Origin of the sequence: Sphingomonas pruni NBRC 15498 (genome assembly GCF_001598455.1) — a bacterium.
Classification (GTDB): domain Bacteria; phylum Pseudomonadota; class Alphaproteobacteria; order Sphingomonadales; family Sphingomonadaceae; genus Sphingomonas; species Sphingomonas pruni.
The window spans coordinates 113,436-170,077 of record NZ_BCYZ01000002.1 but is presented as its reverse complement, the minus strand read 5'-3'; the positions used below and the strand labels follow the sequence as shown (position 1 = coordinate 170,077).

The following is a 56,642-nucleotide window of genomic DNA, read 5'->3' as shown; positions in this document are numbered from 1 at the left end:
AATGTGGCAAAGGCCACGGGAGATTTTTCGACGGCCGTGGGATGGAGCGCGACCGCCACAGGTGCGGGGGCGTTCGCCGGAGGAAAGGGTGCCGTGGCGGGCGGTAACGATTCGGTGGCTATAGGCACCGGCGCCGGCGCCTCGGGGGGGGCAGCGGTGTCGATCGGTCTCGGTAACCAGGCCAATGGCAACGGCGCGGTGGCGATCGGCGATCGCAATTTCGCAACCGGCACCGGCGCGGTGGCGATCGGTGCCAACAATTCCGCCAATGGTGACGCGTCGGTTGCGATGGGCCAGTTTTCCGATGCCAACGGCCAATCGGCAATCGCGGTTGGAAACAACGCCAAGGCGACTGGCGCGAGCGCGATCGCGCTGGGCGAAAACGCCAACGCGCTGTTTGACAAGTCGGTCGCGCTTGGGGCGGGGGCCAACCCCACCAGGTCAGGCGAAATCCGCCTTGGCGGCAACGGTAGTTCGGTCAGTATCGGCGACATCGCGGCGAGCACGTTGGCGCAAACCGGCTCGGTGTCTTTGGTCACCGTCGACGGTAACGGAACCCTGGGGCGCGACACGACGACGATCTCCGGGATCATTGCGGGGCAAGCTGTGCAGGACGGGCGTCTGACGTCGATCGAAGGCGTCAACGCTGCCGAGGATGCCAGCATTGCGTCGATCCAGTTGCTCGATACCGCGCAATCGGCGGATATCGCTTCCCTGCAAACCGCGTCGAGCACCCAGGCCGGGCAGATCTCGTCGATCCAGGCGCTCGATACCGTCCAATCGGCCAATATCAGCTCGCTGCAGACAGCATCGAACACTCAGGCTGGGCAGATCACCGCGATCCAGGCGCTGGATACCGTCCAGAACGGCCGCCTTTCGAGCCTGGAAACGCTCACCTCGTCGCTGGCGGGTCAGGTCGCGAGCCTCAACGTCAGCGTCAAGGCCGCCAATGGCGGTATTGCCGCCGCCATGGCGCTCGGCGGGGCAGTGATCGTTCCCGACAGCAAGCTGTCCTTCTCGTTCAACCTGGCGACGTACCGTGGCGAGCAGGGCTTTTCTGGCGCAGTCGTCGGGCGGGTCAGTCGGCGCGTCTATATCAGCGCCGGTGTTGCGGGATCGACCGCCCGTGGGTCGACCGGCGGGCGCGTGGGTATCAGCTTCGGCCTGTAATCTTCGGTGGGCTGGCACCCCCTCTGCCGGTCTACCGTGCCGGAGGGCCGGGCTGCGCGTCTTTACCCCGATGCGCCGACCGGTCCTCCCTACTCCTACGACTTCGGGACAGCGATCATGATTCTTCACCGTCACTGGAGCATTCCGGCATTGCTGGCAGCTGCCATGAGCGTGACCCTGCCGGGCAATGCGGCGGCGCAAAAAGATTCCTCGCTGGCGCCCGGGGTAACGCCGCCGGCGCCCTCTGCAACACCGATGCCGGCGACGATCGACATCGACCGCATGGTGTGGACCACGATGGTCACCGTCCAGGGGGCGATCGCGTCGGGCAATTATTCTGTATTGCGCGATAACGCCGCGCCGGCATTCCAAGCGGCCAACGATACGACCAGGCTGACGGCCATTTTCACGCGTTTGCGCGCGGACAGGATCGACCTGACGCGGACATTGCTGGTGACGCCGGTGTTTCGCGCTCCGCCTCGGCTGATCCGGCCGGGCTTGCTGCAGGTCCAGGGCAGCTTTCCGCTGCGCCCGACAGCGCTCGATTTCGAAATGCTATATCAATGGACCGAAGGCGAGTGGCGGATGTTCGGCGTGGCCATTTCTACCGGACGGCTCCCTACAGCCTCCGGCGCCGCGCCGTCGGCTGCTCCGCAACCGACTAGCCGCTAATCCCATGCCGCAAGACGTTTCCGGACCTTGGGCGCCGCCGACTCGTGACGACAGCCGGCCACCGCCCACCTGCGACACGCGATTATCGCCTGACCAGACGATCAAACTGGAGCTTTTGATCGGCGAATGGAGCCCGTCGCTATGGACTCACGCCCCGCGCTTGACGGAGGTCGCGACCGGGCACGTCATACTCGACCTCTGGGGAACAAGTTGGGACGCGCTGGCAGCGTGGGTCGGCAGCAGCGGGTTGCGGCTCGACTTGCGCCGTTACGATCAGGGCGGAACATTGACCGTGCTGATCGATTTTCCCGCCGAGACCTATCGGTTCGGCGATACAGGTGCGCTCGACTACCCGCTGATCGACATCCGCCGCGGCATCGAGGCGGCGTTCGAACCGGCGAGGCAGCGCTATCTGGACAGCCTGAGATCGCCGAACCGGACCGGCGGCGCGATATCGGGCGAAACTGACCCGTGGGATGCTCATCGCCCGCCGCCGCCGGGATCGTCCCTTCTGGCTCGACTTTTCCACCGCGTGTTTGGGCCATTGTAGCAGCGCCGCCGGGGTCCGCAGCGGGCGCCGCCGGTTGACACCTGCCGTCGCGCGGTAAATCGATGCGGCGTGAACCTCAGGTTGCTCGAATATTTCGTGGCGGTCGCGCGCGAACGGCATTTCGCCCGGGCGGCGGCGGCGTGCAACGTGTCGCAGCCGACCCTGTCGGCGGGTATTTCCGCGCTGGAGGAACAGCTCGGTCGACGGCTGATCCAGCGCGATCGGCGCTTTACCGGGCTGACCGACGAAGGGCGCGCGGCGCTGCCCTGGGCGCAACAGGCTATCGCGATGATCGAGGGACTGGAGCACGCCGCCGAGCTGGCGCACGGGCCGCTGACCGGCACGCTACGCCTCGGCGTCATTCCCGCCGCGATGCCGGTGGTCGGGCAATTCGCGCGCGCGCTCGCGACAAGCCATTCGAATTTGGTACCGACCGTGCGATCGCTGACGTCGCGAGAGATCGAGCGCGGTCTTGCCGCATTCGAGCTCGACGCGGGGATCACCTATCTCGATCATGAGCCGCCGACTTCGGTACTCGCAGCGCCGCTTTATGCCGAAAGGGCGATGTTCCTGTGCCACCGCGATGCACTCGACGATTGCGCCGCGATCGATTGGACGACGGCACTGTCCTTCCCGCTCTGCCTGTTGCACGAAGGCATGCAGAACCGGCGCATCCTCGACGACCATCTTTTGCGTAAAGGGCTGGCCGTGCGACCGACGGCGACCGCGGACAGCTATGTCGCCTTGCTGGCGATGGTCGAGGCTGGGCCGTTCGCGACGATCGTTCCGGATACATATGCCGAAATCGTTCCCAGCGGCGGTTGGGCCAGGATCGTGCCGTTCGACGACCCCCTTCCGCCGAGCCACATCGGCCTGATCGTGCTGGACCGCGCACCGATCGGCCCGCTGGCGAGTGCCGCTCTGGCGACTGCCCGATCGCTGGCGGCCTTGTTGTGATAGAGTTTTTCTATTGAAATCAAGGATTGTCGATTTGACTTGGCGCCGGCCCGGGCTCCTAATCTCCCGGTGAATGCGACACGGAACGACCGGTCGATCGCTGGCGATGCGACCCATGCGGACGATTATGCCGCAGTCGTTGCTCGCTTGGTCGAGGATATGGGCGGTGAACAGACCGTGCTGTTGCCGATGCTCCACGCGCTGCAGGAGGAATTCGGCTATATCGACGACCTGATGGTGCCGGCGGTCGCGTCTGCGCTCAATCTCAGTCGCGCCGACGTCCACGGCGTAGTGACCTTCTACCACGATTTCCGTCGCCGGCCTCTTGGCCGGCATCGGGTGCGGTTGTGCCGCGCGGAGAGTTGCCAGGCGCGCGGCGCCGCGGCGGTCGAGCGTACCGCCACCGAACGGTTGGGCCTGCGGATGGGCGAGACCAGCCCGGATGGACGAGTGACGCTCGACGCCGTCTATTGCCTGGGTCTGTGCGCGACCGGTCCCAATGCGATGATCGACGACGTCCCGGTATCGCGGATCGATCCCGCGACGCTCGATCGCCTGCTCGGAGACCTGATGCGATGACGCGCGTCTATGTCAGCCAGGATATGGCGGCGGTGGCGCTCGGCGCTGACGCCGTGGCCGAGGCTCTCGCGAATGCCGGCGCCGATGTCGTGCGGACGGGCAGCCGCGGGTTGTTTCGGCTGGAGCCGCTGGTCGAGGTGGAGATGCCCGAGGGCAGGGTCGGATTCGGGCCGGTCGCGGCCGCCGACGCAGCCCTGGTGCTCGACGGCAGCCATCCCGCGCGGCTCGGCGACGTGGCCGCCGTGCCGTTCTTCGCGCGGCAGCAGCGGTTCACCTTTGTCCGCTGCGGCGTGATCGATCCGTTGAGCCTGGACGATTATGAAGCGCATGGCGGCTGGCGCGGACTGGCGGCGGCACGCGCAATGCCGCCACAGGCCGCGATCGATGCGGTCAAGGCGAGCGGCCTGCGCGGGCGCGGCGGCGCCGGCTTTCCGACCGGAATCAAATGGCAGACCGTCCACGACGCGCCGGGCTCGACCAAATATGTCGTTTGCAATGCCGATGAGGGCGACAGCGGCACCTTCGCCGACCGCCTGCTGATGGAAGGCGATCCGTTCTGCCTGATCGAGGGGATGGCGATCGCCGGCCATGCGGTGGGGGCCGAGCGCGGCTACATCTATATCCGTTCCGAATATCCGTTCGCCATCCGCACCATGCGCGAGGCGATCGCGCGCGCGGCATCTATCGTCGCGCCGTTCGTACTGGAAGTCAGGGTCGGGGCCGGCGCCTATGTCTGTGGCGAGGAAACCGCCATGCTCGACTCGATCGAGGGCAAACGTGGCGAGGTGCGGGCCAAGCCGCCTCTGCCGGCGATCGCCGGGCTGTTCGGCCGTCCGACGGTGATCAACAACGTGCTGAGCCTCGCAGCGGTACCGTTCATCCTGAGCAAAGGCGGCGAGGCCTATGCCGCGATCGGCTTCGGCCGGTCGCGCGGCACCATGCCGGTGCAGCTGGCAGGAAATGTCAGGAATGGCGGGCTGTTCGAAACGGGCTTCGGCATCACGCTCGGCGAGTTGGTGATGGACATTGGCGGCGGCACCGAAAGCGGCCGTCCGGTCAAGGCGGTACAGGTCGGCGGCCCGCTCGGCGCCTATTTCCCGCCTTCGATGTTCGATCTGCCGTTCGACTATGAGGCCTTCGCCGCAGCCGGTGGGTTGATCGGCCATGCCGGCATCACGGTGTTCGATGACACTGTCGACATGGCGCACATGGCGCGCTTCGCGATGGAATTCTGCGCGCATGAGAGCTGCGGCAAATGCACGCCGTGCCGGATCGGATCGACGCGCGGAGTCGAGCTGATCGATCGCCTCATCGCCGGCGAAGACCGTGCCGCCGACGCGGTCGAACGGCTTCCCCAGATGCGCAATATCGCCCGCGGAACACGGCCCGCCGAGGAGGAAATCGAGTTGCTGCGCGATTTGTGCGATACGATGAAGTTCGGATCGCTCTGCGCGCTTGGCGGGTTCACACCCTATCCGGTGCTGAGCGCGCTCGACCATTTTCCGCAGGATTTCGGCGCGGCGGCTGCGCCTATTTCCTCGGCGGCGGCGGAGTAACGACCATGGCATGGATCGGCGAGCGCGATCTCGGCACCAAGGCGATAGCGGCGGCAGCGCCGGCGATGGTGACGCTGAGGATCGACGGCCAGGACGTCGCCGTGCCCGAAGGGACGTCGATCATGCGCGCCGCGTCTTTGGTCGGCACCAATGTTCCGAAATTATGCGCGACCGATACGCTCGAGGCGTTCGGTTCGTGCCGGCTCTGCCTCGTCGAGATCGACGGCCGAACCGGCTATCCGGCATCGTGCACCACTCCGGTCGCCGAGGGTATGGTCGTACGGACGCAGACCGATCGGCTGGCCAAACTGCGGCGCGGGGTGATGGAGCTCTACATCTCCGATCATCCGCTTGATTGCCTCACCTGCTCGGCCAATGGCGATTGCGAATTGCAGGATCAGGCCGGCGCGGTCGGCCTGCGCGACGTCCGCTATGGCTATGAGGGGCTCAACCACCTCGTCGCCGACAAGGATGAGAGCAACCCGTATTTCACCTTCGATCCTGCCAAATGCATCGTCTGCTCGCGCTGCGTGCGTGCCTGCGACGAGATCCAGGGGACGTTCGCGCTGACGATCGAGGGCAGCGGTTTCGGCTCAAAGGTCGCCGCCAGCCAGGACGACGGATTCCTGGCGTCCGAATGCGTGTCGTGCGGCGCCTGCGTGCAGGCGTGTCCTACCTCAGCGTTGATCGAGAAGTCGGTGATTGCCGCAGGGACGCCCGACAAGGCGATCGTCACGACTTGTGCCTATTGCGGGGTCGGTTGCACCTTCCGGGCGGAAATGCGCGGCGAGCAGCTGGTCCGCATGGTGCCGTGGAAGGACGGGAAGGCCAATCGCGGGCATAGCTGCGTCAAGGGGCGGTTCGCCTGGGGTTACGCCAATCACCGCGACCGTATCCTGAACCCGATGATCCGCGCGTCGGTCGACGAGCCGTGGCGCGAAGTATCATGGGACGAAGCGATCGCTCATACAGCGAGCGAATTCCGCCGCATCCAGGCCAAATATGGCAAGGACAGCGTCGGGGGCATTACCTCGAGCCGCTGCACCAACGAAGAGACGTTCCTGGTTCAGAAGCTGATCCGCCAGGGGTTCGGCAACAACAATGTCGATACCTGCGCGCGGGTCTGCCACTCTCCGACCGGCTACGGCCTCAAAACCACGTTCGGGACGTCGGCGGGGACGCAGGATTTCGACAGCGTCGCGCATGCCGATGTCATCATGGTGATCGGCGCCAACCCGACCGACGGCCATCCGGTGTTTGCCAGCCGGATGAAGCAGCGGCTGCGCCAGGGCGCGAAGCTGATCGTGATCGACCCGCGGCGCATCGATCTCGTCCGCACACCGCATATCGACGCGGCGTATCATCTGCCGTTGCGTCCCGGCACCAACGTCGCGGTGCTGACCGCGATTGCGCATGTCGTCGTGACCGAGGGACTGGCCGACGAGGCCTTTGTGCGCGAGCGGTGCGACTGGAGCGAGTTCGAGGATTGGGCGGCATTCGTCGCCCAGCCCGAGCGATCGCCCGAAGCGACCGAGGCGTTGACCGGTGTGCCCGCCGCCGACCTGCGCGCCGCCGCGCGACTGTTCGCGACCGGCGGCAACGGCGCTATCTATTATGGCTTGGGGGTCACCGAGCATAGCCAGGGGTCGTCGACCGTCATGGCGATTGCCAATCTGGCGATGGCGACCGGCAATATCGGCCGCGAGGGCGTCGGCGTGAACCCGCTGCGTGGCCAGAACAATGTCCAGGGCTCGTGCGACATGGGCAGCTTTCCGCACGAATATTCGGGCTATCGCCACGTTTCGGACGTCGCGACGCGCGAAATGTTCGAACGTGCCTGGGGCGTCGCGCTCGACGCTGAGCCCGGTCTGCGCATCCCCAATATGCTCGACGCCGCGACCGACGGGACGTTCAAGGCGCTGTTCGTCCAGGGCGAGGACATTCTGCAGTCGGATCCGAACACGCACCATGTCGCGGCCGGGCTCGCCGCGATGGAATGCGTCGTCGTGCAGGACCTGTTCCTCAACGAAACCGCCAATTACGCGCACGTCTTCCTGCCCGGCTCGACCTTTCTCGAAAAGGACGGCACCTTCACCAATGCCGAGCGCCGGATCCAGCGCGTGCGCAAGGTGATGGAGCCGCTCAACGGTTATGCCGATTGGGAAATCGTCCAGCTCGTGGCGAATGCGATCGGGCTCGAATGGAGCTATACCCATCCGTCGGAAATCATGGACGAGATCGCCGCTTTGACGCCGACCTTTGCTGCGGTGAGCTATGACGCGCTCGATCGCCTGGGGTCGATGCAATGGCCGGCGAACGAGGCCGCGCCCGAAGGCACGCCGACCATGCATGTCGATCATTTCGTGCGCGGCAAGGGGCATTTCGTCGTCACCGATTACATCCCCACCGACGAGAAGACCGGGCCGCGTTTCCCGCTGCTGCTGACCACCGGGCGCATCCTCAGCCAATACAATGTCGGCGCCCAGACGCGGCGCACCGACAATGTCGTCTGGCACCCGGAGGACCGACTCGAAATACATCCGCACGACGCCGAGAATCGTGGCATCCGCGAAGGCGACTGGGTCAGCCTGCGCAGCCGGGCGGGAGAGACGACCTTGCGTGCCCTGATCACAGAACGCGTCGCGCCGGGTGTTGTCTATACGACCTTCCACCACCCCGCGACTCAGGCCAACGTCATCACCACCGACTATTCTGACTGGGCGACCAATTGCCCGGAATACAAGGTCACGGCCGTCCAGGTCGCGATATCGAACGGACCGAGTGACTGGCAGCAGAGCTATCAGGCGCAGGCCGAGCGCTCGCGCCGCATCCTTCACGAAGCGGCCGAGTGAGGCGCGGGCGATGTCGACCACCGACCATCTCGTCTACATGGCCAACCAGATCGCACGCGAGCTCGCCAGCCAATGTCCCGACCGCCCGGTGGCCGCGACCCGGGATCATATCCGCCAGTTCTGGGATCCCCGGATGCGCGAGGCGATCTTGGGCTATCTCGATCGCGGCGGCGAGCATCTGAGCGATACCGCCAGGGGTGCGGTTAGGCTGCTCCGCGAGAATGCGGAACGGGCCGATTGACCGAAACGTCGCCCGACCGTTTTCGCACCGCCGGCGTTTCTGCCATGCGCTTTCGCCGCCATGCCGCCGACGGGTCGGGTTTCGGCGAGGTGGAGCGGGCGGTGGCGATCGAGCGGCCGTTGGCGATCGAGTTCAACGGCATCGGCTATGCCGTGATGATGGCGACGCCGCTCGATATCGAGGATTTCGTCGTCGGCTTCGCGCTGAGCGAGCGGCTGATCGAGCATGCCGATCAGATCGAGGCGATCCATGTGCATGCGACGCCCAGTGGCGACGTGGTCCGCGCATCGCTCGCGCAGTCAAGCGCCGATGCGTTGGTCGAACGGGCGCGACACCGCGTGTCGGAATCGTCCTGCGGGCTTTGCGGCATCGAAAATCTCGAACAGGCGATCCGGCCGCTGCCCAGGGTCGAAACGGTGTCGCGCGCCGCGCCCCAGCATATATTCGCCGCGCTGGCCGGGCTGCGCGGGCGCCAGCCGCTCCATGAGCAAACCGGCGCGGTTCATGCCGCCGCCTTGTGTGACGCAAAAGGTGCCGTCGTCGAGGTTCGCGAGGACGTCGGCCGCCACAATGCCTTCGACAAGCTGATCGGGGCGATGGCGCGATCCGGCCGAACCTGGGATGGCGGCTTCGCCTTGCTGTCGTCGCGCTGCTCCTATGAACTGGTCGAAAAAGCGGTCCTCGCGCAATGTCCGATGCTGGTGACGATCTCGGCACCGACCGACCTAGCCATGGCGCGCGCGGCCCAGGCGGGGCTTCGGCTCGTCGTTCTGGCGCGCAGCGATGCGCTGCTCGAGCAGGCACCATGACCCGGCTGCTCGGCGTGGTCCTCGCCGGGGGGCAGGCGCGCCGGTTCGGCCACGACAAGGCGCTCGCGATGCTCGATGGATTGGCCTTGCTCGATCATGCCGCCCAGGCGTTGCGGCCGGTCAGCGAGGACATCGCCGTCGTCGGGCGCGACCACCCGATTTATGTCTCGATAGCCGACTGGCCGGCGGCCGGGCTCGGCCCGCTCGGCGGATTGTGCGGTGCGTTGCGTCACGCCCGGGATCGCCATTTTGATGCGGTGCTCACGCTCCCCTGCGATACGCCGTCACTCCCCGACGGTCTGCTCGCCGATCTCGCCGGGCGCCGCGTTGCGAGCTTCGTCGCCGGCACGCCGGTGATCGGGCTATGGCCCAGCGCGTTGGCGAACAACCTCAGCGATTATCTCGGCGGCGGCGGGGACCTCGCTGTCAGGGCTTGGGCGAAGGCGATCGGCGCCGAGGCGCTCGAAGGCTGGCCGGCCATCCCGAACGTCAATCGGCCCGACGATCTTGCCGTGCTGCGTGGTATGGCAGACCGATGAATCGCATCGATTTTTCGGCCGCGCTCAGCTGCATCGAGAATGTCGCCCCGACAATGCCGGTCGAACCCGTAGCAATTGATGCGGCGCTCGGCCGGATCATCGGCGCGGGTGTGGTGGCTCAGGCTGATTATCCGCGGTTCGATTGTTCGGCGATGGACGGATTCGCGATCGTGGCCGCCGATGCCGCCAATGCATCGCTCGACAGGCCGGTTCGGCTGGACCTGATCGGGGAAAGCCGGGCCGGCGCGGCGGCAAGCCTGGTCTCAGCGCCCGGCGCCTGCGCGATCAGCACCGGGGCGCCGATAGTCCCTCCATTCGACGCCGTGGTCGCCAAGGAGCGCGTCGTTCGCGACGGACCGGCGATTTTGCTGACCGAGCCCGTCGGTCTCGGACGTAACATCCGCCGCCGGGGCGAGGATGCGCGGCAAGGCGATCTCGTCGCCGTGCGCGGCAAGTTGGTAACGCCTGAAGTCATCGGAGCGTTATGCTGTTTCGGCGTTCCCGAGATCGATGCGATCCGGCTGCCGCGCGTCGTCGTGCTGACCACGGGCGACGAATTGCGGCGGGCGCGGGGAGAGGGCGAGCATTTCGTCCACGATTCGAACGGACCGATGATCACGGCGATGATGCGGCAGGCCGGCCTTGCCCCGCAACTCGTCACACCAGCACCAGACGATCGCGGCGCGTTGGTGACGAGCATCGAGCAGGCCTTGGCCGCCGCGCCGGACCTGATCATCTCAACCGGGGGCGTTTCGGTCGGCGATCATGATCAGGTGCCCGCCGCACTCCAGGCGCTGGGCGCGACAATCCACTTCCGCGGCGTGGCGATGCGCCCGGGCAAGCCGGTGCTCTTCGCCAGCTTGCCCAATGGCTGCCTGTATTTCGGATTGCCGGGAAATCCGGTCGCCGCCGCGGTGAGTGCGCGCTTCTTCGTGATCGCTGCAATCCGCGCGATGCTCGGCTTGCAGCGCGAGCGGGGATGGGCGGTCGCGATCGACGCTCCCGGCGGGCCCGACAATGTCGGTACTCGGATCCTCAAGGCGCGATGGCATCCCGGCCCGCCGCCGGCCGTCACCCTTGCGGCCGATCAGCGCTCGCATACCATGCGCCCCTTGTTGGATTGCAACAGCTGGGTCGTGCGCTCGATTGGTCCGGACGGCGATGCCGGCTGGACCTGTTTCGCCATGACCCCGAGCTTTGCCGGGGGATAGACCAAAGCATATCGATCCAGCCTCCCCAGCACGATCGCCGATCGACCCCGAGGTCCTTGGTAAAACTACCAATGTTCGGACAAGCGCCGAACCGCCATTGCCGCGACATTGCCCAATCGGGCGGCGAGCGATCGGAGAATATCGCGATGAAAGCACTGGTCTATCACGGCGTCGGCGACAAGCGGCTCGAGGAGCGGCCGATGCCCGAGGTCGAGCATCCCGGTGACGCGATCGTGCGCATTCTGCACACGACGATCTGCGGCACCGACCTTCATATCCTGAAGGGCGACGTGCCGACCTGCGAACCGGGCCGGATCCTGGGCCACGAAGGGGTCGGCGTGATCGAGACGGTTGGCGCCGGGGTCTCCTCTTTCAACCGTGGCGACCATGTCCTGATCTCCTGCATCACCGCCTGCGGCCGCTGTTCCTATTGCCGGCGCGGCATGTATTCGCATTGCGAGACCGGCGGCTGGATCCTGGGCAACGTGATCGACGGCACCCAGGCGGAATATGTCCGCATTCCACACGCCGACACGAGCCTGCACCACATCCCCGCCGGTGCCGACGAGGAAGCCCTCGTCATGCTCAGCGACATCCTGCCGACGGGATATGAATGCGGTGTGCTCAACGGCAAGGTAGCGCCGGGCGGCAGCGTCGCGATCGTCGGCTCGGGGCCGATCGGGCTCGCCGCGCTGCTTACAGCGCAATTCTATTCCCCAGCGAGCGTGATCATGATCGACGTCGACCCGCGACGACTGCAAGTCGCGTCGTCGTTCGGCGCCACGGCCGTGATCGACAGCGGGACGACCGATCCGATCGCGGCGGTCATGGCACTTACCGAGAATCGCGGTGCCGACACGGTGATCGAGGCGGTCGGCGTCCCCGCTACGTTCGAGCTCTGCCAGGATCTAGTCGCGCCAGGGGGCGTCATTGCCAATATCGGCGTCCATGGTGCGAAAGCCGATCTCCATCTGGAGCGCTTATGGTCGCGCAATATCGCGATCACCACCCGCCTGGTCGATACCACCACCACGCCATTGCTGTTGAAGACCGTCTCGGCGGGCACGCTTGCCGCCGGGCGGCTGGTGACGCACCGTTTCACGCTGGACCAGGTGCTCGACGCGTATGACACGTTCGGGCGCGCCGCCGATACCGCGGCGTTGAAGGTGATCATCACGCCTTAGGTCGGGGCCCTAGGCACGGCTCACGAAGATCGAATGCGTACTGGCATATGCGGCGAAACGGTGGGCGCCGCGTAAGTTCGCCCGCGATGCATGACGATTCAGTGGATTGCAGATGCGTCGAACCGGACCATCTTCTTAGCAACGGCTGCCCGATTGAGGGCGGCCAGATCCTCGTGGTCATTTTGCGGGGTGCGCATAGCTTTCCGCGAAAGACTCATGCGGAGCGACAGCGCGGACACCTGCCGCGCGTTCGGCCTTCGCAATGTCCAGGCGGGCGCAATTCTCTCCAATGGCCTGCGGTGCGCCGGCACGATTGGGTGGCGCATGCCGCTCGGGGCGAGGTGCGTTTAGCGCTCCTCGCGGATCAATGCGCCATGAAGATCGGGCAGGGAGCGTTGGTCAGCAATTCGCGCGTCACACCACCGAACAATGTCTCCGCCAGCCGCGCACGCCCGAAACCTCCCGCCACTATGTACCCGGCTTGATGCCGCACGGCTTGGTCGACCAATGTCGGGCCGACGCCTTCGGGCGAAGCGGCGATACGCTCGATCCGCACATGGATATCATAGCGCGATAGATAGCTGGCGGCAGCTTCGGCCGAGCCGTCGCCGGCGCCCTCGTTGACCTGAACGAGCAGCACACGTTCGCTGCGCGCCAACAAAGGGATCGCCTGGCGCAGGGCCGCCATTGCCGACGTCGATCCGTTCCAGGCGATCATCGCGCATTCTGTGTCGAGGCGGCGCTCGTCCTCCGGTACCGCAAGTACCGGTTTGCGCGATCTGGCGATCACCTCGGCGGCGACTGCGCGCATGTCGGGCACCGGGAAGTCATGAAGTTGCCGGTTGACGACGATAAGGTCGGCAAAGCGGCTGGCGTCACGCAGGCTAGGCGCTATCCGGCCGGTCGCTTCTGCCCATTCCCACGACACTTCTTCATGCGCCAACCGATCCTCGATACGCGTGCGGTTCAGTGTTTCCCGACTGACTTCGTCGGCCAGGAGCACTACCCCGACCGTGCCGCCCAACATGTCGTCGGTCATCGCCGCCGGCGGGATTACCACGTCGAGGCAGGTCAGATGCCCATTGAGCATACGGGTGACATCGAGCGCGACCTGAAGCCGCGCTTCCTGACCCGTATCATCGTGAATGAGCAGCAGAATATTCTTCATTACCGTCTCCGCAAAGGGGGCGGCATCGGTCTATGATGCATGCGCGGGCCACGATATGCGTGGAGTTACGGATGCGCCGCGGGCGAAGTGCCAGCTCGGGTCGATCACGACCCAACGATCCGGCACCCGGCCCGTAAAAAGCCAGTAGATCGATCGGGCCGGCACCTAGGCGGATTTCGAGGGCCGATGGCTCCATTGCGACAATATCCCACACGTGTCGGTACCCAACTCCGGACGGAAAGTGGCCTGATCACGCCGTGGAAAGGCGGCTGACGCGGGAAGCGACGTTGCGGAACATTACGGACAGACAAGTGGCGTAGCGGACCGCATCGTCAGAGGATGGCCGACCTGCCGCACCCCTCTCGCAATGATCTGGTCGGTTTGCTCCGGCATCACGCGGAGCCGTTGCCGTATCCCACCGACAGCGCGGCTTTCGGGCGTTCGTTCGACCGCTTCGGCGATGCGCGCATCGTCCTTCTCGGAGAGGCCACGCACGGCACGGCCGAATTCTATCGTGCGCGCGCGGCGATATCGCGTCACCTGATCGAACATCATGGTTTTTCGATCATCGCGGTCGAAGCCGACTGGCCGGACGCCGCCCGGATCGACGATTATGTCCGCCACCAAGCCGCCCGTCCGCGCCGCGGTGAGCCGTTCATCCGTTTCCCGACCTGGATGTGGCGTAACATCGAAGTGCTGGAATTCGCCGATTGGCTGCGCGGGCACAATGCCGAGCGCGACCCGGACGACCGCGTGTCGTTCCGCGGGCTCGATATTTATTCGCTCAGCGAGTCGATCCACGCGGTGCTGACCTATCTCGACACGGTCGATCCCGACGCCGCGGCGGAAGCGCGTCGGCGTTACGGCTGCCTGACGCCCTGGCAGGACGAGCCGAGCGACTATGGCCGTGCTGCATTGAAGGCCGGCAAGGGCGATTGCGAGGAGCGCGCGGTCGCACAATTGCGTGACCTGCTCGATCGGCGTGTGGATTATATCGCGCAGGACGGCGAGCAATGGTTCGACGCCGTACAGAACGCGCGCATCGTTCGCGCCGCCGAGCGCTATTATCGCGCCATGTATCGCAGCTCGGCGGAGAGCTGGAATCTCCGCGATCGGCATATGTTCGGTACGCTCCAGGCGTTGCTCGCGCACCATGGCGAGGGCGCCAAGGCGATTGTCTGGGCGCATAACAGCCATATCGGCAACGCGGCCGCGACGGCGATGGGGTGGCAGGGCGAATTCAACATCGGCGAGCTGTGCCGGATGGCCCATGGCGAAGAGGCCGTGTTGGTCGGCTTCGGCACCGATACCGGCACGGTTGCCGCGGCCAGCGCATGGAACGGCGATATGGAGATCAAGCAGGTGACGCCTGCGCGGCCGGACAGTTTCGAAAGCGCTTTTCGCGCGACAGGCCTCGATCGCTTCATGGTCGACTGGCGCGATCCCCAAGGCAAGGCCGACTTGATCGCGGCATTGCGGCAACCGCGTCTCGAGCGCGCGATCGGGGTGATTTACCGCCCCGACACCGAGCGCCTCAGCCATTATTTCGAGGCAATCATGGCCGACCAGTTCGACGCGTTCGTCTGGTTCGCGCGAACGAACGCAGTCACGCCGCTTGGCGCTGAACACGCCCGCGGCGCCCCCGAAACCTGGCCGTTCGGGCTGTAGTCGTGGACGCAGCCGCGCCCCCGATCGACGTCACTTTAGAGCCCGACGGCCTGATCGGATCGCTGGGCATTCCCGAGCAGGCCCGCGGTATCGTCATCTTCGCGCATGGCAGCGGCAGCGGGCGGTTAAGTCCGCGCAACAATTATGTCGCCGAACGGCTGCGTCTAGCCGGGCTCGCCACCCTATTGCTCGATCTCCTCACGCCCGAAGAAGAGAATGATCGGCGCAACGTCTTTGACATCCCTTTGCTCGCTTCGCGCCTCTCGGCGGCGGCAGCCTGGACGGCGGCAGTCCACGCGACCCGCGACCTGCCGATCGGGTTTTTCGGTGCGAGTACCGGTGGGGGCGCGGCATTGCTCGCAGCATCGACAGCGGGCGAGCGGGTGGGTGCGGTCGTTTCGCGTGGCGGGCGACCCGATCTGGCCGGCGCGCGCTCTCTGGCGCAAGTTCGTGCGCCGACCCTGTTGATCGTCGGAAGCCGCGACATACCCGTGATCGAGCTCAACGAAATCGCGATGCAACATCTTCGTTGCCCGAAGGAACTCGTGCTCGTTCCCGGCGCACACCATCTGTTCGAGGAGCCGGGCGCACTCGACGCCGTGGTTGGTCACGCGACGAGATGGTTTTTGCGTCATCTGGATGCGGAGGCTTCCTATGGTCCCTGAGTTTCACGACCGGCGCGACGCGGGGCGGCGGCTTGCGGCAGCCTTGGCATCCTTCAAGGCGAGCCATCCGCTCGTCCTCGCGTTACCGCGCGGCGGCGTGCCGGTGGCGTTCGAAGTCGCCCGCGCGCTCGATGCCGATCTGGATCTGCTGATCGTGCGCAAGCTCGCCGCACCCGGCCATCCCGAGGTCGGGATAGGCGCGGTCCTCGACGGCGCAGTCGCCAGGATGGTGCTGAACGACGCCGTGGTGAAGCAGCTTCGCCCCTCGCCGGAATATGTCCGCGCCGAGGTGGGGCGTCAGCTCGAGGAGGTCGCGCGTCGCCGTCGTGCCTATCTCGGCGATACGCAGCCCATTCCCATCGGTGGACGCACCGTCATCCTGGTGGATGACGGTATCGCGACGGGCGGCACCGTGCGGGTTGCGCTGAACGGCATTCGCCAGGCCGATCCGGCGCGGCTGATCCTCGCCGTTCCCGTCGCGCCGGCTGAAACGCTCGCCGCGCTGGAGCGGGAATGTGACGAGATCGTGTGTCTGAGTACCCCGGATCCCTTCTTCGCGGTCGGCGCGCATTACGAGATATTCGATCAGACCGACGATGAAGAAGTGATCGAATTGATGCGAGCCTGTCGGGCGCGATCGTCGGCGGCCTAGCCGAGCGCCGACGCTTTGACATTGGGGGCGATTCTGGCGAACCAAGAGAGCGTCCAGTGCCCGGCGTGCCGGCTTAACGAGTGATCGCCCCATGCCGACGAGCGCCGGTATTCTGCTGTTCCGCCGTTACCCCCTCGAAATATTGCTGGTTCACCCGGGAGGGCCATTTTGGCGTCGTCGCGATCAGGGCGCGTGGCAGATTCCCAAGGGGCTTGTGGAACCGGCGGAAACCCCGGAAGCCGCCGCGCGCCGCGGAGTGGCCGAGGAACTCGGTGTCGAGGTAGTCGGCCCTCTCATCGCGCTGGGGTCCGTTCGGCAGGCAGGTGGGAAGATCGTCCATGCCTTTGCGGTCGAGCGCGATTTCGATCCCGCCGGATTGACCAGCAATATGGTCGAAATCGAATGGCCCCCCGCATCCGGCCGAAGGACGCGGTTTCCGGAGATCGACGCCGCGCGTTGGTTTGCTGTGGCGGATGCGGAACGAGCCATGCTCGCAAGCCAATTGCCTTTCATCGAGCGCCTCCTCGTTGCGGTCGATCACTCCCCGCATCCTGACTAGGCGTCCCCAGGAGATTGGTGGGGACTGCCGGAATATCTCCGTGTCCGGACCATAACCGACTCAGTAGGTTTCCCGATGTCGCGAAGCCGCTGGGATGCGCAAGGTCGCGTCATGACCGACCTCAGCCTCATCGAATCACCCCCGTCCGACACGGCGCCACGCCGTGTCATCGCACTCGACGCCGTCCGCCGCGACGACGTCGCGCTCGTGGGAGGAAAAAACGCCTCGCTTGGCGAGTTGATGCGCGCGCTGGGCGGCCAGGGGATTCGAGTCCCGGAAGGGTTCGCCGTGACCACCGATTCCTACCGTGAGCTGGTCGAGAGTGCCGGCTTGCAACCGAAGATCGACGCTGCGCTTGCCGCTTTCGCTTCGGGTCGGGTGGACTTGACCGCCACTGGATCGTCGATCCGCGCGCTGTTCGAGGACACGGCGCTGCCGCGCGCCGTCGAGGAGAAGGTGGTGGCCTCGTATCGCGCGCTCGCCCGGCGGCGTGGCGTTGCTGATCCGGCGGTCGCGGTGCGGTCGAGCGCTACGTGCGAGGATCTCGCCTCGGCAAGTTTTGCGGGCCAGCAGGAAAGCTTTCTGAACGTCCGCGGCGAAAAGGCGCTGATCGAGGCGTGCCGGCAATGCTTCGCTTCGTTGTTCACCGATCGCGCCATCGCGTACCGGCAAGCCAAGGGGCTTGGCGACAAGCAATGGGCGCTTTCGATCGGCGTCCAGATCATGGTCCGCTCGGACCTCGCCGGTGCGGGTGTCATCTTCACGGTCGATCCGGAAACCGGATTTCCCGGGGTGGTGTCGATCAGTGCGGCTTGGGGGCTGGGCGATGCGATCGTCCAGGGGGTGGTCGATCCCGATATGCATGAGGTCGCCAAGGGCCTGGTCTGTGACGACCGCGTGCACCCGATCGTGGGCAAGGTACGCGGAAGCAAGCTGCAAAAGACGGTTCTGGGCGGCGAGGCCGGCCGGGCAACCGCGCTCGTCGCGACCAGCGACCACGAGCAAGCCTGCTTCGTCCTGGACGATGACGAAATCTTGCAGCTGGCACGCTGGGCGTTGCTGATCGAGGATCATTATGGCCAGCCGATGGATATCGAATGGGCCAAGGACGGCGAGTCCGGGCAGCTGTTCATCGTTCAGGCGCGGCCCGAAACGGTTCACTCCAATCGCCGTGATACGCCGCTGCGCGCCTGGACGCTCAAAGAGCGTGGGCCGGTGCTCGCGACCGGGGTAGCGGCAGGGGACGGCATCGTAACGGGCGCTGCCTGCGTGATCGCGCGCCCGGATGACGCGGATCGGTTTCGCGACGGCACCATCCTTATAGCGGCCGCCACCGACCCGGACTGGGTTCCGCTGATGCGGCGCGCGTCGGGTATCGTCACCGACCATGGCGGTGCCACCAGCCATGCCGCGATCGTCAGCCGCGAACTGGGCATTCCGGCGATCGTTGGGACGGGGCATGGCACCACGACCATTCCGGACCAGGCGCAGATCACGTTGGCTTGCGCAGGCAGCGCCCTCGGGACTGTCTATGCCGGCGCGTTGCCCTATGCCTGCGAGGACATCGCGGTCGGCACGCTGCCCGAGACGCATACCGACCTGATGCTCAATGTCGCCGATCCGGCCCAAGCCTTCCGCTGGTGGCGGCTGCCGAGCAAAGGGGTCGGCTTGGCGCGAATGGAATTCATCATTTCGTCGCTGATAAAGGCGCACCCGATGGCGCTCGCGCATCCCGACCGGATCACCGATGCCGCTGTTCGCGATCAGCTCGCGGCGCTGACTGGCGAGTATCGGGATGGAGCCGAATTCTTCATCGACACGCTTGCCCGCGGGCTGTCGCGGATCGCCGCCGCGCACTATCCCCGGCAAGTCATCGTTCGGATGAGCGACTTCAAGTCGAACGAATATCGCCATCTGCTCGGGGGCGCGGATTTCGAACCGGTCGAAGCCAATCCGATGCTCGGGTTCCGCGGCGCGTCGCGTTATTATCATCCCAGCTATCGCGATGGCTTCGCGCTCGAATGCCGCGCATTGCGCCGCGCGCGCGAGCAATTCGGCTTCGATAATATCGTCGTCATGATCCCGTTCTGCCGGACGCCGCTGGAGGCGGACCATGTCCTGGCCGAAATGTCGCGTCATGGCCTCCAGCGCGGCGACGCCGGGCTGAAGATCTATATGATGTGCGAGCTGCCTTCGAACATTGTGCTGGCGGAGGAATTTGCTGCGCGGTTCGACGGTTTCTCGATCGGATCGAACGACCTCACCCAATTGGTGCTCGGCGTGGATCGCGACTCCGAACTGCTTGCCGCCGCGTTCGACGAGCGCGACCGGGCGGTGACGACATTGATCGGCGATGTCATTCGGCGCGCCCGGGCCTGCGGCATCCGCGTCGGATTGTGCGGAGAGGCGCCGTCGCTCTATCCCGAATTCGCGGCGTTCCTGGTCGAGCAGGGTATCGACTCCATTTCACTCAGCCCCGAACGGTTCGTTCTAACCCTTGCGAGCGTCGCGGCGGCAGAACGCGCGGCGGTGCACGCCAATGGCTGATGTCGTCACGCTTTGCCTCGGGCCGGCGCTCGACAGCACCACGGCGACCGATCGTGTCGAGCCGGGCCGCAAGCTTCGGTGCGACATTCCCCGCCACGATGCCGGCGGCGGTGGGATCAACGTCGCGCGCCTGCTCCACGCGCTGGGCAAACAGGCGGTGGTCGTGTTTCCCGCCGGCGGCTCGACCGGCAGGGATGTGGCCGAACTCGTCGATGCCAGTGGTACCTCTTTCCATACGGTGCCGGCATCCGGTGCGACGCGGCAGAGCTTCTGTATCAACGACCGCGCGGCCCAGGTTCAGTATCGCTTCGTTCTTCCCGGCACCCCGCTGAGCAGCGCCGAGCAGCAAGCATGCCTCGACGCGCTGACAACCGAAGCAACCGGCGCCCGCTATGTCGTGCTTTCCGGCAGCATTCCGGAGGGCGTACCCCTCGACATTGTCGGGCGTGTCGCCGATTGCGCGCGCGCGGCGGGCTGTCGGCTGATCGTCGACACGTCGGGCGCGGCACTCCGGCAGTCGTTGTGGGTCGGTGCCTGGTTGATCAAACCCGATCTCGAGGAATTGGAAGACCTGGTCGGCCGGCGGCTGACGAACGACGCCGAGATCGATGAGGCGGCTCGCGATGTACATCATTCGGGCAATGCGGACGTGCTGCTGGTGTCGCTGGCGGAGCGCGGCGCGCTCGTCGTGACGCGACAGGGCCTCACCCGGATCGCAGCGTTCCAGGTGACGCCGGCGGGGGGAAGCGGCACCGGTGACTCGATGATCGCCGGATTGATCTGCGGGCTGCTCGAAGGGCTGGATGTCGTCGAGGCCGCGCGGTTCGGCGCGGCAGCGGGCGCGGCGGCGTTGACGAGGCCCGGAACGGCGATGGCCGATCCGGCGGAGATTCGCCGGCTCTTCGCCACCGGGACAGTCCCCATCCGCAGTCCGGCGCTGGCCGCGTCATGACTGGGCGTCAGGGATCCAAGGTCGGGGCCAAGGTGCGTCTGCGCCGTTGGCCGCGCACCGACCCGCGGGCCCGCCTTGTTTCGCTCCTGATGCTGGGTGCTTTTTGCGTGATGTTCCTGCTCGGCATCGCCCTGTTGATCTTCGTCCTGCGCGATCTCTGGGTGTTTATGGCGACCATGATGCAGCCCTAGGAACTTCCGGGGCTTTTGATCCGATCATTCGACGACGATGCAATTCTCCACGCTGTCGATGCCCTGGAGGTTGCGAAACACCTCTTCCGCTAGCGCGCGATCCTGGTCCGACCGAGCTTTACCGAACAGCCTTATAACGCGGGCCGCGGCTGCGATGTCGATTTGCGCCGCGGCCGCTTCGCCGGCGTCGCGAAAAGCGACGATGAGCCGCGCCCGCATGCTGCCGAGCGAGGGCATGCCATCCACGCGTAAAGTGCTGGTCACGTTCTTGACGCCACGGACCCGTCGGACGGCCGCGAGCGCGGCCTTCGCCTGGCCGGGCCATTCGACGTGGCCGCCGATGATGACGTCGCCGTCCGAGACCGAGGTGATCAGGCGATCGGGCGCGACCGCAGCGTCGAGCGCCAGCATCGCACGGACGCGCAGCAGGATTGCCTCGTCCGCGTCGCTGCTATGGGGTGCCACGCGAAGATCGTCCTGGACGTCCAGAACGCCGGCTACTCGTCGGGCGGCCGCCAGTGCCGCCTCTTTCGTATTCTCGTCCGCCAGTACACCGGTCAGAACGGCCACGGCATGTTGAACGGTGACGTGGATGGCGTCCCTTTCGTGCAGATGCTCCAGTTCGGTGCGGACGTCGCGAAGCAGTTGCGCGTCGTTCGCCGAGTCCGCCTCGTGCTGCAACAGCGTGTCGAAACCGTCGGGCATCATTTATCGCCTTCTTCGAAAAAGCCTCGGTCAGAACCGGCACCCTAACGTGTGCGCTCAAGCAGAGAATCAGGAGCTTTGCGGATGCCGGCAATGCGGGCGCCGACTTCGCATGGGAGAATCCCCTATACGCTCACGGTGCGGCATTACCGATAAGACGGCGACGCCACCTAAGGGAAAGGAACGCCGTGGACGCCGCGAACCTGTCTTTGCCCGCCTCGCCGCGGGGACAAACGCCCGTGGCGGAAGCAGCGAGCACCGGCACCACCTTGTTCTCGCCCGAGCCGCAGCGCGTCGTGCTGCGTCCGTTCTTTCCTGCCGAGAACGGCACCGCCGACTCGCAAGAAAACAGGATCGATCACATTCTCGACCGCGTGCTGGCATTGGCACCGGCCGATCTCGGTCGCGAACTGGACCATGTGCTGCAAAGCCTGAACAGCCGCCACCGCGACGTCGAAATCCTGTTGGGGCGCCGTTTCGACGCGATCGCCGGGCCGCATCTTCGCGGCCAATCGATAGGTCGGTCACAGCGGCTGTTGTGCGGCGCCTATTTTACCGAGGAATATTCCTTCGAAGCGGCGGCGCTGTTCAACCCCAGCGTCACGCCGCATCCGGATCAGAGCGGGCTGGCCGCAGGTGAGACGCGCTTGCTGTTCTCGTTGCGGGCGATCGGCGAGGGCCATATTTCGTCGATCGTGTTTCGCACCGGCGTGACCGGCGCGGATGGCCTCATACGCGTGGATCCTCCCAGCCGCTGGGCGGTATCCCCCGCGATCGAGCTCAGCAGGCGCCCCCGCAGCCGAATAGCGGGCAGCGTGCACTTGTCCTACAGCGGCTGCGACGATCCTTCCGAAGTAGTCATTTTTCCCGTCACCTATCAACAGCGCCACGGTGTGGAAGATTTGCGCCTGGTCCGGTTCGTGGAGGATGACGGCCATGTGCTGTATATCGGGACTTACACCGCCTTCAGCGGTGAGACGGTGCGGCAGGAATTGCTGCGCACGTCCGATTTCGTCGATTTCGATCTCGACCCGCTCGAGGGACCGCTCAGCGCGACCAAGGGCATGGCGCTGTTTCCTCGCCGGATCGACGGCCAATATGCAATGCTCGGGCGCCACGATCACGAGAATATCTGGCTGCTGAAGTCCGACACGCTCACCAGCTGGAGCAGCGGGGAAATCGTCCTGACGCCGCAATGGCCGTGGGAATTCGTCCAGGTCGGCGCATGCGGTCCGCCGATCGAGATCGAGGAAGGCTGGCTGTGCATCACGCATGGCGTGGGGTCGATCCGGACCTATTGCCTGGGCGCGTGTCTGCTCGACAAGCAGAACCCGGCCAAGCTGTTGGCGCGCTCGGTGGAGCCCCTGTTACGGCCCAGCCCGCAACAGCGCGACGGTTACGTCCCCAACGTCCTCTATAGCTGCGGCGCGCTGGTCGCCGGACGGAATCTGCTGCTCCCTTATGGAGTCGCGGACTCGCAAGTCGCCTTCACCGCGCTGCCGCTTGCCGAGGTCCTGTCTACGCTTCGCTAAGTCGCGCAAATGCAGTGATCTCCCGCCTTGCCAAGCCTTGCGTAACAATACGGATTTCGGCCGATTGGAAGCCAATTAAGCTGCGTCTCTCTGCCAAGGGGCTGCGCCGTGCTGAATATTCTCGTTCCGGTATCCGACCGTTCCGACGACGAGCAGAATGGACGCGTTCGAGTGGCGATAGAAATCGCCACGGCTCTGACCGCACGTTTGACGGTAATCGTCGAAGGCCAATTCGCCTTGGCAGGCGGTGATTGGTCGGGACCGCCACCTTGCGCAACGCCACAACAAGAGGCGTTCAGTCCGGTACCGGAGCAGCTTGCCGATCTGCTCGATCGCTCGGCAATTCGATGGGGCTGGATCGAACGGCCCGGCGGCTGGCGAGAGGTGTCGCAGCAGGTGGGAACCGGCTGGCTCGTCGCCGCGCCGCCAACGGACACAGCGGACGGCATCGGCGGTGCGGTCGATATCGAAGAAGCGTTGATCCAGCACCGGCTCGCGATGGTGACCGTGCCGCCGAACCTCCGCTCGTTCGAGGCCAGGGGCCATGCCCTGGTCTTGTGGGACGGGTCGAGGGAGGCGGGGCATGCGCTCGCCGCCGCGGTTCCGTTGCTTCGGGTTGCATCGCGCGTCACGCTTCTGGAAATTGACGACGGCTCGCTCGCTACGCTCGGGTGCCAGGCGCTCGATCTGCTCGCGGCGCGCGGCGTCGCAGCAACTCTTTCCTATGTCAAAGCGGGTGGCAGAAGCGCTGCCCGGATTGCGTTGGACGAAATTGCGGCGCGCGGACCGGACTATGCCGTGATGGGCGCGTTCGACCGGCCAAGCTGGATGCAGCGGCTGAGCGGGAAGGTAACGGACGAGCTGATCCGGCACAGTCCGGTCCCGCTTTTTCTCAAACACTAATCGCTCGGCGATGGTCCCGGCCGGATTTTGCGCGCCGGCTCCGTTTGCGCGTCACTCATCCGGTGAAGGTGCCTCTTGCGGAGGCTGATCCGGCGGCGCTTCTTGCGGCCAGGGCGAAACGATCTCGGGTCCGCCGGGCGTTGGCGCGGGCTCGGCCTCGGGAAGCGCAGGAGCCTCTGGCGGCGCTTGCGGATCGATCCGATCCGGCGCGGGTTCGACGGGTGGGCGAGCCACGATATCCTCCTTGGCGATTGCGCCCTCGTTATCGTGGCCGGCGGCCGCGCCGGCCATCGGGATTTGTACGAAGCCATCGACCGGCATGTGTCGCGGCCGATCCAGACAGCACGCTCGGATTGGCCGCTCCAGCCTAAGGATAGTTACGCATGTTTTGCCGGTGATCCCGCCGTCATGGTGACTGGGCAGCGTTGCGCGACCGTGGTTTGTGGTCGGCGATCCGCGCGAGGCAACCTGGCGCGCTCATTGCCCATCGAGGTCGGGTCCGTGCAACCCTGCACCCCCCTTGTGTGACACAAAGGAAATCAGGCGATGAAAAAGTCAGATGGTCAATTGCAGGACGATGTGATGGCGGAACTCGCGTGGGAACCCAGCGTGGACCACGCCGATATCGGCGTATCGGTGGTCGACGGCGTCGTTACGCTGAACGGCTTCGTCAAGAGCTATCCCGAAAAGCTTGCCGCCGAACGCGCCGCCAAGCGCGTCGCCGGCGTCAGGGCGATCGCCGAGGAGATCAAGGTCCGGCTACCTTCCGAGCCGAAGTCGGCGGACCATGAGATCGCCAAGCGCATCCTCGACATGTTCTCCTGGAACGTGCTGATCCCCGAAGACGGCATCAAGGTAAAGGTCGAACATGGCTGGGTCACGCTGACCGGCAAGGTCGAGTGGCACTACCAATCGCACGAGGCGCGGAAGGCGGCGGGTCGCGTTACCGGCGTAATTGGCGTCAACAACCTGATCGAGGTCAAGCAGCTGCCGGTCGCCGCCGACGTCAAGGACCGGATCATGGCCGCGTTCAAGCGCCAGGCGGATCTCGACGCCGCGTCGGTCACCGTCACCACGATCGGCGGCAAGGTAAAACTGGGCGGTAAGGTCAAGGCGTGGAACGAGCGCAGCATTGCCGAACGCGCCGCCTGGGCCGCGCCGGGGGTGACGGCAGTCGAAGATCATATCGTCGTCGCATGACACCGGAGCAAGCGGGTCCGGGTTCCGGGCCCGCTTTCCCGGCTACCTGCTGCATATGAAGAAGGGCTGCTGTTTGGCTTGCCGGCCCGCATCTTTCCTGGACGAGCGCGCTGGCGATCCTCGGCGCCAGCTGGCGCAGGCGAACTCCACGGATGATTCATGGGGGCGATGATTTGCGCGCGTTCGTGGTCGCGTTCACAGACCGTCACTGCCGACCAAGCGGGTGCCATGTCCAACGGGATTTCCTACAATCCCCTGCCGGCTGACTCGATCCTGGCAGTGTTCGTCGGCATCCGCGCCAGCGTGGTTGCATCGCCGTCACGGGAGCAAAAATAGTGTCGGGCGAAATGCTTAACAGACAAATGCGCCCCAGCAAGGGAGCGGCCGTCGGCCTGACCGCTGCCGAGGCAACGGCGCGGCTCGTTCGCGATGGTCCCAACGAACTTCCCCGCCGTAACCAACGCGCGGCGTGGCGCATTGCGCTGCAGGTCGTGCGCGAGCCGATGTTGGCGATGCTGCTGGCGGCCGGTGGTATCTATCTCCTCCTCGGCGACAGAAGCGAGGCGATCATCCTGATCGTCTTCGCCGGGTTCTCGGTGGCAGTCGCGATCGTCCAGGAAGTGCGGACGGAGAAGGCATTGGCCGCGCTCGGCGAATTGGCTGCGCCCCGCGCCGTGGTGATACGCGACGGCCAGCCGATACGGATTGCCGGCAGGGAAGTGGTCAGGGACGATCTTCTCATCATCGAGCAGGGCGACCGCGTCGCTGCCGACGCCGTGCTGATCGAGGCCGAAAATGTCGAATGCGACGAGTCCCTGCTAACGGGTGAATCGGTGCCCGTGCACAAATATGCCCTCGACTCCGATGCGGGGCCGACGGGCGCCGAAGCCGACCGGGAATTGCGCGGCGGATCGATCGTCACCGCCGGCCGCGGGCTCGCGCTGGTCACCGCGACCGGGAGCGCCAGCCAGATCGGCCGTATCGGCCAGCTGCTCGCGACCGTTGAGAGCCAGGCACCCCGGCTTCAGCTCGAAACCGCTCGGATCGTCCGCCTGTGCGCGATCGGCGGCCTCGGCACCGCGGTGTTGGTCGCTTTGCTCTACGGATTTCTGCGCGGGGGATGGATGAATGCCCTGCTCACCGGGATAGCGACGGCAATGTCGCTGTTGCCGGAAGAATTTCCGGTAGTGCTCACCGTGTTTTTGGCGATGGGCGCATGGCGGATAGCGCGGGTGGGCGTGCTGACGCGCCGCACGGCCGCGATCGATACGCTGGGCGCGGCGACCGTCCTGTGCACCGACAAGACGGGAACTTTGACGCAAAATCGCATGGCGGTGGCGGCCTTTTGGATGCCGGCGGGCGACGTCACGATGGCTGGAGATGCGCCAGGGGACGCCCATGCGGCGTTGTTAAATGCTGCCGCGCTTGCCAGCGCGCCGATCCCGATCGATCCGATGGAGGTGGCCTTTCACCAGGCAGCTGGAAAAACGGGAAGAGCTGTTTCTCCCGAATGGAACCTCGTCCACTCCAACGGCTTGCGCTCCGACCTCCTGGCCATGTCCAACGTCTGGCAGCCGGGTAACGGCGAACCGTTGATGGCCGCGGCCAAGGGCGCACCCGAGGCGATCGCCCGGTTGTGCCGCCTCGACCCCGCCGCGCGTAAGGAACTCGACGCTGCGGCGATGGCGATGGCGTCGGGGGGAATGCGCGTGCTCGGCGTGGCATCGGCGGCCGTGGCGCCGGACAGGGCGACCAGCGAGCATCTCGAGCATGGCTTCACGCTTTCCGGTCTGATCGGCCTGTCCGATCCGGTCCGGCCCGGCGTTGTGGAAGCGGTCGCGCAGTGTCGCGCCGCGGGCATCCGCGTGGTGATGATCACCGGCGATTATGCCAGCACGGCGGAAGCGATCGCCGCCGAGATCGGGTTGGGCGAGGGCGAGACGATGACCGGGGACCTGGTCGCCGCGCTCTCCGATGCGCAACTGGCGGATCGCGTTCGCATGGTGAGCATCTTCGCCCGGACCTTGCCCGAGCAGAAGTTGCGCATCGTCACCGCGCTGAAGGCTGCGGGGGAAGTCGTGGCGATGACGGGTGACGGCGTGAACGACGCGCCCGCCCTGAAGGCGGCCGATATCGGCGTCGCGATGGGCCGGCGTGGCACCGATGTGGCGCGGGAGGCCGCATCTTTGGTCCTAGTCGATGACGATTTCGGCGCGATCGTTCTCGCAATCCGGCTTGGCCGCCGCATCTATGACAATATCCGCAAGGCGGTCGGTTTCATCTTTGCGGTCCATGTGCCTATCGCCGGCCTCGCGCTTCTGCCTCCGCTGTCCGGTCTGCCGATCCTGCTCGGGCCGATCCAGATCGCGTTGCTCGAGATGATCATCGATCCGGTCTGCGCGCTCGTGTTCGAGGCTGAGCGCGACGAACGGCTTATCATGGACAGGCCGCCGCGTGCGCCCGGCGAGCGACTGTTCGCCGCCCCGGTGGTGGTTCGGGCCGTCATCGAAGGAGGACTGGCCTTTGGCCTTCTGGCGGGGGTCGTGGTTCTCGGATTCGCATTGCAGATGCCCGAAGCGAAACTTCGTACGCTGGTCTTCTTTTCGCTGGTTGCCGCCGTCCTGGCGCTGGTGCTGGCGCACCGCTCCTACAGCATGTCGCTCGGCCACGCGCTCTTCCGCCATAATATCACGTTCCGCTATGTACTTGCGGCCATCGTCGCCGGCAGTGGCTTGGTCCTGGAAGTGCCATCGATCGCGCACGCGCTTGGCTTCGCGACGCTGGGTTGGCCCGACCTTGCGATAATCGCGGCCGGCGGAGCGACGCTGTTATTGGCGTTCGAACTGGTCAAGAGGATCGGGGGAAGCCCCGCAAACGATTCCGCGGTCCCTTCTTCAGGGACGCGTCTGCCGGCGCTCCCGGCCGGCTCCGACGACTGAAAACGGCAAGTTGATCAGATCGAAATAGAGCGTCAGCGCGCCGGTGATCGCGCGCGTGGCGGGAGGTCCCTCGCTCTGCTTGAATAGCGTCCTGACGCGATCCGTATCGGCTGCCGCAAGGGCGGCGAACACCAGGACGTCCGTCATGGCGAAGATGAGGTCGAAAACCCCCGAGCGCAGGAGCAGGTTGGCAAGTATCGCCGCGCTCAGCCCCGCTATGGATGCCAGCACGAATTTAGCCGTCGCGGGCAGATCGCAGCGCGCGCGCCATCCGATCAGTGCGATGCAAAGATAGCTGAATGCGCAGGCGAAAAAGGCGATGTCGACACTGGAAATAGCGGTAAGAAAGGCGAGGGCCACGGCTACCGCCATACCGGTCGCAGCGGAGAAGGTCAGGAAGAGCATCCAGGCGATGACGCCGCCCAAGTCCGCGACACGACGATCAAAGGCAAGGACGATCGCCGGCGGCAATGCCATCGCCGCCCAGCCCAGGACCGTCGGTGCGGTTTGGCGGAAAAGCGATCCGTACAGGCTCGGGCTGGAATAGAGCAGAGCCGCCGAGAAACCCGAGAGGATGAGGCCGCTCGCTGCAATGGTGTACACCAGCGCCGCATATTGCGCGATCCATCTCGCGTCGGCGCGAATCCGAAAGGGGTCGATCGTGGCCATGGGCCGGTACCTCCTGACGTCGTTTCTGCGCCGGGCGGCGGCGTCGCGCGATCCGTAATCCTTCGGATAGGGGTCGGGCGAGGGTGGGCCGGGACAAGCTTATCCTGTCACGAGTTCCGCTTCTCGTTTGGCCATCGCCGCCGCGGGAATCGCAGTCGGGCCGTCGACCCGCGCCAACGTGCGCTGAACCATGCGATTCCAGGTCAGCGCGCGCCCATGGGCATAGGCCCGCGCCGCCATCCGCGCACGCAGATCGTCGTCGGCGAGCAACGTGCCCACCGCATCCGCCATTTGCTCGACCTCGTCGAAGCCCACGAGCACGCCTCGCCCATCCGCCAGCAATTCGGTCGCATGGATATAGGGCGTCGAGACGATCGGCTTGCCCAGCGCCGAGGCGTAGGAAAGCGTACCCGAGGTGATCTGTTGCACGTTGCGGTAAGGCGTCACGTAGACGTCCGCCGTCGCCAGACGATCGAGCAAGTCCGCCTCGTCGAGGAAACATTCTTCCCAAAGCACGTTTCGATCGACCTCGAGCTCGCGCGCCATGGACTTGAGCATATCGCGATACCGCTCGCCTTCGTGGGCGACGAGATGCGGGTGCGTCGCGCCGATGACGCGATATACCGTCTCGGGACTCCGGGCGAGGATCGCGGGCATAGCCTGGATCATCGCCTCGATTCCCTTGCCGGGCGACAAAAGACCGAACGTCATGATCGTCTTGCGATCGGGGATTCCTAAGCGTCGCCGCGCGACGAACGGCATCACGAACTCGCGATTGGGGACGCCATGCTCGATGACCGCGACCCTGTCGGCAGGGACGCCATAGACGCGATCGAGCAGCGACCGCGCATGGTCTGCCATGACGACCAGCAGCGATGCACGCGAGGCCAGTCGTTCGAGCACCCGGCGCTGATCGGGGTCGGGCGTTTCCAGCACGGTGTGGAGCGTGACGACGAGCGGTGCCGCGACGGCATCGAGCAGATCGAGCAGATAGGCGCCGGCGGGTCCGCCGTAGATGCCGTATTCGTGCTGCACCCACACCAGATCGGCGGCGCTTGCGTGGATCCGTCGGGCCGCAACGCGATAGGCTTCCCGCTCCTCCTGATCGACCGCCATCGTGACGGCGGGCGGAAAGTCGTATTGCCGGCCTGGATCGACCATCGCGTAGACGTCGATATGTGGCGCGGGCCGCGATGCCGCCAGCGCGCCATGGACATGGGTGGTGAATGTCGCCAAGCCGCAGAGGCGCGGCAGGAAATTACCGATCAGCGCGATGCGGCGGGGCGGGGCCTGGGTCGTCGCGGACGCCCAGATATCGACCGAGCCGTCGGCTGGTGCGTCGACACGTTCCTCAAACATCGCCAATCATCTCCCAGCGTCCCCTATGAGCTAGGCTGCGATCGTTCCGCGCGCGATACGGGAATATACGATGCGCTATGCACCCGTTGTCGCCGCGCCGGGTACCTCTTCCAACGTCTGTTTGACCGCCGCGCGCACTGCCGCGGACACAACGGGGAGCGGGACGTCGGCATCGATCGGGTGCCAGCCCACCGGTTCCGGTACGTGTCGGGCAGACTGAAGTTTCACGACTCCGCTGTTTGCGTCTGACGCGTCGGCCGATCGCCGTTCGACGCGCTCCAATCGCCGACGCTCGCTCGCTTCCAGCCAGCAGCCGACGAACGGCACACGGGCATGCACGGCTACCCGGGCGATCCGCAGCCGTTCCTCGTCGCCGCCAAACACCGCGTCCGCGATTACGAAGCGACCGTAGGAGAGGTGGTAGCGGGCATAATCGTCGAGCAGGTCGTAGACGACCCGATTGGCAAATGGGGAATAGAACGCCGGCGACAGTCGCTCCTCAGGAGGCACGCCAGCCAGGCGCTTGCGCAGCACGTCGCTGCGCAAGATGCGGGCGCCTGGAGCATCACCGAAATCCCCGCCGACCGCCCGCGCGACGGTGGATTTCCCCGTGCCGGAGAGGCCGCCGATGGCGATCAACGCGGCGTCGCCCGGCCGCATCGTCGCTTCGGCGAGCTCGAAATAGAGCTTGGCCACTGCGGCGTCCTCTGGGCTCGCCGTTCGTTCCGCCGTCGCCGCCATTACGTGCGCCCGTACGGTCGCGCGCAACGAGACGAACAGCGCAAGCAGCCGGACTCCATCTTCGTCGCCCGAAACGTCGATATAGCGGTTGAACACGATATTGGCTTCGGCCCGCAGGTTCCGGTGCCAGAGATCCATCAGCAGGAACGCCAGGTCGTACAAGGTATCGGTCGTGGACAATTGCTCGTCGAACTCAAGGCAGTCGAATAGGACAGGGTCGCCGTCGATCAACGCGATGTTGGCGAGGTGGAGATCGCCATGGCAATGTCTGACCCAGCCCTTGCGTCCCCTGCTGTCGAGGATGCCGGCGTGGCGGGCGCAGGCATTGCGCTGTGCAGCGAGAAGATCGGCGATACGGCGTTCGCCGAAAACGGCGCCGAATCCGCCCAGGCTGTCGGCGTTGCCGTCGATTACCCACGCGATATCCATTGCCCCGCTCTGCCGCACGATCGGCTCTGCCTGATCGTGGAACAAGTGGATGCGATCGGCCAGGCGGATCAGCAAAGCGCTGTCCAGCTCACCGCGCTCTGCAACGTCGCTGAGCAGCGCGTTATCGGGGAACCGGCGCATCTCCAGAATCCAGTCGACGGGCTCTCCCGCCCCATCGATGGTAAAGCCGATGTCCGTTCTCGCGATTGGATGGACCGCCAGATACATTTCGGGAGCCGTGCGCCGGTTGAGCCGCAGCTCGGCCTCGAGCGCCGCCCGACGAAATTCGGAGGTCGAGAAGTCGAGATAGGGAAAACGAACCGCGCGTTTCAGCTTCCAGGCTCTGTCGCCCGCCAGAAACACGCTCGCCGCGTGCGTGTCGATGCGCCGGCACCTTCCGTCGGTCGATAACGTACGCTCCAGGAAATCGATGAGCGCGCTCTGCGCTTGCAAACCGTCGGCGGACGGTACGTCGTCGTCGAACGTGAAATCGTCATTGCCAGCACAGGGGATCATCGATCGCCTTTCGTCGTCGCGACTCGGCGGACTAAGGATCGCTGTCTCGGCGCGCGAGCGCACTAAGCAATGATGCTTAATCGCGCTTGCGCCTCCGTCGTCGCACCGCGGCAATCGCAGAATATAAATATTTCACACCCTTGCTGCCTCGTCGCGGCCACCGGCCCTATTTCGGCAGGGTCGGCTGGGTAAGGGAACTTACGAAGTGTCCGCGACCGGCAAGTCGGCGAGGTTCCCACCACCCACTCTGAACATGGAAGGTAGGGCAATGCACGCATTAGCGATCGGTCACGCGGGCCCGGATGCCGCTGCGGCCGTAAACGGTCTCTGGAACGCGGGATATCACTCGATTATGCGTGTCGAGGAGCCCGGCGAAGCGGCAGCGGTAATCGCATGTTTCCACCCGGAGCTCGTCTTCGTTCTGCCGGATGTCGCCCAGTCGGACTCGATGGCCGCGTTGCGAGCCATCGCGAAGGAAGCCGACGCGCCGGTCATCGTCGCGCGCGCCGGAACGGAGCGGGCGTTCGACTGCCTCGGTCCGACAACCGCCCTCGACGAGGCCGATCGCTCGTCGCCGCGTCGAAATGTTCACTTTCCGCTCGCGGCCTGATCGGATTTTTAGCGTGATGCGTATCAATGCGGATAGCGGTAGTACCGAAGCGGCCTTATCGGTTCCCCATGACCATGATGACATTCAGAGCATGACGACCAAGGCGGCAACCCCGGGCCTGGGCCGCGACGTGATCCTCGTCGAGGACGACGATGCGTTGCGCCGCTCGCTGCAACTGCTGCTCATCGGCCAAGGCTATCACGTCCTCGCCTTTTCACAGCCCGAGGCGGCTATCGCTTCATCGGCCTCGCTCGCTGCCGCATGCCTGGTGATCGACTATGTCCTGCCGCGTCACAACGGCATCGAGACGCTACGGATGTTTCGCGCAAAGGGCTGGCAGGGACGCGCGGTGTTGATCACGGCGTTTCATTCACCCGGGCTACAAGATGCCGCCGCCGAGGCGGGATTTGCGGCGGTGCTTCCCAAGCCGTTCCGGACCGATGATCTGGGCCGGGCAATGGGAGACGGATGAGCGCTAGGTAGCGCAATCGTCATCAAAATAGGCCATTCGCCTTTGTTTCGCGCGCGATACATGTTATCGAGGCGCCGTAATTTAATGAGGTTGCGCGATCCATCGGGGCTATGGACGTTAGGCGGGTTTTCGCACCCGGCCGGGCCTGGGTGGGCTACGGTCTTGCGACCGTAGCGGTTGCCGTCGCGGCGCTGGTTCGGTTCGTCTTCGAGCCGTGGCTGGGCGGGCGGGGCCATTTCCAGTTCTTCACGGTTGCGATCCTTTTCGCAGCGATCTTCGCCGGGCGGGGAGCGGCTATCTGGTCGGCCCTCGCCGCCATCATGATCATTCACGCGCTGGGCTGGTCGAGCGGTAGTTTTTGGTCGGTCGAATTGCTGGCATTCGCCATAGCCGCCATCGCCGTCATCTGGATTGCCGGATTCGTGACGTCCTTGCGGCGCCAATCGGAAGAAAGCGAGCAGCGCGCGGCACGCCGCTTACGACGAGCCGACGATCTGGCCGAGGAGCTCAACCTGCTGATCGACGGAGCCACCGGATATGCGATCTACATGCTCGACCCGCAGGGCAACGTGACGATCTGGAACAAGGCTGCCGAACGCCTCAAAGGCTGGAGTGAAAGCGAAGTCGTCGGTCGTCATTTCACGCTTTTTTACCCCGAAGCCGCGATTGCAAATGGCAAGCCTGAACACGACCTCGCCAGAGTGTGCCGGGAAGGGCGGTTCGAGGAGGAAGACTGGCGCGTTCGCAAGAATGGATCGGAATTCCTGGCGCATGTCACGATGACCGCGCTCTACGACAAGGAAGGGCAACTCAAAGGCTTCGGCAAGGTCATCCGCGACGTGACCGATCAGCGAGCCAACGAGCGCAAGCTCGGCGCCAGCGCGTCGCATGTCCGGTCTATCCTCGCGACGGTGCCCGATGCCATGGTGGTAATCGACGAAGCCGGCAAGATCCTCTCGTTCAGCAGCGCCGCCGAACAGCTGTTCGGCTATGCCGAAGCAGACGTGATCGGCTCCAACGTCAGTCGTTTGATGCCCTCGCCCGATCGGGAGCGCCACGATTCCTACCTGCGCCGCTATCTTGAAACCGGCGAGCGGCGGATCATCGGAACGGGACGCGTCGTCACCGGACTGCGGCGCGACGGCACGGTCTTTCCGATGGAACTGGCAGTGGGTGAAGCAATATCCGACGGCGACCGCGTGTTCACCGGCTTCGTCCGCGATCTGACCGAGAAGCAGGCGGCGGACCAGCGCATCGAGCAATTGCGATCCGACCTCGTCCACGCTGCGCGGGTGAGCGCGATGGGCACGATGGCCTCGACCCTGGCGCATGAACTCAACCAGCCGATCACGGCCGTCGCCAATTTCGTCAGCGGCGTTCGCAATCTGCTCGAGGATTATAATCCGGACGATCGCGCGATGATCGATGGCGGCCTGGCCGAGGCCTATGAGGAGGCGTTGCGCGCCGGCGGGATCGTCCGCCGCCTGCGCGAATTCGTCTCGCGCGGAGAGGTGGAAAAGAGCGTCGAGGATGTTCACGACTTGGTCGAGAGCGCGTCGAAGCTGGCACTGATCGGCGCGCGGGAGAAGGGCGTGGAGGCGCGATTCCGGCTCGATCCGGTCGCTCGGAACGTTTTGGTCGACAAAATCCAGATTCAGCAGGTGCTGATCAACCTGATGCGCAACGCGATCGAGGCGATGTGCAATTCCGTCACCCGAGTGCTGACGGTGTCGTGCGTGCCCGATGAGGAGGGATTCCTGCGGGTCAGCGTTTGCGATACCGGCCCCGGCGTCGCGCCCGAGATAGCCGAAAACCTGTTTCGCGCCTTCAACAGCACCAAGAGCAGCGGGCTTGGCCTGGGGCTGTCAATCTGCCGGACGATCGTCGAGGCCAATGGGGGACGGATCTGGATGGAGCGGGCGGCCGGTGGCGGGGCCTGCTTCCACTTCACCTTGGTGCGTGCCGATCTGGAGATGGTGGAATGACCGACCGTCCTCTCGTGCACGTAGTCGACGACGAAGACGGCGTCCGGCGCGCGACCAGCTTCTTTCTGAAGACGTCGGGCTATGCGGTGCGGACCTGGGAATCGGGCGTGGCGTTCCTGAACGAGGTCCGCCATGTGGAAGACGGTTGCATCCTGCTCGATGTGCGCATGCCGGAGATGGACGGGCTGGAAGTCCAGCAGCAGCTCAACGACCGTGGGGTCACCATGCCGGTGATCGTCCTGACCGGCCATGGCGATATCGCGATCGCGGTCAAAGCGATGAAAGCGGGGGCAGTCGACTTCCTGGAAAAACCGTTCGAGACGGACGCGTTGGCAAAGGCGATCGCGCACGCGTTCGAACGCCTCGCGTCCTCGGCCGACATCGCCACCCGTGCCGCCGAGGCCGAGGTGGTGCTCGGTGTGCTTACCAGCCGCGAGCGCGACGTGCTGCAAGGGCTGGCGCAAGGCTATCCCAACAAGACGATCGCCTACGATCTCGGCATTTCGCCCCGCACCGTCGAGGTGCATCGCGCCAACATCATGGCCAAGCTCAAGGCGCGTAGCCTTTCCGAGGTCTTGAGGATCGCCTTTGCCGGTGGGTTGGGGGAGGGCCGGTCCTGACGCGTTCGCGCCTGGACATGGCGAACGTCTTCAGGCCCTCCACCGCCGCCAGATACAGCAAGACGAGCAGCGCGATCGTTGCCAGAATGACCGCACCCGGTCCTTCGAAACCGAGTAGCGCCGCAAACGGCAAATAGGGCAGCGCCAACGCCACGGCCAGGCACGACAATGCCGACACGGCCAGCGCGGGGTGCGGCCAGTCGCGCCAAAAGCGCCCGCGGGTGCGAATGATGAACACCACTAGAATCTGCGTGGTCATCGACTCGATGAACCACGCCGCCCGGAACGTCCCGACACTGGAATGGAATATCCAGGTCAGCGCGACGAAGGTCGCGATGTCGAACAGCGACGACAGAGGGCCCATGATCAGGGTGAAGCGCACCAAAGCGGACATGTCCCAGCCGTGCGGGCGCGCGATCTCCGCCGGGTCCGCGCGGTCGAACGGGATACCCGTCTGGGAGAGATCGTAGAGCATGTTGTTCAGCAGGACCTGCACGGCGGTGAGCGGCAGGAACGGCAGGAACACCGATGCCAGTGCCATCGTCAGCATGTTGCCGAAATTGGAACTCGTCCCCATGCGGATGTACTTCATGATGTTGGCATAGGTACGCCTGCCCTCCATGACGCCATCGGCGAGCACGTTGAGATCGGGGGCAAGCAGGATCATGTCTGCCGCCTCTCGCGCGACGTCGGTTGCGCCGTCGACCGACAGTCCGACATCGGCCGCCTTGATGGCGGGCGCGTCGTTGATGCCGTCACCGATAAAGCCGACGGTGTGGCCGCGCGCCTGCAGCGCCTTCACGATCCGCGACTTCTGGTCGGGCGTCACCCGCGCGTAGATGTCGACCGATTGGGCACGGGCGGCAAGAGCGGCATCGTCGAGCGCGTCGATCTCCGGGCCGGTCAGCACGCCGGCGACCGATAGCGAAAGCTGGCCGACCAGATGCTGGACGACCATGGCGGCGTCGCCAGATATCACCTTGATCCGCACACCCGTCGACTGGAGGCGGGCGACGGCACCGGTCGCGCTCGATTTGGGCGGGTCCATGAACACGCACAGGCCCAGGAACACCAGCCCGTCATCGTCGTCGGTGTCGATCCGCGCGCGTCCCTTGGCATCCTTCCAGGCGATCCCGAGCATCCGCAGGCCCTGCGCGGCATGGCGGTCATGCAGCGCCAGGATTGCCTCCCTTCGACCTTGGTCCAGCGCGCCAATCTTGCCTGCGCGATCCTCGGCGCGATCGCAAAGCGCCAGCACGGTTTCGGGCGCGCCCTTGACGATCTCGATGCGGCGACCGTCCTTTTCGGCAAGGACGGATACGCGGCGTCGCCCGAAATCGAAGGGGCGCTCGTCCAGCTTGATCCATCCGTCGAGCGAATGCCCGGCGGTGTGGGCGAGGAGAGCGTCATCGAGCGGGCTCTTGAGGCCCGTTTCGAACCGCGCGTTGATCGCGGCAAATTCGGCCACTCGGGCGCAATCGACGCCGTCAGTGCCGGGATGCCCCGTCATCGTGATATGGGCCTCGGTAAGCGTACCGGTCTTGTCGGTGCAAAGGACATCCATCTCGCCGAGGTCGTGGATCGCCGAGAGCCGTTTGACGATGACCCGTGCCTTCGCCAGGCGCTGGGCTCCGCGTGCCAGCGCGATCGTCATGATCATCGGCAGGAGTTCGGGAGTCAGGCCGACGGCGAGCGCCATGGCGAAGAGGAACGACTCGACCGGCGGTCGCCTCAGGGCGAGGTGACTGAGGAGGACGAACAGCACGAGGAACAAAGTCAGCCGGACGATCAGGATGCCGAGTCGCCGGATTCCACGCTCGAATGCCGTTGGCGGCTGATCCTCGCCGAGCGCCTTCGCGATCTTGCCGAACTGGGTGTGTGCGCCGGTCCCGACGACCACCATCGTAACCGTGCCGCCGATCACCGAACTGCCGTGGAGCAGAGCGTTGGGGGCTTCGCCCATCGTCGATGTTTGCTGGGGCGCCGGGCTTTTCTCGACCGGATAGGGCTCGCCGGTCAGCGCCGCCTGGTTGACCTGCGCCGCATTGGCGTCGAGCACGATCCCGTCGGCCGGGACGAGATCGCCCGCCGATAGCTTGACGATATCGCCGGGCGCGAGTGTTTCGACCGCCAGATCGCATGGCTCGCCGTCGCGCAGCACTGTCACCGTGAGCGCGATCGAGCGTCGCAGCGCCTCTGCAGCCGCTTCGGCACGGCGCTCCTGCACGATATCGAGTCCCGTCGACAGCAGCACGACCGCAGTGATGATGACGAAACTCGCAAGGTCTCCGGTTGCCCCGGCGACCGCGGAGGCGACGAGGAGGATCGCGACCAGGGGATTGGCCAGGCGCCGCGCCAGGTCAACGAGAAGATGGCGACGGCGACGCTCGTCGAGGCGGTTGGCACCGTAGAGTTCGAGTCGCCGCGCCGCCTCGGCCGCCGACAGACCTTCGGGAGTTGCTTCGAGCGCCGCGAGCGTGTCGGGGGCCGGCCGATTCCAGAAGTCTGGCGGCAGGTCCATCATCGGTGCTTGCAGGTGAGCAAATGCCGGGATTGAAGATCCATGATCCAGCCTCTCGTGATCGGCGGCATGTTCGGGCTTGGCGCGTCGATCGTGGCGGTCGAATTCGTCAAGCTACCGTCGCCCGGCGATGGCCTATTTGCGCAACCGGCCCATCTGCTTGCGGTGAGCGATATTGTGCAGGACGCTGCATATCATGCGTGCCCGCTCTTCCGCACGCGTCAGGCACTCGGCCGCATAGTCGGGAGAAAGTGGCGACACGATCGAGCCGAAATGCTCGTGCTCGGAGCTTGCGAAGCCGAGCGTCCCTTCGAGATAATAATCGAACGCCTCGCGCAAACTGTACCAGAGGCCCCTCTCGGCCAACCATGGCAAAGATGCGCCGGAGGTGGTCAACAGGACAAACTGCTTTCCGGACAAAGCCTCTTGCTGCTTGTTGCCGTGGACAGCCTTGATACTCAGCCCGGCACCCAGCACACGGTCGACATATCCCTTGATGATAGCGGGCGGCATGCCGAACCAGATGGGATAGACCAGGGTGATGCTGCGGCTTGTCCTAACGAACGAAAGCTCGGTCTCGACGTCCGGCGACAGGTGAAACTCGGCCGCGTCCGGCCGCTCTTCGGCCTTCAAGAGCGGATCGAAGCCAATCGCATAAAGGTCGCGCGTCACCGACCGCTGGCCACATTCGGCGACAGCGGTGGCATAAGCGTGCGCGATCGAATGGCAGAAGCTGTCCGCCGAGGGATGGCCGACGACGATCAGATGCTGGATGTCCCGGTCGGGATCCGTTCTACCGGCAAAACCGCCCTCGACGGGTTCGGCTGCGGTGCGCGTTGGTGCCCCAGGCTGCGTGCCTTTCCGGTCGACCAGATCGTCCTGCATTTCCTTGCTCCACTTCGCCGGCAAGGTAACATCGCGGGCAAGGCGTGAAGCTTCGCAATATCCCGTATGACCGCGTTTTTTTCCCGGCCGCGTGCAGACGGACGGCCGGAAAAGCTGCCCTCGAAGCGAAAAGGTCGCAGGCAGCGCCTCTCGATCACCATCCGCTCAAACCGCGGACACTGCCGGTACGGAAATGTACGAATGGTGTCCTTCAGGCCAGCGCGCAACTGTCTCTCTTCGAGTGCAAGAGGAGCAGAGGGCGGCTCATCCCGGAGGAAGACATGAAGGACATTCTGGTGTTGGTCCATCACGACGCCGGCCAGGACGCCCGGCTCCGAGCGGCGGTTGATCTGGCGCGACGCCTGGGCGGGCACCTGACCTGTCTGGACGTGACCAAACTGCCGGCGACGTTCGGCACCGAATTTGCCGCCGGTGCCATGTTGCTCGAGCAGGAAAGCCGCCGCGAGCACCGCAACCGCGAGGTCGTCCAATCGTGGCTGACACGGCAAGGCGTCGCGTGGACTTGGCTGGACTGTACCGGCGGCCTGGCAAGCTCGGTGATCGACGCCGCAGGATTGGCCGATCTCATCGTCCTCAACCGGCGGCTCGACGACGCGATCTGGCCCGATATGCGCGACGTCACGGCAAATGTCCTGATGCACCTGCACAACCCGATAGTCGCCATGCCTGAGGATGCCGAAGGATTCGCCTTCGAGCGCGCACTTGTGGCCTGGGACGGGAGGCCTGCTGCCGCTGCCGCGATCCGGTCCGCGGTCCCCCTGCTGCGGCTGGCCTCCGAGGTCGAAGTCGTCATGGTCGATGATGACGCACACGGGATCGCGAGCGACGCATTGCTCGCATATCTCCAGCGGCATGGAATCCCCGCCTCCGTCAGGATTGTTGATCGGGGCGCGCGCGACATCGCCGAGCTCATCCTGGACGCAAGCGCCCGATTCCGGGCCGATTATATCGTCATGGGCGGCTATACGCACGGCAGGGCCGCCGAACTATTCGGTGGCGTCACGCGGTCATTGTTGTCGAACAGCAAAGTGCCGCTCGTTCTCTCCCGCTAGCGCATTCAGAGCTCGATGAAGCCTTATCCAATGGCGTTGAGATCCGGCCATGGGGGAAGAGCGTCCTCGCGCCAGCTACCGGGACGGCGCGGGCCTATCGCCAAAAGTCTCCAAGGGGGGGCACCCCTCGCCGCCGTCAATTGCGGCGAAGCTCGGCGACCTCCTTCGGGGTGATGCTCGATCCCTTGGCGCCGAACCTTGCGGTCACGTAATTGGCAACGGCCGCCACTTCCGCGTCCGAATATGCGGCGGCAAAGCTCGGCATATAGGGACGCCCGGTCCCCGGCTGTCCCGCGCCGTTGAGGATCATCGACGCCACGTTTGCCGCGGTGGGATCGTTGACCGAACGGACGCCGGTCAGCCGTGCCTCATCGAAGATCGCTCCTGCACCCGTCCAGGCATGGCAACTGGCGCAATTGCCCTCGAACATGCGTTTGCCGACGGGATTGTCGATCGACGCCAATTTGGGCGAGGCGGGGGCAGGGCCGGCGGGCTGCGGCAGTCGGTCGCTGCGGATAGCAGGCACCGTTCGCAGATAGGTGACGATCGCGGCGATATCGGATGGCGTCAGCTTGGACAGGCTCAATCCCACCGCTTCGCTCATCGGCCCCGACGCGACGCCGCGGCCCGGCGCATGGCCGGTCGATAGATAGGCCGCGATTTCGGCGTCGCTCCAGCCGCCGATGCCGCTGGTCCGGTCGCCGGTGATATTATACGCGTTCCAGCCTTCGGCCTGACCGCCCGCGAACTTGTTGTGCTGGTCCATCGCCTGCATCAGGTTGCGCGGCGTGTGGCATTCGCCGCAATGGCCCGCGGCCTCGACGAGATAGGCGCCGCGATTCCAGGCCGCATCGCGCTCGCGGATCGGGCGGAAGCGCCTGTCACTGTTGAAGAAGCTCGACCAGATGCCCATCAGCCAGCGCTGATTGAAGGGAAAGCCGAACGTGTTTGACTTGTTCGCCTGCTTCACCGGGGGCAGCGAGAACAGATAGGACTTGATCGCCAGGACGTCGGCGTCGGTCAGCATCGTGTAGGAAGCATAGGGAAAAGCGGGGTAGAAGCGCGTCCCGTCCGGCGCGATGCCCTGGTGCACTGCCTTCAGGAATTGCGCATCGGTCCACTTGCCGATCCCGGTCTCGGGATCGGGCGTGATGTTGGGGGTGTAGATCGTCCCGAACGGCAGGACGAAGGGGCGGCCGCCGGCAAATGGCTTCCCGCCCTTCGCCGTATGGCAGGCCTCGCAGTCCGCCATGCGCGTGACGTATTCGGCGCGTGCGCGCGGATCGGTCGATGCGAGTTCCGCCGGCACGCCGGTCAGCGCGGCACCGTTCGGGTAGCTGGCGAGATCGACCTCCGTACCACCCGCAAAGCTATAGGGGCCGGGCTGGAATACCATCCGTCCGATGATCGCAGCGATCAGGACGAGGATCGCGCCCGCCAGCAGCAAGAGAGTCCGGCGCATCCTCAGGCTCCCTTCGCGATGAGCGCGCGATCGATCGGCATGCGTTTGAGCTGCACGCCGGTTGCCGCAAAGACCGCGTTGGCGACGGCCGGTTGCGTGACCACGGTGCCTGGCTCGCCGATCCCGCCCGAATTCTCATTGCTCGGCACGATATGGACTTCGATGGCCGGCATCTCGTCGATGCGAAGGACGCGATAGTCGTTGAAATTGCCCTGTTCGACGCGGCCCCCTGCAAAAGTGATCTTGCCGAACAGCACGGCCGACAGCCCGAACGTGGCGCCGCCCTGGATCTGCGCCTCGAAGATATTGGGATTGACGATCTTCCCCGCATCCGCGGCGATCACCAATCGGGTGACGCGGACGTCGCCCTGATCGGCCACCGCGACGTCGGCGATCGCGGCGAGATAGCTGCCGAATGCGTTCATCAGCGCGATCCCGCGTCCGCGCCGGGCACCGAACGGGGATGCCGGCGGCGCCGTGCCCCAGCCAGCCTTTTCCGCCGCGAGGTTCAACGCACCCAGGGCGCGCGGGTTCTTCTCCAGCAGGCGGCGGCGGAAGGCGAGGGGATCGGTCCCGGTCTTGTTCGCGATCAGATCGATGAAACATTCCATCGCGAAGATGGTCCCGTTCGGGCCGACGCCGCGCAGGAATTGCACCGGTACCGCGCTTTCATGGCGGATATATTCGACCAGCCGGTCGCCGACCGCATAAGGGACTTCCGCCGCACCATCGACCGCGTCCGAGTCGATGCCGTCGTTGAACGCGGGCGGGAGCCAGTGCGCCATGACCGACCCGCCGGTCACGCGATGATGCCAGGCAGTGATGCGCCCATCCTCTACCCGAGCTTTCAACCGCTCATGATAAAGCGGGCGGTAGAGCTGCTGGCGGATATCCTCCTCGCGCGACCAGATCACCTTGACCGGCCCGTCGACATGCGCGGCGATCCGCACCGCCTTGATCACGCCGTCGACTTCGAGCCGGCGGCCGAATCCGCCACCGATCAGATGGTTGTTGACCGTCACCTTCTCGGGCGCGATGCCCAAAACCTTGGCCGCGCCCGTCTGCGCGAAGCCGGGGACCTGCGTGCCGGTCCAGACTTCGCAGGCGCCGCCCTGCACATGCACGGTGCAGTTGGTCATCTCCATCGGCGCATGTGCGAGATAGGGCAGCTCGTAGCTCTCCTCGAAGACGGTGCCCTGCTTGAGCTTCGCGAGGGCGTCGCCTTCCTTCTTGGCGACGGCGCCCTGGCCTTGCGATGCCTTTTCCAGGCCGGACCAGAGCTGCGCCTGATCGAGCTCGGCATTGGCGCCCGGCGCCCAGTCGATAGCGAGCGCGTTCAGGCCCTGCATCGCCGCCCAGCTATTGTCCGCCACCACCGCGACGAGATCGTCGAGCACCACCACCTGCCGGACGCCGGGGACGGCGAGCGCGGGCGCCTGATCCACCTTGGCCACTTTGCCACCAAGCACGGGCGAGGACCGCAATGTCGCGAACCTCATCCCCGGCAGCATCACGTCGATGCCGTACACGGTCTTGCCGATCGCCTTGTCGGGCGTGTCGATGCGATGCACCGGCTTGCCGATCAGGCGGAATCGCGAAGGGTCCTTAAGCGTCACCTCGGTCGGCGGTTTCAGGCTAGCGGCGGCATTGGCCACCTCGCCATAGCGAAGCGACCGGCCGCTCGGCGCATGCGCGATGACGCCGTTCTCGGTGGTCAGGCTCGCGGCATCGACCTGCCAGCGCGCGGCGGCGGCGGCGACCAGCATGGCGCGCGCGGTGGCGCCGGCTTTGCGAAGCGGCCCGCTCCACGCCATGGTCGTGGTCGAGCCGCCGGTCGCCTGGACGACGAAGATCGGGTTGCCGTAATTGGCCTGGTCCGGCGGCGCATGCGCGGCGATCACCTTGTCGAGCGCGACGTCCAGCTCGTCGGCGATGCACTGCGCCTGCGAAGTATAGACGCCCTGGCCCATTTCGACCGCGGGCAAGGTGAAGGTGATCCGGTCATCGGGCGCGATATGGATATAAGCGTTGAACCGCTGCCCGGTCGCGACCGGTTCGGGATTGCTCACCGGTGCCGCGCGCGCCGCGCCCCAAGGAAAGTCGATCGCGATCATCAATCCGGCCGTGACGGCGCCGCCATAAAGGACGGCCCGGCGCGTCAGGCCTTCGGACTCAGGAACGGGCGGCATGCTTGATCCCCTCGCGGATGCGCACATAGGTTCCGCAACGGCAGATATTGCCCGCCATCGCCGCATCGATATCGGAATCGTCCGGCGCAGGATTGCTGGCCAGCAAGGCTGCCGCCGACATGATCTGTCCCGGCTGGCAATAGCCGCACTGGATGACCTCCAGGTCGATCCACGCCTTCTGGATCTTCGCGCCGGCCGGAGTGTTCCCGACTCCCTCGATCGTCGTGATCGCCCGGTCGCCGACACGCCCGGCGGGCAATTGGCAGGAGCGGACCGCGACCCCGTCGAGATGGACCGTGCAGGCGCCGCATTGGGCGATGCCGCAGCCGAACTTGGTGCCGGTCATCCCCAGGACGTCGCGCAATACCCATAGCAGCGGCATGTCAGGCGGCACGTCGGCCTGATGCTTCTCACCGTTGATCGTGAATTCGAGCATTCGGCCGCCTTTCGCATACCCGATGATGCGAAACACCCGGAACCGGAGGCCCCCTCCGTTCGGGCGCGCACATCAACGCCAGTTCGAAAACTGTTTCGGAAGCATATCATCTTCTAGGCGGGGCGTGAGAGAATATTTCTCTTCTGAATGTGCGTCGGCACCGCCGCGTCGAGCGGGTTTCGCTTAGAGTCAGTCCCGTCCTAGGAGTTGTTATTCTACTGGAAATTGGTGGACGCACTAGGGCTCGAACCTAGGACCCGCTGATTAAGAGTCAGCTGCTCTACCAACTGAGCTATGCGTCCATGCCGGCTTGCGGCTGCCGCTGTTTAGAGCGGCTCCCCGGGCGGGGAGGGGCGCAATTACCATCGCGGGCGTGCTTTGCAACCCCTTTTTTGCGGCGCGGCAATTGGCGTCCGCTTTGGCAGCTACCAGCGGGTCTGTTGCCGGTTCTGGCGATCGAGCGACATCAGGATGCCGATGCACAACAGCACCGTCAGCTGCGACGATCCGCCGAAGCTGATCAGCGGCAGTGGTACGCCGACCACGGGTGCCATGCCCATCACCATCGCCATGTTGATCGAGACGTAGAAGAACAGGGTCGTGGCGAGACCGGCGGCGGTCAGCCGGGCAAAGCGCCCCTCGGACTTGAGCGCCACGTTGACCGCCCACCAGATGATCGTGAACCAGGCGACGACCAGCAGCACGCCGCCGACCAGCCCCCATTCTTCCATCATCGTCGCCAGCGCGAAATCGGTATGGCCTTCGGGCAGGTAATCGAGATGGCTTTGCGTGCCGTTCAAGAATCCCTTGCCGAAAATTCCGCCCGATCCGATCGCGATCTTCGACTGGCTGATATGATAGCCGGTACCGAGCGGATCGCTTTCCGGATCCATGAAGATCAGGATGCGGTTGCGTTGGTAATCGTGGAGCACGAAGTTGAACGCGATGGGCGCCAGGATCGCGCCCGCCAGTCCGCCGCCGATGAACAGGCGCAGCGGAACGCCGGCCAGGAACATCACCGTGACGCCGCCGGCGGTGATCATCAGCGCGGTACCGAGGTCGGGCTGGAGCATGACCAAAGCGGCCGGGATGCCGATCAGCACCAGGGGCGGCCAGATCGCGCCGAACTTGCGGATCTCGGCCGGCGGCAGCATCTCGTAGAAGCGCGCGCAGGCGAGCACGATGAACGGCTTCATCAGCTCGGACGGCTGCAGGCGGATGATTCCGAGTTCCAGCCAGCGCTGGCCGCCGCCGGCGACCTTGCCGAGGATTTCGACGCCCAGCAGCATCAGGATGATGACGCCGTAGACCGGCAGGCTGATCGAGCTCCAGGTGCTTTCGCGTACCCGCGACAAGGCCATCGCGCCGCCGAGCAGGACGAAGAAGCGGACACCCTGGGACATAGCCCAGGGACGGACATGCCCCCCTGCGGCCGAATAGAGCACCAACAGGTCGAAACACCCGATCGCCAGGACCAGCAGGATGATCTTCCATGGCAATTGCGCGAGCGGCTCGGGCACGAAGCCGAGATTGGCGGAGGATCCCTTAGTCATTGGTCGCCTCGCGAGAGCCTTCCTCGGCGGGTTGCGCGGTGTTGGCAATCGCTGCGGCGGAGGAATTGGCGGCATCGGTCGCCGCCTCGACCGCGGGCGCATCGGTCGGCGCCGCGGTGGCGTCGGTCTCGGTCTGCGCGCCCTGCACGAGCGATATCTGGCTCTTGTAGGCGGCGGTTTCGGCCGCCATGCGCGTGGCGATGTCGCCGCCCCAGGTCGGTTCGACCTCCGCCAGCGACTTCAGCGCGCGGTCGCGGTCGAGCAGATAAGTGATGATGTCGCGCCCGATCCCCGGCGTGTCGAGGTTGGTGACGGTATGGCCGCCATGTTCGAGCACGATCGCGGCGGCGTACTTCGGGTTCTCGACCGGCGCGAAGCAGATGAACAGAGCGTGGTCGCGCATCTTGAACGGCAGCGAGGCGTTCGAGCGGACGCCGCCCGCGCGCTCGGCCATGGTGATGCGCCGGACCTGCGCGGTGCCGGTTTTGGCCCCCAGCGAAACCCCGGGAATGTTGAGCCGCGCGCGGCCGCCGGTACCGCCCTCATTGACCACGCCGTACATCGCGTCGCGGATATAGGCGAGGTGCTGCGGATCGAGTGGCAGTGGGTTGGCGATCGGCGCGTTGCCGCTCATCACGATGCGCGGCTGCAGCGACCGGCCGGACGCAATGCGCGAGGCCATCACCGCAAGCTGGATTGGATTGGCGAGCACATAGCCCTGGCCGATCGACGCGTTGAGCGAATCGGCGACGGTCCACTGGGCTTTGTATTTCTTGAGCTTCCAGGTGCTGTCCGGGACGGTGCCATAGCGCTGCGTCGAGAAGGGCAGGTCGAACTTCTGGCCGAGCCCCAGCGTCCGCGCGACCGGCGCCACCTGATCGTACCCCAGCCGCCGCACCATCTCGTAGAAATAGATGTCGCAACTGGCCATGATAGCCTGTTTGAGATTGAGGGGCCCGTGCCCCGATCTTTTGTGGCAATGGAATATGCCGTTGCCGACGCGGAGCGCTCCGGCACAGCTGATGCGGTCGTCGGGACTGACCCCGGCGCGCAGCAGCGCCAGGCCGTTCATCGGCTTGACCGTCGACCCGGGCGGGTAGAGGCCCTGCAGCACCTTGTTCATCAACGGCACGTGGTCGTTGTCCGACAGCATCTTCCATTCGAGATGGCTGATGCCGTCGGAAAAGCTGTTGGGGTCGTAAGCGGGCATCGACACGAAGGCGAGGATGTCGCCCGAGGTCACGTCGATGACTACCGCCGATCCCGAATTGGTGCCCAGCCGGCGCGCGGCATATTCCTGCAGCCCGGCATCGATCGTCAGCCGCTGGTTATGGCCCGGAACGTCCTGCCGAGTCGCCAGTTCGCGCACCAATTTGCCGTGCGCTGTGACTTCCACGCGCTTGGCACCGGGCTGGCCGCGCAACTTCTCTTCCAGCGCCTTTTCAAGGCCATCCTTGCCAATCTTGAAACCAGGTGTGATGTAGAGCGGGTTCTTGGTTTGCTTATATTGCTCGGCCGATGCCGCCCCGACATAGCCGGTCAGATGCGCCACTGCCGGCCCGGCAGGATAGCTTCGAGAATAGCCGCGCGTCGGCGCCACGCCGGGCAGTTCGGGCAGGCGCACCTGGATCGCGGCGAACCGGTCCCAGTCGAGATTTTCAGCGACCTGCACCGGCTGGAAGCCCGCGGCGCGCTTCAGGTCGGTCTGGATCCGGGCGACTTGTTCGGGCGGCAGCGACAATAATTGCTGGAGCAGCTTCAATACCTGATCGGTCTGCTCCTTGGGCAGGCGATCGGGAATGATGTCGACGCGAAAATCGGTGCGGTTGTTGGCGATCGGATGGCCATAACGATCGATGATCCAGCCACGCCGCGGTGGGATCATCGTCAGGTTGACCCGGTTGCTTTCGGCCAGCAACTGGTAGCGTTGGTTCTCGATCACCGCGAGCCAGGTCATCCGGCTCGCCAGCGCCACGGCCACCGCGCCTTGCGCCGCGCCGAGCACGATCGCACGGCGCGAGAAGCTGTAGGATTGCTGGACCTCGTTGAGCAGGCGGGTCGGACGGTTCACGCGCGGCCCCGTTTGCGGTCGAGCCAGGCGACCAGACGGGCGACGAAAGGATAGAGCAACACCGCGACGATCACCTGGAACAACAACAGGGTATCGACATGCGCCTCTATCCCGGTCGCGATCAAGCGTCCTCCGATCAATGCGAACGCGATCGCGCCCGTTGCGAGCACCCAGTCCTGCCAGAAATCGCGCGCCACCAGACGCTGGTCGAGCATGTCGATCGCCAGGAACGCCATGCTCCACAGCATCACCGCGCTGCCCAATGGTTGCCCGCTGACCAGGTCGTCGAACAGCCCGAACGGGATCGGCGCCCAGACGCGCAAGGCCTCCGGACGCAACAGCCGCCAGCCGAGCAGGATCATCAGGCCGAACGGCGGCAGCACCGGAAAGGTGGCGATGAACGGAATCGCGGTGACCAGGGACCCCGCCATCACTGAACCCACGGGGATCAGCCATCGCCCGGCGGGCGAGGTTTGGGGAGCGAACGCGCTCGGCGGCCGACTCACGGACGCGTGTCCTGCGCCGGTGGCGGCGGTGGCGGCAAATAGGTCTTCATCACCGTGGCGAAATCGAGCGCATCGGGGCGCGCCAGCGGCATCGCCAGCGCGCTGTCGCGGCCGCGTTCGGTGACCTTGGCGACCGGCACGTTGGGCGGGAAGATGCCGCCGGTCCCCGACGTCACCAGGATGTCGCCGGGACCGAACTGCCCGGTCGTCATCGCGATCGGCCGCACTTCTAGCAGGCCGTCGCCGCGCCCGGCAGCGAAACCCGGCGCGCCGTCCTTCAGGCGCCGTACCGGGATCACGCTTTCCGGGTCGATGATCATCAGCACGCGCGCGGTATCTGGGCCCGCCTCGATCACCCGGCCGACCAGCCCATCGGGCCCGCGCACCGGCATGCCGGCGTGCACGCCCTGGGCAATGCCGGCATAGACTAGGGCATAACGCCTCGTGCTCGACGCCGACGAGCTCACCAGCCGCGCATTGACGATGTCCTCGATCCCCGGTTCGCGCATGTTGAGCAGCTTCTTGAGGCGGATATTCTCATAGGCGATTGCGCGCGCCTTGAGCAGGACCTGTTCCTGGTGCTGAACCTGTTCCTTCAGCCGGGCGTTCTCGCCATGCACGCCGAAATAGCTGCCGACCCATCCGGGGATCGATCCGATCCCGCGCACGACCGAGCCGACGCCCCAGCTGACCGGTGCGGTGATCTCCGCCGTCCCGGCGCGCAATGCCGAGAAAGCGGGTGGATCGAGCTTCGAGATCAGCAACAGGATCGCGCCGACGAGCACGCCCGCGATCGCGATCACGTAGCCGATGAACAGACTATATTGCGCCCGCCGCGAATAACCCGGGCGCCGGTTGCGTGGCGACGCCATTCACTTCCCTCGCACCCCGAAGTCCCGGGATTCCTTATACTCTCAGGCTTGGATCAGGCCCGAGATTCAATCAAGCGTTGTGCAGCACGCCGCGGAACATCGGATCTTCCAGCGCACGGCCGGTCCCCAATGCGACGCAGGTCAGCGGGTCCTCTGCGATCGTCACCGGCAGGCCGGTTTCGTCGCGCAACACTTCGTCGATCCCGGCCAGCAGCGCGCCACCGCCGGTGAGCACGATGCCCTGGTCGACGATATCGGCGGCGAGTTCGGGCGCCGTATTCTCGAGCGCGATGCGCACGCCTTCGACGATCGTCCCGACCGGCTCGGACAGCGCTTCGGCGATCTGACCCTGATTGATCTGGATTTCCTTGGGCACGCCGTTGACCAGGTCGCGGCCCTTGATGTGGATCGTCTGGCCGATGCCGTCCGCGGGCGGCTTTGCGGTGCCGACTTCCTGCTTGATCCGCTCGGCGGTCGCTTCGCCGATCAGCAGATTGTGGTTGCGGCGGACGTACGAGACGATCGCTTCGTCCATCTTGTCCCCGCCGACGCGTACCGAGGTGGTGTAGGCGAGGCCGCGCAGCGACAGCACGGCCACTTCGGTCGTGCCGCCACCGATATCGACGACCATCGATCCGATCGGCTCGGTCACCGGCATGTCGGCACCGATCGCGGCGGCCATCGGTTCCTCGATCAGCCACACCTGGCTGGCGCCGGCGTTCGACGCGGCGTCGCGGATCGCGCGGCGTTCGACCGAGGTCGATCCCGACGGCACGCAGATCACGATCTGCGGCCAGCGCATGAAGCGGCGTTGCCCACCATGCACCTTGTGGATGAAGTGCTTGATCATCTGCTCCGCGACGTCGATGTCGGCGATGACGCCGTCGCGTAAGGGACGGATCGCCTGGATGCTGTCGGGCGTCTTGCCCATCATCAATTTGGCGTCGTCGCCGACCGCCTTGACCTTCTTTACCCCGTTGATCGTCTCGACCGCCACGACCGACGGTTCGTTGAGCACGACGCCACGACCGCGCAGATAGACGACGGTATTGGCCGTCCCCAGATCGATCGCCATGTCGTGCGACATGAATTTGAAGAAACGCGAGAAGACCATTTCGTTTTGACCGTCCGAATTCGAGGCCGATGTGACAGCATGCGCCGGGTTGTTTCATCCCGTCCGCCAAAGCCAAATCCGGGCTCCGGTTTGTTGGCATTTGCAGTCGCGGGATGGCGTCGCTTGGTCTAGAGTCAAACCCATGTCAATACGCCGCCTCCCCGAGCATCTCGTCAACCGTATCGCTGCCGGTGAAGTGGTCGAAAGACCCGCCAGTGCGTTGAAGGAATTGGTCGAAAACGCGATCGATGCCGGGGCGACCCGAATTGCCGTCAAATTGGCCTCCGGCGGGATCGATCTGATCGAGGTGGTCGACGACGGATGCGGCATGACGGCGGCCGAAATGGCGCTCGCGCTGGAGCGCCACGCGACCTCTAAACTGCCCGATGAAGCGATAGAAAACGTCGCTACCCTCGGCTTTCGCGGAGAGGCTTTGCCATCGATCGCCAGTGTCGCGCGGCTGACGCTCGAAAGCCGGGTGCGTGGCGCCGATGGCTGGCGACGCGTGGTCGACAATGGCGCTTTGGTGGAGGAGGGGCCTGCGGCGCTGCCGCCCGGGACGCGCGTTCGCGTCGAGGTGTTGTTCGATCGCGTGCCGGCGCGGCGCAAGTTCCTGCGCAGCCCGCGCGCGGAATATGGCGCCAGCCTCGACGTCGTCCGGCGCCTCGCCATGGCGCGGCCCGACATTGCCTTTTCGGTCGAGCATGATGGCAGAAGAGCGCTGTCGACCAACGCACCGGAGGATCGCCCCGGCCGCGTCGCCGCGCTGACCGATCGTGCGCTGATCGAGAATAGCGTCGCCATCGACCTCGAACGCGAAGGCGTCCGGCTGGGCGGCGTTGCCGGCCTGCCGACGTTCAACCGGGGCGTCGCCGATCATCAATATCTGTTCGTCAACGGCCGGCCGGTAAAGGATCGCCTGCTCGCCGGAGCGGTGCGCGGCGCGTATGCCGAGATGCTGGCACGCGACCGGCATCCGGTGGTTGCCTTGTTCCTCGACCTCCCCGCCGACATGGTCGACGTCAACGTCCATCCGGCCAAGACCGAGGTCCGCTTTCGCGAGCCGCAGATGGTACGCGGGCTGATCGTCAGCGGCCTGCGCCGCGCGCTCGACGAAGCGGGCCATCGCAGCGCGCAGCGACCGGACGAGGCGGCGCTGGCGGCGTGGCAGCCCGAGCCGCAATACCGTCATCCCGGCGAAGGCCGGGACCTCTGGCAGTATTCGGAGTCGCCTGCGGCCCCGGCCTTCGCCGGGGCGACGTCGGTAATGGAGCGCCGCTCGACCTTCTCCATGCCACCGCCCGCGGCGCGCGCCGAACCCGCCTGGGCGCCGCCGCCCGAAACGGTCGCGCACCCGCTCGGCGTCGCGCGTGGCCAGGTCGCCAAGACCTATATCGTCGCCGAAGCCGAAGACGGCCTGGTGCTGGTCGACCAGCATGCCGCGCACGAACGCCTCGTGCTCGAACGCATGCGCGCCGCGCTCGCCGGCGGCAAGGTCGCGGCCCAGGCTTTGCTATTGCCCGAAGTGATCGAGCTCGACGAACCCGCTTGCGACCGGCTCGAAGCCCGGATCGAGGAACTGGCCGAACTCGGCCTCGACCTCGAACGCTTCGGTCCCCGCGCGATGCTGGTCCGCGCGACGCCAGCCTTGCTGGGGCAGGGGGATGTCGCCGGCCTCGTCACAGACCTCGCCGACGAACTCGCGGCGTTCGGCGAGGCGCTGAGCCTAAAGGAACGGCTCGACCACGTCGCCTCGACCATGGCCTGCCACGGCTCGGTCCGTGCGGGCCGCGTGCTGTCGGTCGCCGAGATGAACGCGCTGCTCCGCGAAATGGAAGTCACGCCGCATTCGGGCCAGTGCAACCACGGTCGCCCGACTTGGGTGAAGCTTGCTTTGAACGACGTGGAGAAACTTTTTGGCCGAAAGTGAGCGACTTAGGTTCCACGAAACGTGCGCCTACTTTCTGGCTCGGCTTGTCGCGACCCCATGGGCAACAAGCGCCCCGTTTGTGGACGTTTCCAGCTAAGGTATAATCGTTGGCTGGAGATGATTGATGGCGTTGCAGTTCTACGAAAAGGTCGAAATCCTCACATGCCCTGAATTTCCTGATCGAGCAGGAAAGTTCGGCTACATACTTGGTAAGTCGTATGTCGATGAGCCCCATGGAAATGACCCAGAGCCGACAGAGGTCTTAGGGTATGGAGTCTTCTTTGAAGATGTCGAAAAGGTATACTCGTTTGGCCCCCACGAATTGAGGGGAACGGGAGAAGTGGCTGAACGATCGCGGTTTTATCCCGATTGATGCTTAGGTCCCCCGCGTATCGCACCGCATTGATCGGGTTGGCTGCAAGAGGCCATTTTCTACCCAATTCCCGAATATATTGCACTGAACGTGCTTCCATGTGGGTGAAGCTGGCGCACGGCGATATCGAGAAGTTGTTCGGGCGGAAATGAGAATGGCCGGAGACTGTATCTGCGCTTCGCTGCCCGATCTCGCGCATATCGCCATGGGCGACAGTCAGCAGCGCGATGAGAGGTTTCTGGCGACTGTTGAAGAGGTGCGACGCGCGGGCGACGACCGCTGGTGGCTCTACCTGGGAAAGTGCCGCGTGTGCGCACAAGACTGGTTGGTCGCGCAGGAAGAGCGCATCTACGACGAGCATTTTCTCGAACGGTTGCAACCCGTCGCGGCCGCTCACATCCTCGCTACCGGGAAGTGGCCGGATACTTTTATTTCCTATGAGTGCGTACTCCGGGTCGGGAAATCCCTGGCGACGCCGTGCCGATTTCTAAACTCCATGGCCGCATCTCTCCTGTGGACGGTCGAAGATTTGCGGAAAGAACGCCCGAATATTTCGGCTGCTGACATCGGTGGCCTGTTGGGGATCAGTGAGGAGCATGCGACGAAGCTGATTGTCGCGAGCGGCTCCCAGGTTGGATCGAGATAAGGGCGGAAATGATCAGATAGTGGCAACGGATGAATGGGACATGCGGTAAATCAACGAACTCCGGTTTAGAGACTGATTGAACTCTAGGGTCGGCCCTCGCCGGACTATGACGACCGCACAAAAGCAGCATGATGAGCGAGAACGGGCCGATGAACTGGCGCGCAGCAAAATGTTCCGCGTCCGAAGAAAAACTTTTCCGTTCATCTCCTGGAAACTTCGGGCCGCCGTGCGCATTTCTAGCAGCGAACAAGGTTGTTGATGAACTGGAATTGACCGTGAAGGTGTTGCCGTTCGTGTTTGCCCTGGTGCCGCTGGTGGCAGTCGTGAGTGCCTGCGTTTCGACGTGCTGAATCCCCCCACAGTACGTCGCTAGCCGACCCTGATCCCCCAAGGGTCGCAAAGAAAAGGGCCGCCCGGGTCTTCCCGGACGGCCCTTTTTCTTGACTTGAGCAGAAACGCTTATGCTTCCGAAGCCTCTTCACCAGCCGGAGCGGCTTCAGGCTGAGCCTCGGCGGTCGCGCCCGGCTCGGCATTGGGATCGTAATCCTCGGTGAAGCCGGTGACGTCGCGGCCTTCCTCGAACATCTGCGCCATGACGTCGACGCCCTTGGACTGCATCTCGGCCTCTTCGGGCGAGCGGGCGACGTTGACCTTGACGGTCACCGCGACCTCGGGGTGCAGCTGGACTTTGACCTCGTACACGCCGATCGCCTTGATCGGCTTGGCGAGCACGATCGCCGACTTGGCGACCTTGTGGCCGTCGGCTTCGAGAGCCTCGACCAGATCGCGGACTGCGACCGATCCATAGAGCTGGCCGGTGTTCGACGACTGGCGGATCAGCGTGACCGAAACGCCGTCGAAATTCTTGGCTTCCTTCTCGGCATCGGTACGGCGTGACGCATTGTCGGCCTCGATGCGGGCGCGGTTGGCCTCGAACACCTTGCGGTTGGCTTCGTTGGCGCGCAGCGCCTTCTTGTTCGGCAGAAGGTAGTTACGGGCAAACCCGTCCTTGACCTTCACGACATCGCCGATGGCGCCGAGCTTCTCGACGCGTTCCAGCAAAATAACGTCCATCGCGGGCGCTCCTTACTTAACCAGGTAGGGCAGCAGGCCCAGGTGACGGGCGCGCTTGATGGCCTGGGCCAGCTCGCGCTGCTTCTTCGCGCTCACCGAAGTGATGCGCGAGGGGACGATCTTGCCACGCTCGGAAACGAAGCCCTGCAGCAGCCGGACGTCCTTGTAATCGATCCGGGGGGCATCCTTCGCGGAGAACGGGCAGCTCTTGCGGCGGCGGAAAAAGGGTCGTGCCATGGTCGTTGCTCCTTATTCGCCGTCGAAACCGCCGCGGGGACCGCGGTCGTTGCGCTCACCGCGCTCGCTGCGACGCTCGCGATCGCGCTCGTTCTTGCGCATCATAACCGACGGGCCGGTCTCGTGCTCGTCGACCTTGACGGTCATGTAGCGGATCACGTCTTCGTTGATCTGGGTCTGGCGCTCCAGCTCCGCGACGACCGAACCCGGCGCGTCGATCTCGAGCATCACGTAATGCGCCTTGCGGTTCTTCGCGATGCGATAGGCGAGGCTGCGGAGGCCCCAGGTCTCGGTCTTCACGACCTTGCCCTGATTGTCCTCGATGATCTTGGTGGCGGCTTCCGCCAGCGCGTCCACTTGCGCTTGTGCCAGGTCCTGGCGCGCAAGGAACACGTGCTCGTAAAGAGCCATGCTTTCTTACCTTCGTTGGCCGATCGCTGACGCCGCACCATGCGGAACGCCCCTCCGGCTATCGTCTTCAAAACAACCGGGGCGGAGAGAACGTGTCCCTCCACCCCGATGGCGGCTCCCATACAGGTTTCCGGGCGGAAAGCAAGGTTCCGCCCGGAATTGCGCGAGCGCTTAGTTGAAGGCGCCGGCGATGACCGCGCCGATCAGGCCGCTAGTGACCGCGACGAGCACGGCATCATTGCCGGACCGCACCCAGTGGTAGCCGCGCGGCGGCGCATAAAGGCGGCGGCCGCGATACTGCTGCCAATTGTTCACCACGCGATAATTCTGCGCATAGCGGTGGTCGAACCGCTGGCCCTTGTTCCACTTGCGCCATTGCGGACGGGCGGGAGTGACGACCCGCTTGGACACTACGGTGCGGCCATGGGGGCCGGTGTGCACCTTGGTGACCTCGCGGCGCTGCGGCGCGGCGGATGCGGGAGCGATGGCAAACGGGCTCGCCAGCAGCGATGTGGCGGCCGCAGCGATGATCAATTTTTTCATTGTAACCTCCATTCGGTCGACGTCGTGAACGGCGTCGAGGACCAATCTGGGAAGCGGGTGTCGTCGAGATGTCGCGAGAGGAATGGGATTGTGTATCATAGTGTCGCAGGACCGGAGCAGACTGACCGAACTTGCGTAACGAGCGCGGCATTTCTAGGGCCGCAGCCTCAATCGGGAGAGGATGATGCGCGCTTTCATATTTCCGGGCCAGGGCAGCCAGGCGGTCGGCATGGGTAAGGCGCTGGCCGAGGCCAGTGCCGCCGCGCGCGAGGTTTTCCAGGAAGTCGACGAGGCGCTGGGCCAGCATTTGTCGGCGCTGATGTTCGAAGGACCCGCCGACGAACTGACGCTGACCGCCAATGCGCAGCCGGCGATCATGGCGAATGCCATCGCGACGCTCCGCGTGCTCGAAAAGGAAGGCGGGCTCAAGCTTGCCGACAAGGCCGATTACGTCGCCGGGCACAGCCTGGGCGAATATACCGCTTTATGCGCCGCCGGGGCGCTCGACCTTGCCACCACGGCCTTGCTGTTGCGGCACCGCGGGGAGGCGATGCAGGCGGCGGTGCCTGTAGGCGAGGGCGCGATGGCCGCCTTGCTTGGCGCCGACCTGTCGATCGCCGAGAAGATCGCTGCCGCCGCCGCGCAGGGGGAGGTCTGTACCGTCGCCAACGACAACGACCCGTCCCAGGTCGTGATTTCGGGCGCCAAGGCAGCGATCGACCGCGCGATCGAGATCGCCAAGGACTTCGGCGCCAAGCGAGCGATTGCCTTGCCGGTGTCGGCGCCGTTCCACTGCCCGCTGATGCAGCCCGCCGCCGAGGCGATGGACAAGGCGCTCGCCGACGCGCGGATCGACACGCCGCTGGTGCCGGTGTTCGCCAACGTGACGGCGCAGCCCGTCAGCGACGTCGACACGATCCGCAAGCTGCTGGTCGAACAGGTGACCGGCATGGTGCGCTGGCGCGAATCGGTGATCAACATGGCCGACACCGGCGTCGAGCGCTTCATCGAATTCGGCGGCAAGGTGCTGAGCCCGATGGTCAAACGCATCGTTCCGGACGTGGATGCGTCGAGCGTGATCTCGATGGACGACATCGAAGCGTTGGCTAAGTCTTTTTAGTTCGCGCAGAGGCGCGGAGGGCGCAGAGAGGGCGGAATGACGGATATCGATCGGATCAGCGGCGACGTTGTCGATCTGGCGATCCGCATCCACCGTGAACTCGGCCCTGGGCTTCTCGAAAGCGTCTATGAAGCGGTGCTGGCGGGGAAACTCTTGGCAATAGGTTATAGGGTCGTTCGCCAGCATCCAGTCGATATCGAATTCGATGGCATGCGGTTCGACGC

General features: G+C 65.1%; 54 protein-coding genes and 1 tRNA gene (2 of these 55 cut by a window edge). 34 read left to right on the top strand and 21 right to left on the bottom strand.

Annotation, left to right across the window (positions count from 1 at the left end):
- The 12 genes from SPR01S_RS01035 to SPR01S_RS00980 all read left to right on the top strand — a co-directional run.
- Positions 1–1,170: the 3' portion of a YadA-like family protein gene (locus SPR01S_RS01035; RefSeq protein ID WP_066583651.1), read on the top strand. It extends 1,086 nt beyond the left edge of the window; the window shows 1,170 of its 2,256 coding nt (coding positions 1,087–2,256); the start codon falls outside the window, past its left edge; its stop codon occupies positions 1,168–1,170.
- 117 nt (positions 1,171–1,287) lie between these two features.
- Positions 1,288–1,842 (top strand): hypothetical protein, encoded by a 555-nt coding sequence (locus SPR01S_RS01030; protein ID WP_157081829.1) that lies wholly within the window; start codon positions 1,288–1,290, stop codon positions 1,840–1,842.
- Between the two features lie 160 nt (positions 1,843–2,002).
- Entirely contained in the window at positions 2,003–2,392 is a 390-nt protein-coding gene (locus SPR01S_RS01025; RefSeq protein WP_157081827.1) for a hypothetical protein, read from the top strand.
- 69 nt (positions 2,393–2,461) lie between these two features.
- Entirely contained in the window at positions 2,462–3,349 is an 888-nt protein-coding gene (locus SPR01S_RS01020; RefSeq protein ID WP_066583637.1) for a LysR family transcriptional regulator, read from the top strand.
- 159 nt (positions 3,350–3,508) lie between these two features.
- Entirely contained in the window at positions 3,509–3,928 is a 420-nt protein-coding gene (locus tag SPR01S_RS01015; protein ID WP_066583752.1) for an NAD(P)H-dependent oxidoreductase subunit E, read from the top strand.
- Entirely contained in the window at positions 3,925–5,484 is a 1,560-nt protein-coding gene (locus tag SPR01S_RS01010) for an NADH-ubiquinone oxidoreductase-F iron-sulfur binding region domain-containing protein (protein WP_066583635.1), read from the top strand. Before SPR01S_RS01015 ends, SPR01S_RS01010 begins: the two co-directional genes overlap by 4 nt.
- 5 nt (positions 5,485–5,489) lie before the next feature.
- Entirely contained in the window at positions 5,490–8,336 is a 2,847-nt protein-coding gene (gene fdhF, locus SPR01S_RS01005; RefSeq protein WP_066583633.1) for a formate dehydrogenase subunit alpha, read from the top strand.
- 10 nt (positions 8,337–8,346) lie between these two features.
- Positions 8,347–8,577, top strand: a complete 231-nt coding sequence (locus tag SPR01S_RS01000) for a formate dehydrogenase subunit delta (RefSeq protein ID WP_066583631.1) — start codon at positions 8,347–8,349, stop codon at positions 8,575–8,577.
- A 44-nt stretch (positions 8,578–8,621) separates the two neighbouring features.
- Positions 8,622–9,386 carry a formate dehydrogenase accessory sulfurtransferase FdhD gene (fdhD, locus tag SPR01S_RS00995; protein WP_066583627.1) on the top strand — a complete coding sequence of 255 codons (765 nt, stop codon included), beginning with the start codon at positions 8,622–8,624 and terminating at the stop codon, positions 9,384–9,386.
- Positions 9,383–9,925 (top strand): molybdenum cofactor guanylyltransferase, encoded by a 543-nt coding sequence (gene mobA / locus SPR01S_RS00990; protein WP_066583624.1) that lies wholly within the window; start codon positions 9,383–9,385, stop codon positions 9,923–9,925. Before fdhD ends, mobA begins: the two co-directional genes overlap by 4 nt.
- Positions 9,922–11,136: a molybdopterin molybdotransferase MoeA gene (locus SPR01S_RS00985; RefSeq protein WP_066583621.1), complete on the top strand. Its 1,215-nt coding sequence runs from the start codon at positions 9,922–9,924 to the stop codon at positions 11,134–11,136. The genes mobA and SPR01S_RS00985 overlap by 4 nt, the downstream gene beginning before the upstream one ends.
- 71 nt (positions 11,137–11,207) lie before the next feature.
- Positions 11,208–12,320 carry a zinc-dependent alcohol dehydrogenase family protein gene (locus SPR01S_RS00980; protein WP_245661818.1) on the top strand — a complete coding sequence of 371 codons (1,113 nt, stop codon included), beginning with the start codon at positions 11,208–11,210 and terminating at the stop codon, positions 12,318–12,320.
- Between the two features lie 364 nt (positions 12,321–12,684).
- Here SPR01S_RS00980 and SPR01S_RS00975 read toward each other — a convergent pair whose 3' ends face one another.
- A complete protein-coding gene (locus tag SPR01S_RS00975; protein ID WP_066583618.1) occupies positions 12,685–13,488 on the bottom strand; it encodes a universal stress protein in 804 nt (267 codons plus the stop codon).
- Between the two features lie 339 nt (positions 13,489–13,827).
- Here SPR01S_RS00975 and SPR01S_RS00970 point away from each other — a divergent pair, with 339 nt between their 5' ends.
- From SPR01S_RS00970 to SPR01S_RS00940, 7 genes are all read left to right on the top strand, one after another.
- Complete coding sequence (locus tag SPR01S_RS00970) at positions 13,828–15,156, top strand: erythromycin esterase family protein (RefSeq protein ID WP_066583616.1); 1,329 nt, start codon at positions 13,828–13,830, stop codon at positions 15,154–15,156.
- A 2-nt stretch (positions 15,157–15,158) separates the two neighbouring features.
- The gene (locus SPR01S_RS00965) at positions 15,159–15,821 is read left to right on the top strand and encodes a dienelactone hydrolase family protein (protein ID WP_218016680.1); all 663 of its coding nucleotides are present in this window, start codon (positions 15,159–15,161) and stop codon (positions 15,819–15,821) included.
- Positions 15,811–16,473: a phosphoribosyltransferase gene (locus tag SPR01S_RS00960; RefSeq protein WP_066583602.1), complete on the top strand. Its 663-nt coding sequence runs from the start codon at positions 15,811–15,813 to the stop codon at positions 16,471–16,473. The genes SPR01S_RS00965 and SPR01S_RS00960 overlap by 11 nt, the downstream gene beginning before the upstream one ends.
- 91 nt (positions 16,474–16,564) lie before the next feature.
- A complete protein-coding gene (locus SPR01S_RS00955) occupies positions 16,565–17,032 on the top strand; it encodes an NUDIX hydrolase (protein WP_066583598.1) in 468 nt (155 codons plus the stop codon).
- A 111-nt stretch (positions 17,033–17,143) separates the two neighbouring features.
- Positions 17,144–19,579, top strand: a complete 2,436-nt coding sequence (gene ppsA / locus SPR01S_RS00950; RefSeq protein WP_066583747.1) for a phosphoenolpyruvate synthase — start codon at positions 17,144–17,146, stop codon at positions 19,577–19,579.
- The gene (locus SPR01S_RS00945; RefSeq protein WP_066583595.1) at positions 19,572–20,531 is read left to right on the top strand and encodes a 1-phosphofructokinase family hexose kinase; all 960 of its coding nucleotides are present in this window, start codon (positions 19,572–19,574) and stop codon (positions 20,529–20,531) included. Before ppsA ends, SPR01S_RS00945 begins: the two co-directional genes overlap by 8 nt.
- Entirely contained in the window at positions 20,528–20,722 is a 195-nt protein-coding gene (locus tag SPR01S_RS00940; protein WP_066583590.1) for a hypothetical protein, read from the top strand. The genes SPR01S_RS00945 and SPR01S_RS00940 overlap by 4 nt, the downstream gene beginning before the upstream one ends.
- Before the next feature lie 24 nt (positions 20,723–20,746).
- Here SPR01S_RS00940 and SPR01S_RS00935 read toward each other — a convergent pair whose 3' ends face one another.
- On the bottom strand, positions 20,747–21,430 hold the full coding sequence (locus SPR01S_RS00935; protein ID WP_066583587.1) for a BON domain-containing protein: 684 nt from the start codon (positions 21,428–21,430) through the stop codon (positions 20,747–20,749).
- A 236-nt stretch (positions 21,431–21,666) separates the two neighbouring features.
- On the opposite strand from SPR01S_RS00935, the gene SPR01S_RS00930 reads away from it, so the two are divergent.
- Positions 21,667–22,959: a glycoside hydrolase family 130 protein gene (locus SPR01S_RS00930; protein ID WP_066583584.1), complete on the top strand. Its 1,293-nt coding sequence runs from the start codon at positions 21,667–21,669 to the stop codon at positions 22,957–22,959.
- Between the two features lie 108 nt (positions 22,960–23,067).
- A complete protein-coding gene (locus SPR01S_RS00925; protein WP_066583582.1) occupies positions 23,068–23,862 on the top strand; it encodes a universal stress protein in 795 nt (264 codons plus the stop codon).
- Between the two features lie 51 nt (positions 23,863–23,913).
- On the opposite strand, the gene SPR01S_RS00920 is transcribed toward SPR01S_RS00925, so the two are convergent.
- The gene (locus SPR01S_RS00920; RefSeq protein ID WP_157081823.1) at positions 23,914–24,096 is read right to left on the bottom strand and encodes a hypothetical protein; all 183 of its coding nucleotides are present in this window, start codon (positions 24,094–24,096) and stop codon (positions 23,914–23,916) included.
- A 312-nt stretch (positions 24,097–24,408) separates the two neighbouring features.
- Here SPR01S_RS00920 and SPR01S_RS00915 point away from each other — a divergent pair, with 312 nt between their 5' ends.
- Together SPR01S_RS00915 and SPR01S_RS00910 are read left to right on the top strand one after the other, a co-directional pair.
- Complete coding sequence (locus SPR01S_RS00915; protein WP_066583579.1) at positions 24,409–25,062, top strand: BON domain-containing protein; 654 nt, start codon at positions 24,409–24,411, stop codon at positions 25,060–25,062.
- A gap of 362 nt (positions 25,063–25,424) precedes the next feature.
- Complete coding sequence (locus SPR01S_RS00910; protein WP_084250831.1) at positions 25,425–28,001, top strand: cation-translocating P-type ATPase; 2,577 nt, start codon at positions 25,425–25,427, stop codon at positions 27,999–28,001.
- On the opposite strand, the gene SPR01S_RS00905 is transcribed toward SPR01S_RS00910, so the two are convergent.
- From SPR01S_RS00905 to SPR01S_RS00895, 3 genes are all read right to left on the bottom strand, one after another.
- Positions 27,957–28,670: a Bax inhibitor-1 family protein gene (locus tag SPR01S_RS00905; RefSeq protein WP_066583571.1), complete on the bottom strand. Its 714-nt coding sequence runs from the start codon at positions 28,668–28,670 to the stop codon at positions 27,957–27,959. The genes SPR01S_RS00910 and SPR01S_RS00905 overlap by 45 nt on opposite strands.
- Positions 28,671–28,769: 99 nt before the next feature.
- Positions 28,770–30,029, bottom strand: coding sequence for a glycosyltransferase family 4 protein (locus SPR01S_RS00900; RefSeq protein WP_066583569.1), 1,260 nt, complete (start codon positions 30,027–30,029; stop codon positions 28,770–28,772).
- A 75-nt stretch (positions 30,030–30,104) separates the two neighbouring features.
- A complete protein-coding gene (locus SPR01S_RS00895; protein ID WP_066583745.1) occupies positions 30,105–31,715 on the bottom strand; it encodes a bifunctional aminoglycoside phosphotransferase/ATP-binding protein in 1,611 nt (536 codons plus the stop codon).
- A 268-nt stretch (positions 31,716–31,983) separates the two neighbouring features.
- On the opposite strand from SPR01S_RS00895, the gene SPR01S_RS00890 reads away from it, so the two are divergent.
- The 4 genes from SPR01S_RS00890 to SPR01S_RS00875 all read left to right on the top strand — a co-directional run bounded on the left by SPR01S_RS00890 (position 31,984) and on the right by SPR01S_RS00875 (position 35,402).
- The gene (locus tag SPR01S_RS00890) at positions 31,984–32,325 is read left to right on the top strand and encodes an ANTAR domain-containing protein (RefSeq protein ID WP_066583567.1); all 342 of its coding nucleotides are present in this window, start codon (positions 31,984–31,986) and stop codon (positions 32,323–32,325) included.
- A complete protein-coding gene (locus SPR01S_RS00885) occupies positions 32,300–32,797 on the top strand; it encodes a response regulator (RefSeq protein WP_245661817.1) in 498 nt (165 codons plus the stop codon). Before SPR01S_RS00890 ends, SPR01S_RS00885 begins: the two co-directional genes overlap by 26 nt.
- A 110-nt stretch (positions 32,798–32,907) precedes the next feature.
- Positions 32,908–34,782, top strand: a complete 1,875-nt coding sequence (locus SPR01S_RS00880) for a PAS domain-containing sensor histidine kinase (protein WP_066583564.1) — start codon at positions 32,908–32,910, stop codon at positions 34,780–34,782.
- Positions 34,779–35,402 (top strand): response regulator transcription factor, encoded by a 624-nt coding sequence (locus SPR01S_RS00875; RefSeq protein ID WP_066583562.1) that lies wholly within the window; start codon positions 34,779–34,781, stop codon positions 35,400–35,402. The genes SPR01S_RS00880 and SPR01S_RS00875 overlap by 4 nt, the downstream gene beginning before the upstream one ends.
- On the opposite strand, the gene mgtA is transcribed toward SPR01S_RS00875, so the two are convergent.
- Together mgtA and SPR01S_RS00865 are read right to left on the bottom strand one after the other, a co-directional pair.
- Positions 35,332–37,926 carry a magnesium-translocating P-type ATPase gene (gene mgtA / locus SPR01S_RS00870; RefSeq protein WP_084250830.1) on the bottom strand — a complete coding sequence of 865 codons (2,595 nt, stop codon included), beginning with the start codon at positions 37,924–37,926 and terminating at the stop codon, positions 35,332–35,334. The genes SPR01S_RS00875 and mgtA overlap by 71 nt on opposite strands.
- Before the next feature lie 132 nt (positions 37,927–38,058).
- Positions 38,059–38,808, bottom strand: a complete 750-nt coding sequence (locus SPR01S_RS00865; RefSeq protein WP_157081821.1) for an NAD(P)H-dependent oxidoreductase — start codon at positions 38,806–38,808, stop codon at positions 38,059–38,061.
- Between the two features lie 281 nt (positions 38,809–39,089).
- On the opposite strand from SPR01S_RS00865, the gene SPR01S_RS00860 reads away from it, so the two are divergent.
- Positions 39,090–39,881, top strand: coding sequence for a universal stress protein (locus SPR01S_RS00860; RefSeq protein WP_066583559.1), 792 nt, complete (start codon positions 39,090–39,092; stop codon positions 39,879–39,881).
- Between the two features lie 136 nt (positions 39,882–40,017).
- Here the strand turns inward: SPR01S_RS00860 and SPR01S_RS00855 are convergent, their stop codons facing one another.
- The 9 genes from SPR01S_RS00855 to SPR01S_RS00815 all read right to left on the bottom strand — a co-directional run bounded on the left by SPR01S_RS00855 (position 40,018) and on the right by SPR01S_RS00815 (position 50,084).
- The gene (locus SPR01S_RS00855; protein ID WP_066583552.1) at positions 40,018–41,343 is read right to left on the bottom strand and encodes a c-type cytochrome; all 1,326 of its coding nucleotides are present in this window, start codon (positions 41,341–41,343) and stop codon (positions 40,018–40,020) included.
- 2 nt (positions 41,344–41,345) lie between these two features.
- Positions 41,346–43,532, bottom strand: coding sequence for a xanthine dehydrogenase family protein molybdopterin-binding subunit (locus SPR01S_RS00850; protein WP_066583545.1), 2,187 nt, complete (start codon positions 43,530–43,532; stop codon positions 41,346–41,348).
- Positions 43,516–43,968: a (2Fe-2S)-binding protein gene (locus SPR01S_RS00845; protein WP_066583542.1), complete on the bottom strand. Its 453-nt coding sequence runs from the start codon at positions 43,966–43,968 to the stop codon at positions 43,516–43,518. Before SPR01S_RS00845 ends, SPR01S_RS00850 begins: the two co-directional genes overlap by 17 nt.
- Before the next feature lie 226 nt (positions 43,969–44,194).
- Positions 44,195–44,270, bottom strand: a tRNA-Lys gene (locus SPR01S_RS00840).
- Positions 44,271–44,393: 123 nt separating this feature from the next.
- Positions 44,394–45,521, bottom strand: coding sequence for a rod shape-determining protein RodA (gene rodA, locus SPR01S_RS00835; RefSeq protein ID WP_066583540.1), 1,128 nt, complete (start codon positions 45,519–45,521; stop codon positions 44,394–44,396).
- Positions 45,514–47,592 (bottom strand): penicillin-binding protein 2, encoded by a 2,079-nt coding sequence (mrdA, locus tag SPR01S_RS00830; protein ID WP_066583533.1) that lies wholly within the window; start codon positions 47,590–47,592, stop codon positions 45,514–45,516. Before mrdA ends, rodA begins: the two co-directional genes overlap by 8 nt.
- A complete protein-coding gene (gene mreD / locus SPR01S_RS00825; RefSeq protein WP_157081820.1) occupies positions 47,589–48,023 on the bottom strand; it encodes a rod shape-determining protein MreD in 435 nt (144 codons plus the stop codon). Before mreD ends, mrdA begins: the two co-directional genes overlap by 4 nt.
- A 71-nt stretch (positions 48,024–48,094) precedes the next feature.
- The gene (locus tag SPR01S_RS00820; protein WP_066583529.1) at positions 48,095–48,970 is read right to left on the bottom strand and encodes a rod shape-determining protein MreC; all 876 of its coding nucleotides are present in this window, start codon (positions 48,968–48,970) and stop codon (positions 48,095–48,097) included.
- 70 nt (positions 48,971–49,040) lie between these two features.
- The gene (locus tag SPR01S_RS00815) at positions 49,041–50,084 is read right to left on the bottom strand and encodes a rod shape-determining protein (protein WP_066583527.1); all 1,044 of its coding nucleotides are present in this window, start codon (positions 50,082–50,084) and stop codon (positions 49,041–49,043) included.
- A 142-nt stretch (positions 50,085–50,226) separates the two neighbouring features.
- Here SPR01S_RS00815 and mutL point away from each other — a divergent pair, with 142 nt between their 5' ends.
- The 4 genes from mutL to SPR01S_RS21385 all read left to right on the top strand — a co-directional run bounded on the left by mutL (position 50,227) and on the right by SPR01S_RS21385 (position 53,383).
- On the top strand, positions 50,227–52,014 hold the full coding sequence (mutL, locus tag SPR01S_RS00810) for a DNA mismatch repair endonuclease MutL (RefSeq protein ID WP_066583526.1): 1,788 nt from the start codon (positions 50,227–50,229) through the stop codon (positions 52,012–52,014).
- Between the two features lie 124 nt (positions 52,015–52,138).
- Entirely contained in the window at positions 52,139–52,387 is a 249-nt protein-coding gene (locus SPR01S_RS21390) for a hypothetical protein (protein ID WP_157081819.1), read from the top strand.
- Positions 52,388–52,541: 154 nt separating this feature from the next.
- On the top strand, positions 52,542–53,033 hold the full coding sequence (locus tag SPR01S_RS00805) for a hypothetical protein (RefSeq protein WP_066583524.1): 492 nt from the start codon (positions 52,542–52,544) through the stop codon (positions 53,031–53,033).
- 131 nt (positions 53,034–53,164) lie between these two features.
- Complete coding sequence (locus SPR01S_RS21385; protein WP_157081818.1) at positions 53,165–53,383, top strand: hypothetical protein; 219 nt, start codon at positions 53,165–53,167, stop codon at positions 53,381–53,383.
- A gap of 109 nt (positions 53,384–53,492) precedes the next feature.
- Here SPR01S_RS21385 and rplI read toward each other — a convergent pair whose 3' ends face one another.
- The 4 genes from rplI to SPR01S_RS00785 all read right to left on the bottom strand — a co-directional run bounded on the left by rplI (position 53,493) and on the right by SPR01S_RS00785 (position 55,298).
- Positions 53,493–54,107, bottom strand: a complete 615-nt coding sequence (rplI, locus tag SPR01S_RS00800; protein ID WP_066583516.1) for a 50S ribosomal protein L9 — start codon at positions 54,105–54,107, stop codon at positions 53,493–53,495.
- 12 nt (positions 54,108–54,119) lie between these two features.
- On the bottom strand, positions 54,120–54,344 hold the full coding sequence (rpsR, locus tag SPR01S_RS00795) for a 30S ribosomal protein S18 (RefSeq protein WP_066583513.1): 225 nt from the start codon (positions 54,342–54,344) through the stop codon (positions 54,120–54,122).
- 12 nt (positions 54,345–54,356) lie between these two features.
- Positions 54,357–54,755: a 30S ribosomal protein S6 gene (gene rpsF / locus SPR01S_RS00790; RefSeq protein ID WP_066583510.1), complete on the bottom strand. Its 399-nt coding sequence runs from the start codon at positions 54,753–54,755 to the stop codon at positions 54,357–54,359.
- A gap of 171 nt (positions 54,756–54,926) precedes the next feature.
- Entirely contained in the window at positions 54,927–55,298 is a 372-nt protein-coding gene (locus SPR01S_RS00785; protein ID WP_066583733.1) for an RcnB family protein, read from the bottom strand.
- Between the two features lie 184 nt (positions 55,299–55,482).
- Between SPR01S_RS00785 and fabD the strand changes: the two genes are divergently transcribed.
- Both fabD and SPR01S_RS00775 read left to right on the top strand, forming a co-directional pair.
- Entirely contained in the window at positions 55,483–56,418 is a 936-nt protein-coding gene (gene fabD / locus SPR01S_RS00780; protein WP_066583732.1) for an ACP S-malonyltransferase, read from the top strand.
- Positions 56,419–56,454: 36 nt separating this feature from the next.
- Positions 56,455–56,642 carry the beginning of a GxxExxY protein gene (locus SPR01S_RS00775; RefSeq protein ID WP_066583507.1) on the top strand. It continues 226 nt past the right edge of the window, so the window shows 188 of its 414 coding nt (coding positions 1–188); its start codon is at positions 56,455–56,457; its stop codon lies beyond the right edge, outside the window.

Coding starts and splice junctions, on each gene's coding strand:
- SPR01S_RS01030 (WP_157081829.1), top strand. CDS start 1,288: ATGATTCTTCACCGTCACTGGAGCATTCCGGCATTGCTGGCAGCTGCC.
- SPR01S_RS01015 (WP_066583752.1), top strand. CDS start 3,509: ATGGGCGGTGAACAGACCGTGCTGTTGCCGATGCTCCACGCGCTGCAG.
- SPR01S_RS01010 (WP_066583635.1), top strand. CDS start 3,925: ATGACGCGCGTCTATGTCAGCCAGGATATGGCGGCGGTGGCGCTCGGC.
- fdhF (WP_066583633.1), top strand. CDS start 5,490: ATGGCATGGATCGGCGAGCGCGATCTCGGCACCAAGGCGATAGCGGCG.
- SPR01S_RS01000 (WP_066583631.1), top strand. CDS start 8,347: ATGTCGACCACCGACCATCTCGTCTACATGGCCAACCAGATCGCACGC.
- fdhD (WP_066583627.1), top strand. CDS start 8,622: ATGCGCTTTCGCCGCCATGCCGCCGACGGGTCGGGTTTCGGCGAGGTG.
- mobA (WP_066583624.1), top strand. CDS start 9,383: ATGACCCGGCTGCTCGGCGTGGTCCTCGCCGGGGGGCAGGCGCGCCGG.
- SPR01S_RS00985 (WP_066583621.1), top strand. CDS start 9,922: ATGAATCGCATCGATTTTTCGGCCGCGCTCAGCTGCATCGAGAATGTC.
- SPR01S_RS00980 (WP_245661818.1), top strand. CDS start 11,208: ATGTTCGGACAAGCGCCGAACCGCCATTGCCGCGACATTGCCCAATCG.
- SPR01S_RS00975 (WP_066583618.1), bottom strand. CDS start 13,488: ATGAAGAATATTCTGCTGCTCATTCACGATGATACGGGTCAGGAAGCG.
- SPR01S_RS00970 (WP_066583616.1), top strand. CDS start 13,828: ATGGCCGACCTGCCGCACCCCTCTCGCAATGATCTGGTCGGTTTGCTC.
- SPR01S_RS00960 (WP_066583602.1), top strand. CDS start 15,811: ATGGTCCCTGAGTTTCACGACCGGCGCGACGCGGGGCGGCGGCTTGCG.
- SPR01S_RS00955 (WP_066583598.1), top strand. CDS start 16,565: ATGCCGACGAGCGCCGGTATTCTGCTGTTCCGCCGTTACCCCCTCGAA.
- ppsA (WP_066583747.1), top strand. CDS start 17,144: ATGACCGACCTCAGCCTCATCGAATCACCCCCGTCCGACACGGCGCCA.
- SPR01S_RS00945 (WP_066583595.1), top strand. CDS start 19,572: ATGGCTGATGTCGTCACGCTTTGCCTCGGGCCGGCGCTCGACAGCACC.
- SPR01S_RS00940 (WP_066583590.1), top strand. CDS start 20,528: ATGACTGGGCGTCAGGGATCCAAGGTCGGGGCCAAGGTGCGTCTGCGC.
- SPR01S_RS00935 (WP_066583587.1), bottom strand. CDS start 21,430: ATGATGCCCGACGGTTTCGACACGCTGTTGCAGCACGAGGCGGACTCG.
- SPR01S_RS00915 (WP_066583579.1), top strand. CDS start 24,409: ATGAAAAAGTCAGATGGTCAATTGCAGGACGATGTGATGGCGGAACTC.
- SPR01S_RS00910 (WP_084250831.1), top strand. CDS start 25,425: ATGCGCCCCAGCAAGGGAGCGGCCGTCGGCCTGACCGCTGCCGAGGCA.
- SPR01S_RS00905 (WP_066583571.1), bottom strand. CDS start 28,670: ATGGCCACGATCGACCCCTTTCGGATTCGCGCCGACGCGAGATGGATC.
- SPR01S_RS00900 (WP_066583569.1), bottom strand. CDS start 30,029: ATGTTTGAGGAACGTGTCGACGCACCAGCCGACGGCTCGGTCGATATC.
- SPR01S_RS00895 (WP_066583745.1), bottom strand. CDS start 31,715: ATGATCCCCTGTGCTGGCAATGACGATTTCACGTTCGACGACGACGTA.
- SPR01S_RS00890 (WP_066583567.1), top strand. CDS start 31,984: ATGCACGCATTAGCGATCGGTCACGCGGGCCCGGATGCCGCTGCGGCC.
- SPR01S_RS00885 (WP_245661817.1), top strand. CDS start 32,300: ATGTTCACTTTCCGCTCGCGGCCTGATCGGATTTTTAGCGTGATGCGT.
- SPR01S_RS00880 (WP_066583564.1), top strand. CDS start 32,908: ATGGACGTTAGGCGGGTTTTCGCACCCGGCCGGGCCTGGGTGGGCTAC.
- SPR01S_RS00875 (WP_066583562.1), top strand. CDS start 34,779: ATGACCGACCGTCCTCTCGTGCACGTAGTCGACGACGAAGACGGCGTC.
- mgtA (WP_084250830.1), bottom strand. CDS start 37,926: ATGATGGACCTGCCGCCAGACTTCTGGAATCGGCCGGCCCCCGACACG.
- SPR01S_RS00865 (WP_157081821.1), bottom strand. CDS start 38,808: ATGCAGGACGATCTGGTCGACCGGAAAGGCACGCAGCCTGGGGCACCA.
- SPR01S_RS00860 (WP_066583559.1), top strand. CDS start 39,090: ATGAAGGACATTCTGGTGTTGGTCCATCACGACGCCGGCCAGGACGCC.
- SPR01S_RS00855 (WP_066583552.1), bottom strand. CDS start 41,343: ATGCGCCGGACTCTCTTGCTGCTGGCGGGCGCGATCCTCGTCCTGATC.
- SPR01S_RS00850 (WP_066583545.1), bottom strand. CDS start 43,532: ATGCCGCCCGTTCCTGAGTCCGAAGGCCTGACGCGCCGGGCCGTCCTT.
- SPR01S_RS00845 (WP_066583542.1), bottom strand. CDS start 43,968: ATGCTCGAATTCACGATCAACGGTGAGAAGCATCAGGCCGACGTGCCG.
- rodA (WP_066583540.1), bottom strand. CDS start 45,521: ATGACTAAGGGATCCTCCGCCAATCTCGGCTTCGTGCCCGAGCCGCTC.
- mreD (WP_157081820.1), bottom strand. CDS start 48,023: ATGGCGGGGTCCCTGGTCACCGCGATTCCGTTCATCGCCACCTTTCCG.
- SPR01S_RS00820 (WP_066583529.1), bottom strand. CDS start 48,970: ATGGCGTCGCCACGCAACCGGCGCCCGGGTTATTCGCGGCGGGCGCAA.
- SPR01S_RS00815 (WP_066583527.1), bottom strand. CDS start 50,084: ATGGTCTTCTCGCGTTTCTTCAAATTCATGTCGCACGACATGGCGATC.
- mutL (WP_066583526.1), top strand. CDS start 50,227: ATGTCAATACGCCGCCTCCCCGAGCATCTCGTCAACCGTATCGCTGCC.
- SPR01S_RS21390 (WP_157081819.1), top strand. CDS start 52,139: ATGGCGTTGCAGTTCTACGAAAAGGTCGAAATCCTCACATGCCCTGAA.
- SPR01S_RS00805 (WP_066583524.1), top strand. CDS start 52,542: ATGGCCGGAGACTGTATCTGCGCTTCGCTGCCCGATCTCGCGCATATC.
- SPR01S_RS21385 (WP_157081818.1), top strand. CDS start 53,165: ATGAGCGAGAACGGGCCGATGAACTGGCGCGCAGCAAAATGTTCCGCG.
- rplI (WP_066583516.1), bottom strand. CDS start 54,107: ATGGACGTTATTTTGCTGGAACGCGTCGAGAAGCTCGGCGCCATCGGC.
- rpsR (WP_066583513.1), bottom strand. CDS start 54,344: ATGGCACGACCCTTTTTCCGCCGCCGCAAGAGCTGCCCGTTCTCCGCG.
- rpsF (WP_066583510.1), bottom strand. CDS start 54,755: ATGGCTCTTTACGAGCACGTGTTCCTTGCGCGCCAGGACCTGGCACAA.
- SPR01S_RS00785 (WP_066583733.1), bottom strand. CDS start 55,298: ATGAAAAAATTGATCATCGCTGCGGCCGCCACATCGCTGCTGGCGAGC.
- fabD (WP_066583732.1), top strand. CDS start 55,483: ATGCGCGCTTTCATATTTCCGGGCCAGGGCAGCCAGGCGGTCGGCATG.